Here is a 57,132-nt window from a genome sequence, read left to right as displayed (position 1 = left end):
GTGGCTATATACGTATGTGTTTCGCGGCACGCCGCTCTATGTGCAGTTGCTGCTCTGCTACACCGGCCTGTACAGCCTCGAAATCATCCGCAACCACGATCTGACCAACGCATTCTTTCGCGACGGCATGCATTGCACGCTGCTCGCATTCACGCTGAATACCTGCGCGTACACCACCGAGATCTTTGCGGGCGCAATCAAGGCCACGCCATATGGCGAGATCGAAGCAGCGCGCGCGTACGGCATGTCGTCCTTCACGCTGTACCGGCGGGTGATTCTGCCGTCGGCGCTGCGCCGCGCGTTGCCGTACTACAGCAATGAAGTGATCCTGATGCTGCATGCCACCACCGTCGCCTTCACCGCGACCGTGCCGGACATCCTCAAGATCGCCCGTGACGTGAATTCGGCTACCTATCAGTCGTTCAACGCGTTCGGTCTTGCCGCCGTCCTCTATCTGTTGATTTCGTTTGCGCTCGTGTGGCTGTTCCGCCGCGCCGAGCGCCGCTGGCTCGCTTACCTGCGGCCGCAAGGCAAGTAACCCAGGGCACCGCGCCCCAAGCAAGTAAGGCCGCCAAGGATTCTGATGAACACCAAGAAGCAAAAGCTCTTCGTCGATGAGCTTCACAAACAGTACGGCGACAACGAAGTCCTCAAGGGCGTGTCGCTGAAGGCCAATGCCGGCGACGTGATCAGCGTGATCGGTTCGTCCGGTTCGGGCAAGAGCACGATGCTTCGCTGCATCAACTTCCTCGAGCAGCCGAACGCCGGACGTATCTTCGTCGACGGCGAAGAAGTCCGCACCCAGATCGGCAAGGCCGGCGCGTTGCGCGTGTCCGATCCCAAGCAGTTGCAGCGCGTGCGCACCAGGCTGTCGATGGTGTTCCAGCACTTCAACCTGTGGGCGCACATGAATGTGCTCGAGAACATCATCGAGGCACCGGTCAATGTGCTGGGCCTGAAACGCAAGGAAGCCGAAGAACGCGCGCGCGAGTACCTGGAGAAAGTGGGCCTGGCGCCGCGTCTGGAAAAGCAGTACCCGTCCCACCTATCGGGCGGCCAACAGCAACGTGTGGCAATCGCGCGTGCGCTGGCCATGCATCCGGACGTGATGCTGTTCGACGAACCGACCTCCGCGCTCGATCCCGAGCTGGTCGGCGAAGTGCTCAAGGTCATGCAGACGCTTGCCGAAGAAGGCCGCACGATGATCGTCGTCACGCACGAAATGGCGTTCGCGCGCAACGTGTCGAATCATGTGATGTTCCTACACCAAGGCCGCGTGGAGGAAGAAGGCCATCCGGACGAGGTCTTCAGGAACACGAAGAGTGAACGGCTCAAGCAGTTCCTCTCCGGCAGCCTCAAATAACGAAACGTGTCGAGCCCGATAGTTGGGTTGTAGTCAAAAGTAGTATTACAAGGCGCTTTCGAGCGCCTTTTTTGTTTCGCTCACCTGCGTATTCCGGTTGTTTGACCCTCGAAAATGCGCCTTGGCGCACACAAATCTCCTCCGCTGGCGTCCTACTCTGCCGCATTTGAAGCGTCAATAGTGGCAATCCTTAACGTTGCCTGTTTTGAACCGTGATTCCCTTGTCGCGTAAGGGTTTACGGGATTTCGGGGCATGCGGCAGAAGTTCGCCGTGCACATCGGTATTGCAATTTGGAGACACCTAAGAAGGCAGGTACTAATTTCTTCTCCCATTCAAGTGTATTTTTGATAAATTAGTAACCAAAGTAGCAAAACGAAGTTCATTAAAAGTAGTTTCACTTCAAAGCACAGAGGAGAACCGGTCGGCGAGGGATCGGCATGACGACCAGATAGCCCCAAGGCTACCGTCACGGCAGGACACCCAATCCACCCGCTAATCTCCCTGGTACCGATTTCTGTTCGGCGCTCCTGGCGTCCGAACACCATTCGCAGTACTGGGTTTCTTTTTTTGACAGGGTATGGAGGAGAAGATGAAGAAAGCTTTGCTCGCCGCTGCGCTGATGACAGCCGGCGTTGTCGCCCACGCCCAAAGCAGCGTGACGCTGTACGGCCGCCTGGATGCTGGCATTGAGTACATGACGGGCGTTCCGCAAGGTGTCGGGGCAAACGGTCAGGCTACCGGCAGCACGAACCGTTGGCGCGCAGAAAGCGGCGACTGGGGTACCAGCCTGTGGGGTATGAAGGGTGTTGAGGACATTGGTGGTGGCAACAAGGTCCTGTTCCAGTTGGAAGGCTCCTTCAACACGATGACGGGTGCGGGCCCTGGCGGCGGCGGTCTCTTCAATCGCTGGGCAACAGTGGGTCTGTCGAACGACCAATACGGTACGTTCACGATGGGCCGCATGCTCTATATCTCGAACGGCGTGTGGGACTTCGACCCGTTCGGTCAATCGAACTGGTCGTCGGCGTCGCTGGTGCGTGGTCGCAACTGGCCGCAATCGAGCAACAACTTCGCGTACCAGTCGCCGAAGATCGCAGGCTTTGACTTCTACGGCCAATACGCGCTGTCGAACGCAACGAGCTGGAACGGTAACGGCACGACGGCTCAAGGTCGCGAAGCTGGCGCACAGGTCACGTACACGAACTCGCTGTTCCAGGTTCGCGGTATTTATGACGAAATCCGCAACCCGGCCAATGGCGCCCTGTATGGTCCGGCTGCAACTGCCGTCAATACTGGCAACATCGGCAACGGCGTGTTCGCGGCATCGCGTGAATACTCGGCGCTCGTGAACGTGTTCCTCGGCCAGTTCAAGATCCAGGCTGCTTACCAGGCTGTCCGTTCGGCAAGCGCCCAAGGCGTTCTGCCGGGTCAGCCGACTACCCTCGATCACGAATGGGGCGGTGTGACGTGGCAAGCAACGCCGGCTGCGGCGCTGATCGCTGCGGTCTATCACGTGAACGGCAACAATGGCGCAGGCAATGCGACGATCTACACGGTCGGCGGCTCGTACAACCTGTCCAAGCGCACGCTGCTGGATCTCCAGGTCGCTACGACGCAAAACAGCAAGACGGCTAACTACGGCCTGAATGCAAACAACGCAGGTACGGCAACCAGCACGGACAATCCGCTGCCGGGTCACAGCCAGACTGGCGTGTACGCAGGTATTCAACACTCGTTCTAAGCGAACGGTGATCCCCGAGGGGATGTCCCTCGGGGCGCCCCCCAAGGGGACTTCCTTCGGGGCGTAGTCACAAGATCTTCTTGAGAATCTTTTTCACGCTGCTGCGAGAGGCGCGTATCGGTGCGATGTCCGAAAGGGTATCGCACCGTTTTTTATTTGCGCGCACGGTTTTGCCCTGCCTGCGCATAGCAGCGCACCGGCTCGGTGCAGAAGTGGCAATCCCGGCGCTTGCTACCGGCGTTTTAGCGCTGCGAAGTCACGCGACTCACACCGCTGCTTCGTTTTCCTCGCCCGTGCGAATCCGGATCACACGCTCGACGTCCGCGACGAAGATCTTGCCGTCGCCGATCTTGCCGGTGCGGGCCGCGCCGATGATCGCGTCGATGACCTGATCGCATTGATTGTCCGCCACCACCACTTCGATTTTGACCTTCGGCAGAAAGTCGACCACATACTCTGCACCACGATAGAGCTCAGTGTGACCTTTCTGGCGCCCGAAGCCTTTGACTTCGGTAACGGTCAGCCCGGTGAGGCCGACTTCAGCGAGCGCCTCGCGCACTTCGTCGAGTTTGAACGGTTTGATGACTGCAGTGATGCGCTTCATGGCGGACCTCGTCTCGTGATTGGAAGTTCGAAGGGAAAACGGATGATTTTGATTCTACGCTGCACCGGATGCATTGCGGCAATCCGGCGCGTGCTTCGGCCGTGCTTCCTGTTTGCTTCTGAACGCGCTGCGCCGCTGCTCGTCCGGATTCACTCCACCGGTTCGGTATAGCGCGACGTAATCGGATAACGCCAGTCGCGCCCGAACGCCCGATGCGTGACGCGAATACCGATCGGCGCCTGGCGGCGCTTGTACTCGTTGATCTTGATGAGGCGCGTGACGCGTTTCACGTCTTCCACCGCGTAGCCCGCTGCGATGATTTCGGCGAGCGAACGATCCTCTTCCATGTACATACGCATGATCGCGTCGAGTACTTCGTACGGCGGCAAGCTGTCCTGATCGGTCTGGTTCTCGCGCAATTCCGCCGACGGCGCGCGCGTCAGAATCCGTTCGGGGATCACATTCTGTTTCGCGAAGGTGCTGGCCTGGTTGCGGTAATGGCAGAGCTTGTAGACCAGCGTCTTGGCAATGTCCTTGATGACCGCGAAGCCGCCGGCCATGTCGCCATAAAGCGTGCAATAACCCACCGCCATTTCGCTCTTGTTGCCCGTGGTCAGCACGATCGAGCCGAACTTGTTCGACAGCGCCATCAGCAAGGTGCCGCGAATACGTGCCTGGATGTTTTCCTCGGTGGCGTCTTCGGCGCGGCCGGCGAACTCATCGGCAAGCGAACTGCGGAACGCGTCGAACATCGGTGCAATCGCGATTTCGTCGTAGCGCACGCCGACGCGGCGCGCCATCTCGGCGGCGTCGGTGGTCGAGATGTCGGCCGTATAGCGCGACGGCATCATCACGGCGCGCACACGGTCGGCACCGAGCGCATCGCACGCGACCGCCAGCACCAGCGCCGAGTCCACGCCGCCCGACAAACCGATCAGCGCGCCCGGGAAGCCGTTCTTGTTGATGTAGTCGCGCACGCCCATGACAAGCCCCGCATACACCTGAGCTTCGAGCGACAGTTCCGGCGCGATGGCTGCCGGCACCGGCTCGGCGCCGTCGAATTCGACGATCGCATGGCCTTCCTCGAATTGGGCCATTTTGGCCACCAGCTTGCCTTGCCCGTCGAGCACGAACGAGCCGCCGTCGAACACCAGTTCGTCCTGCGCGCCCACCATGTTCACGTAGACCATCGGCAAACCGGTTTCGCGAATCCGCGCACGCAGAATGTCGACCCGCACCGCTTCCTTGTTCAGGTGGTAGGGCGAGCCGTTCGGAATCAGCAGCACCTGGGCGCCCGCGGCCTTCGCCATTTGCGCAGCGGAGGCGTGCCAGACGTCTTCACAGATCACCACGCCGTACTTCACGCCATCCAGTTCGAAGACGAACGGCTGCGGGTCGGCGGCGAAGTAGCGCTTCTCGTCGAACACCTCGGTATTGGGCAGATCCTGCTTGCGATAGGTGCCGACCACTTCTCCGTCGACAATTAGCGAGGCCGCGTTGAAGGTGCCAACCGGCGGCACGCCGCGCTCGATTGGCGCGTTTGCATTACCATGGCCGTTTGCCGCGTCGCGCAGCGGATGGCCGGCGATCACATGCAAGCCGGTGAAGGGCTTCAGTTGCGCGGCGAGATCGGCAAGCGCCGCAGCGCTCGCGGTATAAAACGCCGGGCGCAGCAGCAGATCTTCAGGCGGATAGCCGGAGAGCGCGAGTTCAGGCGCGATTAGCAGCTTCGCACCATCGTTGTGCGCGGCGCGCGCGGCAGCGACAATTTTCGCGACGTTGCCGGCGAAGTCGCCGACGGTGACATTGATTTGAGCAAGAGCGATTCGGGTCTTCATGGCAGGATCGACAGGCAAGCCAGATAGCTTGCGAGTACCGCGGCTAGGATAGCTCGACGGAACGGACAAATCGGATAAACGAACGACGCCGCGCTTACCGCGCCGCGTCGCTCATTAGGAACAGTCACACAGATTGAACCAGGAACGCTTTGATTATCGCACGGGCATTCTGGCGTCGCCCTCCGAGGTGGACGCCGCCGAATGGAACGCCCTGCTCGCGCAGCAGTCGCAGCCCACGCCGTTTTTGCGGCACGAGTTTTTGAGCGCGCTGCACGCTACCCGCTGTGCGGTCGCCGATACCGGCTGGGCGCCGCAATTCGTCACGCTCACCGATCCGCGCTCGGGCAAGCTCGCGGCGGCCGCGCCCGTCTATCTGAAGGGGCACTCGTACGGCGAGTACGTATTCGATTGGGCCTGGGCAGATGCGTACAAACGCAACGGTTTGCCGTATTACCCCAAGCTGCTGTGCGCGGTGCCGTTCACGCCGGTGCAGGGCAACCGCTTGTTGTCGGCGGATACGCACGCTTTACGGCATCTCGCGGCCACGCTGATGGCGTTCGCCGAGCAGGCCGACGTGTCGTCGCTGCACGTGCTGTTTCCGACCGAAACCGAAGCGGGCGCGCTCACCGACATGGGCATGATGCAGCGCGAAGGCGTGCAATTCCACTGGCTGAACGACGGCTATCGCGACTTCGACGATTTCCTCTCGACGCTCGAACAGAAGAAGCGAAAGAACATCCGCGCCGAGCGCCGCAAGGTCCAGGAAGCCGGCGTGACCATGCGCCGGATCCGCGGCGAAGACATTCAGGACGCCGACTGGCGCTTCTTCAGCAAGTGCTATCGGCAGACCTACCGCGAGCATTTTTCGAGTCCGTATCTGAACCTCGATTTCTTCCGGATGATCGGCGCGTCGATGCCGGAAAATCTGCTGCTCGTCATCGCCGAATACGAAGGCAAACCGATCGCCAGCTCGCTCGTGGTGTATCAGCGCGACGAGAAAACCGGTGGCACGCTGTACGGTCGCTACTGGGGCGCGCTCGAACACGTGCCGTGTCTGCACTTTGAAACGGCGTATTACCAGCCGCTCGAATTCTGCATCGAAGAAAAACTCGCTGCCTTCGAAGGCGGTGCCCAAGGCGAGCACAAGATGGCGCGCGGCTTTCTGCCCACGGTCACGCGCTCGGCGCACTGGCTCGCGCATCCGGCCTTTGCCGACGCGGTCGGGCATTTCCTCGCCAACGAAAAGAACGGCATCCACGCGTATGTGGACGAACTGCGTGAACACAATCCATTCAAAGGCTGAAAGCGCACCCATGGCGTGGTTTCTGTATCTGCTCGAATGTTCGGACGGCAGCGTCTATACCGGCATTGCCACCGACGTGCAGGCACGCTTCGACAAACACCTGAGCGGCGCGGGCGCGCGCTATACGCGTTCGCGCAAACCGGTGCGCGTGCTGGCGTCGTTTGAACTGGCCGACCGCTCGAGCGCGTCGAGCGCGGAGTATTGGGTCAAGCGCCTCACGCCGGCCGACAAGCGGGCGCTGGCCGCGGGCTTGCGCACGCTCGAGTCGGTGCTGCCGGTGGTGCCGGCCGTCGAGGAAGCGGAAGAAGAAGCCGGCGCACCGTGACAGCGGCGCTGCGTCGGGCAAAACCATGAAAAAAACCGCGCGGCCCTTGCAGGCTCGCGCGGTTTTTTTATCAGCCGGGTGACGCAGCTTACTTCTTGTAGTTCGCCGCGCCTTCAGTGATTTCCTTGTGAGCGGCTTCGATACCCGCCCAGCCGTCGACCTTCACCCACTTGCCCTTCTCCAGCGCCTTGTATTGCTCGAAGAAGTGCTTGATCTGGTCTTTGAGGTACGCCGGGACGTCGTCGATCGACTTGAGATCAGCGGTCATCGGGCAGACCTTGTCGTGCGCGACGGCGACCAGCTTGGCGTCGACGCCCGATTCGTCGGTCATTTGCAGCATGCCGAGTGCGCGTGCGCGGATCACTGAGCCAGCCAGCAGCGGGAACGGCGTGATCACCAGCACGTCGACCGGATCGCCGTCGCCCGACAGCGTTTGCGGAATGTAGCCGTAATTCGCCGGATAGCGCATGCCCGTGCTGATGAAGCGGTCGACGTGAAGCAGGCCCGTTTCCTTGTCGGCTTCGTACTTCACCGGGTCGCTTTGCGCCGGGATTTCGATGATGACGTTGAAATCTTGCGGAAGGTCTTTGCCTGCGGGGACGTGATTGAAGCTCATGAGCGCTCTCTGATCAGGATGGAATTCGGAACACGGCGTGCGGTGCGTGCGTTCGGGGCATGCAACTATGTCGCGGCCCGTCGGACATGGCGCCGCAGCCGAACAGTGCGGAATACGCCATTATAGCCAATCGGCCGATGGCACCTTGTGCTGGATCGGCGCGATAATCGTCCGGCGTCTCTCGATTGTGCCTCCCGTTTGTGAACATCACGTCGTGAACCTCCGGTTCGTGAATCAGCAAGGAGCATGCATGGAAGAAGCCAAACACTTCATCGGCGGCGAATGGATGGCCGCATCAGGCGGCGAAACGATCGCCGTACTCGACCCTTCGGACGGCCAGCCGTTCACCCGGTTGGCGCGCGGCATCGCTGCGGATATCGACACCGCGGTGCACGCCGCCCGCCGCGCATTTGAAGGACCGTGGGGCCAGGCGAGCGCCGCCGAGCGCGGCCGCGTGCTGTACCGGCTCTCCATGCTGGTCGCCGCCCGCCAGGAAGAACTCGCCCAACTCGAAGCGCGCGACACCGGCAAGCCGCTTAAACAGGCGCGCGCGGATTCCGCCGCACTCGCCCGCTATTTCGAGTTCTACGCGGGCGCAGCGGACAAACTGCACGGCGAAACGCTGCCTTATCAGGCTGGCTACACCGTGCTGACTCTGCGCGAGCCGCACGGCGTGACCGGCCATATCGTGCCGTGGAACTACCCTATGCAGATTTTCGGCCGCAGCGTCGGCGCGGCGCTCGCCACCGGCAATGCGTGCGTCGTCAAACCGGCGGAAGACGCGTGCCTGTCGGTGCTGCGCGTCGCCGAACTGGCCGCCGAGGCGGGTTTGCCGCCGGGCGCGCTGAATATCGTCACCGGGTATGGGCACGAAGCGGGTGCGGCGCTCGCGCGTCATCCGGGCATCGATCACATCTCCTTCACGGGGTCGCCCGAAACCGGCAAGCTGGTCACGCAAATGGCCGCTGAAAATCATGTGCCGGTCACGCTCGAACTGGGCGGCAAATCGCCGCAAATCGTCTTCGCCGACGCGGATCTCGACGCCGCGCTGCCCGTGCTGGTGTCGGCCATCGTGCAGAATGCCGGGCAAACCTGCTCGGCGGGTAGCCGCGTGCTGATCGAGCGAGCCATTTACGAGCCGCTGCTCGACCGGCTGAGCGGTGCGTTCCATGCGCTACGGGTCGGCCCGTCACATGCCGATCTCGACTGCGGCCCGCTGATCAATGCAAAACAACAGCAACGCGTGTGGGATTTCCTCTCCGACGCGCAGCACGACGGCATTGCGATGGCGGCGCACGGCGAAGTGATTCCCGAAGCGCCGGAAAGCGGCTTCTATCAGGCGCCCACACTATTGCGCGACGTGCCCGCCAGCCACCGTCTCGCCCGCGACGAAGTATTTGGCCCGGTCCTCGCCGCCATGTCCTTCGCCGACGAAGACGAAGCGCTCGCACTCGCCAACGGCACGCAATTCGGACTGGTGGCCGGCATCTGGACCCGCGACGGCGCCCGGCAGATGCGCCTCGCGCGGCGCCTGCGCTCGGGCCAGGTGTTCATCAACAACTACGGCGCGGGCGGCGGCGTCGAATTGCCGTTCGGCGGCGTCAAGCATTCGGGCCACGGCCGCGAAAAGGGGTTTGAAGCGCTATACGGCTTCACGGTGCTGAAAACCATCGCGATCCGCCACGGCTAGCTTTCAGGGGTTCGACAGCAGTGAAGCACATGCATCAGCGTCCACCACCAACAATGGAGACATCATGCGGTTGACAGGTAAAACAGCCATCGTCACGGGTGGCGGCTCGGGTTTCGGCGAAGGCATTGCGAAGACCTACGCGCGCGAAGGCGCGAACGTCGTGATCAACGATCTGAACGGCGCGGCGGCCGAGCGCGTGGCAAGCGAAATCGCGCTGGCGGGCGGCAAGGCTATCGCGGTAGCGGGCAACGTCGCGCAGCGCGAGGATTGGCAGCGCCTGCGCGAGGCCGCGCTCGAAGATTTCGGCAGCGTGCAGATCGTCGTCAACAACGCCGGCACCACGCATCGCAACAAACCGGTGCTCGACGTCACCGAGGCAGAATTCGACCGCGTCTACGCGGTGAACGTCAAAAGCATCTATTGGAGCGTGCAGGAGTTCGTGCCGTATTTTCGCGAGCAGGGCGGCGGCGTCTTTATCAATATCGCGTCGACGGCGGGCGTGCGGCCCCGGCCAGGGCTCGTCTGGTACAACGGCAGCAAGGGCGCGGTGATCATCGCCAGTAAGTCGCTGGCGGTCGAACTCGGCCCGGACCGCATTCGGGTGAACTGTGTGAACCCCGTGATCGGCGAGACGGCGCTGCTGTCCGAATTCATGGGTGTCGAAGATACGCCGGAGAATCGCAAGCGTTTCCTGGCGGGCATTCCGCTCGGACGTTTTTCGACGCCGCAGGATATCGCCAACGCTGCCCTATATCTGGCGTCGGATGAAGCGGAGTTCATCACCGGCGTGTGTCTTGAAGTGGATGGCGGGCGCTGCGTGTAGCGCGCGTGTTGCAAATCAACGGGCCGCGGGGGTGCGGCCCACTCCCGGGTCGGTGTTTTCCCCGGTATGACCGTGCAAACAAGCTGGCACGGATAGAATCAATCGACGTCGGTACTTCATTTCCACAAGAAAAGAGGAGACAAAATGGCTAGTCCCGCAAATCCGCTCCACCATCCCGGCGCGGGTGCGCCACCTTCCACGTTCGAAGAGGCCACCTATCGCAAGGTCACGTGGCGGCTCGCACCGCTGCTGATGCTCTGCTACGTGGTCGCCTATCTCGACCGCGTGAACGTCGGCTTCGCCAAGCTGCAGATGACCAGTGACCTCGGTTTGAGCGACGCGGTGTACGGCTTCGGCGCGGGGATCTTCTTCCTCGGCTATTTCATCTTCGAAATTCCGAGCAACGTGATCCTGCACAAAGTGGGCGCACGCGTGTGGATTGCGCGGATCATGGTGTCGTGGGGCGTGATCTCCATGCTGACCATGTTCATCACCACGCCGACCATGTTCTATGTGATGCGCTTCCTGCTCGGTCTCGCCGAAGCGGGCTTCTTCCCCGGCATCATTCTGTATCTCACCTACTGGTATCCGTCGCATCGGCGCGGCCGCATGACCACCTGGTTCATGACCGCGATCGCTTTATCAGGCGTGATCGGCGGCCCGGTGTCGGGCTACATCCTCAAGAGCTTCAACGGTATGAACGGCTGGCACGGGTGGCAATGGCTGTTCCTGCTCGAAGGGATTCCGTCGGTGATCGTCGGCATCATGGTGTTCCTGATGCTGGATGACCGCATCTCGAAGGCTAAGTGGCTCACCAAAGAAGAGCAACGGTTGCTCGAAAGCCACGTGTCCGCCGAAGAAGCCACCAAGCACGATATGCCGATCCGTCAGGTGCTCACCAGCGGCCGCGTGCTGATGCTGAGCCTCACCTACTTCTCGTTCGTGATGGGTCTGTATGGCGTGAGCTTCTGGCTGCCGACCATCATCAAGGCGACCGGCGTGACCGATGCATTCATGATCGGCATTCTGTCCGCGATTCCGTTTGCTGCGGCGGTGGTGGCGATGGTGTTCGTCTCGCGCAGCGCGGACAAAAAGCGCGAGCGGCGCTGGCATATCGCGTTGCCGGCCTTCGCGGGCGCCGTCGGCCTCGTGCTTTCCGTGGTCTGGGCGCACAACACGGTGCTGGCCATGGCCTCGCTCACGCTCGCGACCATGGGCATTCTGACCACCCTGCCGCTGTTCTGGAGTCTGCCGACAGCGATCCTCGCCGGCACGGGCGCGGCGGCTGGTATCGCGATGATCAATTCGATCGGCAATCTGGCGGGCTTTCTTAGCCCGTATGCGGTGGGCTGGCTCAAACAGGCCACCGCCGCGAACGATTCCGGCATGTATATGCTGGCGGCGTTCATGGTGCTCGGTGGTCTGCTGGCGATCAGCGTGCCCGCGAAGATGGTCAACCGGTAAAGCAGCCCTTCGTGAAGTAAGACAGTAAGCGCCGTCAACAGAAACGTTCTGCGTCACGTTTCGAGTACAAACAAAAAGCCCCCGCATCTTGCGATGCCGGGGGCTTTTTCCTTGCCGCTTCCCGTTGGGTCTTAGCCACCCAACGCAGCCCGGAACACAGCGTCAAACGATATTCATCGCCAACGCGCTCTCGCGATAGTGCTGGCTCGCCTTATCCGCATCACCCAGCTGCTCATGCAAACGCGCCAATGCGCGATGCGAGCGAATCTTCAGCGTCTCGTTGTCCGCGAGTTTCAGCGCGCGTTCGAGGAACGATTGCGCCTTGCCCCAGAGTTGCTGATGCAGGCACAAACGGCCCAGCGCGAACATCAGGTCAGCATCTTCCGGACGATCCTTCTGCCACGCCTCGGCCTTCTGGATCAGCGGCAACGCATCGCCCCCGGTCGTGTCCGGATAACGGCGCAGCAAGCGCGCGTCCCAGTTCTGCGCCAGCGCTTCCTCGACGATCTTGCGCGCCTCTTGCGGACGATTCAGCGCCACCAGCAACTCGGCCGCAAGATCCGCGAGGCGCGGAGAATGACGCTCGGTTGCCGACAGCGAACTCCACAACTCCAGCAACGCATCGGCGTTATGGCGCCGGTCACGCAGCAGGTTTTCCGCCGCCAGCTGACGCAGACGCACCGCCACCGCCGGATGAATCGCCTCGCGTTTTTCCAGCGTCTTGACGAGCTTGAGCACCTCGCTCCAGTTCTTCAATTGCTGTTGCGCGCGCAACATGATCTGCTGCGCGTGAATCCGCCGCGAGCCCTGCGACTGCATTTCGGTCAGTGCGGTCAGTGCGCCGTCCGCGTCGCGGCCGTCAGCGCGCATGTCGGCGGTGGCCATCAGGCGGGCATCCTGCCAGTCGGCTTCGTCGATCCGCGCGAGCCATTCGTCGCGCCGTGCATATTCACGCATGCGATGCGCCGCGGTAGCCGCGATCAAACCGGCCGCGCCCTTGTTGTCGCCATTCGTCAGCGCGTCTTTCGCGGCTTTTTCCGCGCGCGAAAAGCGCCCGGCGTACAGGTTGCCAATCGCGTCACGCAGCGCGGCATGCGCCTTCGCGACCCGCGAGCGTGCACGATACGCGGCCACCCGCTGCGGCATGCGCCAGATATTGCGCACGATGCGCAGCAGTGCGTACATCAGGATGAACAGCACCACCAGTCCGACCACGAACAGATTCAGCGAGAGGTCGACGCGATACGGCGGATAGATCAGCAGCACCTGCCCCGTGTCGAAGCGCCCGACTACCGCCAGCACCACGGCGATGACGAACAGCAACGCAAGCCATAGAAGTCCCCGGATCGCCATGATTAACCTCGGCTCCGGTATTGATTGACGGCTTGCAGGCTCGTATTCAGATTCGGCACCTCAACCGCGGCGGAGCCCGCATCCACCTGCTTGACCAGATCGACGACGGTTTGCGTCTTCTTCGACGTGTTGTCGAAGTAGCGCGTGAGCGCGGCTTGCGCCGCCTGCAGATCGGACTTCAGCGTGGTCTGGTTGCGCGAGAGCAGCGCGAGGCGCGCCGACAGGAGACGCATCTTCAGATTCTCGCGCACGAAGTAGCCCTGATCGGGCGTGACGAGCATGGCGTCGGCGTTGTCGATGCGACGTACCTGCACGAGGCTGGTCAGTTGCTGGCCGATGCCGGTCGTGACTTCGCGCCACCACACTTTCCAGCGCGGCTCGCCGGTGGCCGCGGCCACCTTCGCCGTGTCGGCCCACGTCGCGGCATGCGGCGTGGCATGCGCGATCGGCGCTTCGCCCGAGAGCGGTAGCGCGTCGATCTGGTCGATCGCGTTGTCGAGCTTGATGGCCAGACCCGTGAGGTCGGTGGACGGTGCCGCCTTCAGCTTGTCGATATCCTGCGCGATCGCCTTGCGCACAACCATCACCTGCGCGCCGTCCGACGCGGCAAGCCGCGTGTCCGCGCTTTGCAGCGCGAAGAGCGCGAGTTGCGTATTGCCGGTGAGCTGCAGTTGCTGGCTCGCAGCCGAGAGCATCTGACCGACTTCGGCGAGCGTCCAGTCGTCGCGATTACGCGCGAGATCGGCGTATTGCTGCTGCAAGGCCTGCTGCGCGCCTTGCGCGTCGGCGAGCTTGCCTTCGAGTTGCGCGACCTGCGAATCGGACTGATGAACCGTGGCCAGCGCCTGATCGGTCTTGATGCGCAGTTCGTTGGTCTGCGTGTCGTTGGCTTGCTGGCGCTGCGCGAGTTGCTGCTCCGTGCGCTCCACCTTGCGATTGAGCGCATAGCCACCCACGCCCGCCGCACAGGCGATGATCACGACGACAAACCACAGCAGCGGTCCGCTCGCGCTGTGGCGCTTTTGCGCTTCGTAGGGCGTGAAGGGTTGATTCGGCGGCAACGCAGCGGTCGCGGCCGGCTGGGGTGAAGCGTTCGTGGATGCGTTCGTTTCAGTCATGCGTGATTTAGCCGGTGAATGAGCCGGGTTGGACGGTACCGGTTGAACTACGGTCGGAACGGCGGCAAGCAAGGCGCGGGCAATACGATCGTCGCCCGCACCGGACACCGTAATGCTATCAAAACCCAATGCCCGCGCGGTCTGCGCAATACGGGGATGCGGCATCACGAGCGCGGCGTGCTTCAGGTGCGCAATTTCGTCTGCCGTGAGATGGTCCTGGGCGAGTTCGTGCAGATTGCGCACGCCTTCCGAACTGGTGAGCAACCAGGCATGCGGTTCACCGGCAAGCAATGCATGCACGCGCGCCCAGCCGCCAATCGACGGTTCCGGCACAAGACGACGATAGGCCGCCACCGTCTCGACTTCGGCGCCGGCTTCGCGCAAGCGGTCCGCGAGCCATTCGCGGCCGCCGTCGCCACGCACGATCAGCACGCGCTTGCCTTCGAGCGACGCGGCGCCGAGCTCGGCATCGAGCGCGGCAAACAGGCCCTCGGAGTCGAAGCGCGCCGTGTCGTCATCGGCATCGGACAGCGGGCTGATGACCTTGTACGCCGGCGTGGCGACACCGTGCCGCATCAGCGCCTGCACGCTGCCCGGGCCGACCACGCCGATCGGCAGCGCATGCGGCCAGATCGCGCCGCTGTGGGCAAACGCGTGATCGATCGCATTCGGCGACACGAACACCACCAGCGCATAACGCTCGAGCGATGCCAACGCGGCGCGCAACGGCGCGTCGTCCGTGACGGGCGCAATGTCGATCAGGGGGAAGTCGAGTGTGGCGACGCCGGCCGCCGCGAGTCGCGCAATCAGTTCGTTCGACTGACCGGCCGGTCGCGTAATCACGACCGTAAACGCCGCCTTGTCAGCGGATGAAGATGCGTTGCCGGAGATATCGGCCGCCATCACTCGCCGGTCACCGCGCTGTCCGCCGCGTTGGCGGCCGGCCCGCTCGCTGCGCTGAGCGCGCGAACGATCTCCATCGCGCCTTGCGCTTCGAGCGCGCTCGCCACTTCCTGGCCGAGCGCCATCGCGCGGTCGACGCTCGGCGCGGGCGCCGACGCCTGTGCGCTCAACACGCGCTGGCCATCGGGCGTGGCGACGATGCCGCGCAGATGCAATGCGCCGTCACGCCAGGTCGCGTAGGCCGCGAGCGGCACTTCGCAACTGCCGCCGAGCGCGCGCGACACCATCCGCTCCGCTTCGACGGCCGCTGCCGTGTGTTCGTGATGTAAAGGCGCGAGCCATGCCGCGAGTTCGACGCGATCGGCGCGGATCTCGATGCCGAGCGCGCCCTGCCCCGCTGCGGGCAAGCTGTCTTCGGGATCGAGCAGCGCGCGGATGCGCTCGCCAAGACCCAGACGTTTGAGGCCGGCCGCCGCCAGAATGATCGCCGCATAGTCGCCGCGATCGAGTTTCGCCAGACGGGTATCCAGATTGCCGCGCAACGGCCGCACTTCGAGATGCGGATAACGCATCCGCAGCATCGCTTCGCGGCGCAGGCTCGACGTGCCGGCCACCGCGCCCGCGGGCAACGCCGCGAGCGAGTCGTAGTGGTTGGACACCAGCGCGTCGCGCGGATCTTCGCGCTCCATGATGGTGGACAGCGCAAAGCCTGCCGGCAGCGTCATCGGTACGTCTTTGAGCGAGTGCACGGCCAGATCGGCGCGGCCATCGGCCAGCGCGGCTTCCAGTTCCTTCACGAAGAGGCCCTTACCACCCACCTTCGACAACGTGCGATCGAGAATTTGATCGCCACGTGTTGTCATCCCGAGGATTTTTACGTCACAAGATGGATATAATTTGTGCAGCGCACATCGCACATGCTCCGCCTGCCACATGGCAAGGCGGCTTTCTCGCGACGCAATCACAAGCGTGTGGGGTGGCGCAGATAACGTCTCGGTGTTCATTAGCTTGCTGATCGAATGACGGGATGTAATAACAATCAATGTTAGCACGCGACCCCGTGTCACCTGGCACGCAGGAGCGCCGTGCCGAAGCGGTATTGACGGAGGAGACGGACCCCGCGCAGCGCGCGCCTGCCCCATCCCAGCCTGTTCACGCACGGTCGTTCGCGCACCGGGCCGCGGCATGCGGGATGATGCAGTGCGGCGCACCGTGTGATTCGCGGCCATCCTCTCCGGCGTATCGCCATCGGCGCACACCGCTATCGTGCAGTCCCAAGTGCAGTCCCAAGTGCAGTCCCAAGTGCAGTCCCAAGTGCAGTCTCAAGCGCAGTTCCTGGTGCAGTCCCGCAGTAGCAGTTCATCACTCAACAGACCCTGGCTTCCCTGAGGAAACCCATCGTGACGTCTTCCGGATCGGCGCGCCCTGCCCGCCGCAACACTGCATCGCCCAACGCACAAGCGGCCGACGCCGCCGTCGCGCCCACCGCTTCCGCCGTTCAGGCCGCATCGGCCAAACGCGCTGCCAAGGCAGCCAAAGCTACGACGACTAGCAAGGCCACCAAGGCTGTCAAAACCGCGCAGGCCGCCACGGCCGCCAAAGCGCTCAAACCGGCCAAGGCCAAATCCACGAAGACGAAAGCCGTGACAGGCGCAGTCACCAGCCAAGCCGCCGCGCCGCAAGCCGCCAAAACACCGAAGCTGCAAGCCGTTTCGAAAGACACTGTCGCGCCGGCGCCGAAAGGCGGCCGTACGCGTGAAGACAAGGATCATCCGCTGTTCCAGGACATCCGTTATCTCGGACGCCTGCTTGGCGACGTGCTGCGCGAGCAGGAAGGCGATACGGTGTTCGACGTGGTCGAGACGATCCGCCAGACCGCCGTGCGCTTTCGCCGCGAAGACGACAGCGCCGCCGCGCAGACGCTCGACAAGAAACTGCGCTCGTTGAGCCCGGAGCAAACGGTCAGCGTGGTGCGCGCGTTCAGCTATTTCTCGCACCTCGCGAATATTGCCGAAGACCGCCACCGCAATCGCCGTCACCGGATTCACGCGCTGGCCGGTTCGACCTCGCAGCCAGGCACCGTCGCGCACGCGCTCGAGCGGCTCGTCGAAGCGGGCGCCGCCGCGACGCCGGTGTTGCAGCAGTTCTTCAACGAAGCGCTGATCGTGCCGGTGCTGACCGCGCACCCAACCGAAGTGCAGCGCAAGAGCATTCTCGATGCGCAGCACGACGTCGCGCGCCTGCTCGCCGAACGCGATCAGCAACTGACCGATCGCGAACGCGCGCAAAACGAAACAATGCTGCGCGCACGCGTCACGTCGCTGTGGCAAACGCGCATGCTGCGCGACTCGCGCCTGACAGTCGGCGATGAAATCGAAAACGCGCTGTCGTATTACCGCGCCACCTTCCTCGAAGAAATCCCGGCGCTCTACGCCGACATCGAAGAGGCGCTCCGCGAGCACGGCCTCGCCGCGCGCCTGCCGCCGTTCTTCCAGATGGGCAGCTGGATCGGCGGCGACCGCGACGGCAATCCCAACGTCACCGCCGAAACGCTCGAACACGCGATCACCCGCCAGGCCGCGGTGATCTTCGAACACTACATGGAACAGGTGCACAAACTCGGCGCCGAACTGTCGGTGTCGAATCTGCTGGCCGGCGCGAGCGACGCGCTGAAAGAACTCGCGGCCGCCTCGCCCGACCAGTCGCCGCACCGCACCGACGAGCCGTACCGCCGCGCGCTGATCGGCATGTACACGCGGCTCGCGGCAAGCGCACGCGTGCGTCTCGGCGAAGGCAGCGTGCCGGTGCGCAGCGCGGGCCGCGGCGCGGCGCCGGTGCGCGCCAAACCGTATGACGATGCCGCCGAATTCGTGCGCGATCTGCACGTGCTGATCGATTCGCTCGGCGAGCACCACGGCGCGCCGTTGGCCGCGCCGCGCCTGTCGCCGCTCGCGCGCGCCGCCGAAGTATTCGGCTTCCACCTGGCGAGCATCGACCTGCGCCAGAGCTCCGACATTCATGAAGCCGTGATCGCCGAGTTGCTCAAACGCGCGGGCGTCGAAGAAGACTATGCGTCGCTGTCCGAAGCGGACAAGCTCACCGTGCTGCTCGCCGAACTGGCGCAGCCGCGTCCGCTGCGTCTGCCCTATGCCGAGTATTCCGATCTCGTGAAGAGCGAGCTCGGCGTGCTCGAAGAAGCCCGCGTCACGCGCGAGAAATTCGGCGCGCGCGCGGTGCGCAACTACATCATTTCGCACACGGAGACCGTCAGCGATCTGGTCGAAGTGATGTTGCTGCAGAAAGAAACCGGTCTGCTGCATGGCCGTCTGGGCGATGCGAACGACCCGGCCAAGGCAGGCCTGATGGTGGTCCCACTGTTCGAGACGATCCCCGACTTGCGCAACGCGCCGCACATCATGCGCGATCTGATCGCGCTGCCGGGTGTCGATGCGCTGATCGACCATCAGGGCAACCAGCAGGAAGTCATGCTCGGCTATTCGGACAGCAACAAGGACGGCGGCTTCCTCACATCCAACTGGGAGCTGTATCGCGCCGAACTCGCGCTGGTGTCGCTCTTTAACGAACGCGGCGTGACGCTGCGCCTGTTCCATGGACGCGGGGGCACCGTTGGCCGTGGCGGCGGTCCGACCTATCAGGCGATTCTGTCGCAGCCGCCGGGCACCGTCGACGGACAGATCCGTTTGACCGAGCAAGGCGAAGTGATCGCCAGCAAGTTCGGCAATCCGGAAATCGGCCGGCGCAATCTGGAAACGGTTGTGGCTGCGACGCTCGAAGCCTCGCTCCTGCCGCACGGCAATGCGCCGACGACGGAACTGCCCGTGTTCGAAGGGACCATGCAGCAATTGTCCGACGCGGCAATGGCGTCGTATCGCGCGCTGGTCTATGAAACGCCGGGCTTCAAGGAGTATTTCTTCGAGTCGACGCCGATCTCGGAGATCGCCGAACTGAATATCGGCAGCCGTCCGGCGTCGCGCAAACTGCAGGACCCGAAGCAACGCAAGATCGAAGATCTGCGCGCCATTCCATGGGGCTTCTCGTGGGGCCAATGCCGTTTGCTGCTGACCGGCTGGTACGGGTTCGGCAGCGCGGTAGCCGCGCATCTGGACAGCGCGCCTTCCGACGCCGAGCGCGCACGCCGTCTGTCGCTGCTCAAGAAGATGCACAAGACCTGGCCGTTCTTCTCGAACCTGCTTTCGAACATGGACATGGTGCTGGCGAAGACCGACCTCGCGGTCGCCTCGCGTTACGCGGCGCTCGTGTCCGACAAGAAGCTGCGCAAGCACGTGTTCGAACGGATCGTCGCGGAATGGGAGCGCACCTCCAAGGTGTTGTCGGAAATCACCGGCAAGAGCGAGCGTCTTGCGGAGAACCCGCTGCTCGCGCGTTCGATCAAGAACCGCTTCCCGTATCTCGACCCGCTCAATCACTTGCAAGTGGAGTTGCTCAAGCGTTACCGCGCGGGCGATACCAACGCGCGCGTGCGGCGCGGGATTCATTTGAGCATCAACGGGATTGCGGCGGGACTGCGCAACACGGGCTAGTTCGGGCTAATTCGCTCTGATTGGCAGACCCTCAGCTGGCCAGATTCGTCGGCTGGCTGAGGGTCGAACACACGAAGCCGGGCCCGGGTCAATTCACCGCGCCCGGCTTCGGCCTTTCCGGCACCGGAATGTTGAGCTTGAGGGGCGGATTCTGACGCGCCTCATCGCGTCTGCTGAACGCGTCCTGTTCGGCCTGCTTGCGGGGATCATAGCCCCGCGCGCCGCCGAAAACCGAGCCGGGCATCGCCGTGCCGAAACGCCCCTCCGGGTCGTGCGAATAGTCGCCCTGGCCACGATAAACGGAACGCGGCATCTCCCGATTGGGCTCACCATAACCTTCCGCAACAAGCTCAAATTGGGAAGTTTGTGAAAACGCCCCGAGCGGCAGCAGCATTAACATCGCACAAAAGAGCCGACGTATCATTTGCGCACCTCCGGATTACTTAGCAATCCGCAGCGTATCACGGCGAATACGCCCTGTTTTTTTGGGATGAATGTGTGGGCGATTTGGCCGCAGCACCACGGCTGCGGCCTGACGCTGGCGATCAGTGCGCCTCGACCATCAGCGCGTCGAGCTTGAAAGAACCGTCGTCCTGCACGTCGTAATACTGGCGCACCTCATCCGGTGCATTGCTCCACAGCGAACGGATCGCCACCACGCGCGGCTCCGGCGTGCGCATGCGCGCCACCCACGAACTGAACTCGATGTCGATGCGCCAGCGCTCGCGAATCGCCGCCTTGAAGCCGGCTGCTTCGAAGAACGCGATCCATTCGTCGGCGCGGTAGTCGCGGATATGCGAGCCATCGCGCAGCACTTCGACCGCCTGAATGTGCGTGTCGAGCAATGGGTGCTCCGCACCGGCGATGTCGATGAACAGCACCTTGCCGCCCGGCTTGAGCACCCGGCGCACCTCGGCCAGCGCGAGCGGCACGTCGTGCCAATGATGCGCGCTCATCCGGCTGATGACCCAGTCGAACGCGTGATCGTCGAACGGCAGCTTTTCGGCGGCGCCCTGCTGCGTGCGGATGTTGGCGAGGCCGCGATCCCGGGCTGCGCCCTCGACGGTGGCGAGCATTTGCGGCGCGATATCGTACGCGACGACTTCTTTGGCGTGCGGCGCTACGGCGAAACTCGCGTGGCCCGCGCCGCAACCCATGTCGAGAACGGTCGCACCCGACGTCGCCGCCGCGATCTGTTCGGCCAGCGTCCGCAGATCGGCGCCGGTGGCATGCGTCTGACTCGTCAAATAGGCGGCGGCGGTCGAGCCGAACGCGTCGGCGACTTGATCGTGATGCTTCATGGAAGGCTCCGGTTGTGTAAGTGGGGGTCGGACCGGAACGCCGTGCGCCGCTCCAGCCGTTACAATAGAACCCGCCGTGTACCAGTACAAGTTAAGCAATTATTCTGGTATCGAAAACACCCCTGCCAATCCGATCAGAATGACCACGCCGTCCTCAGTCGACCACCCGCCGCCGCTCGATGCCACGCCCGCGCGTGCGCTCGGCGACTTCATCCGCGCGCACCGCGAACGGCTCTCGCCGCAAGCGGTCGGTCTGCCGCCCGGTCCGCGCCGCCGCACGCCCGGCCTGCGGCGCGAGGAAGTCGCGCAGTTGTGCGGCGTGAGTCCGACCTGGTACACGTGGATCGAACAGGGGCGGCCGGTGTCCGCTTCCGCCGACGCGCTCGCGCGCATCGCCGTCGCGCTGCAACTGTCGCGTGCCGAACGAGCCTATCTGTTCGAACTGGCCGCCCAGCGCGATCCGGCCGAGCCTGATCCGGCGGCCGCCGACGCGCCCGCCACGCTGCTTGAAACCGTCCAACTGGTGAGCGCACCGGCCTATGTGCTCGACCGGCAATGGAACGCGCTCGCGTGGAACGAGCGCGCCGCCGACCTGTTCGTCGGCTGGCTGGACGGCGCGCACGACCGCAATCTGCTGCGCTACACGTTCACCGAGCCCGCCGGGCGGGAGCTGATCGTCGACTGGGAAACGCGCGCGCGGCGTCTCGCCGCCGAATTCCGCGCCGACTCGATCCGCCACCTGAACGACGCGCCCACCCGCGCGCTGATCGACTCGCTGACCGCCGCGAGCGACGAATTCGCGCGCTTCTGGGCGTCGCAGGACGTCGGCGGCCGGGAAGGCGGCCGGCGCGAATTCGACCATCCGCGCGACGGCCGCCTCGTGTACGACCAGATCACCTTCAAACCCGCGCATCGCGAAGATCTGAAGCTGGTGGTGCTGGTGCGGGAATGAGCACCGCCCGCCGGTGTTAAAATCGCTGTCTTTCCTTGCTTCGGCGGCGCTTCAACGGCAATACGAACATCGCGAACGCCGTCCGCCTCTTCACCGTCTTCACCGCTCAACTGCCAAACACCATGACGTCCCAACTGCACAAAAAAGGCGAAGCCTGGTCGGCTCGCTTCTCGGAGCCGATGTCGGAGCTCGTCAAACGCTATACGTCGTCGGTTTTCTTCGACAAGCGTCTGGCGCTGGTCGATATCGAAGGGTCGCTTGCGCACGCCTCGATGCTGGCCGCGCAGAAGATCATCGCCGCCGACGACCTCGCCGCGATCCAACACGGGATGGTGCAGATCAAGGGTGAAATCGAGCGTGGTGAGTTCGAGTGGCAACTCGACCTGGAAGATGTGCACCTGAACATCGAGGCGCGCCTGACCGCGCTGATCGGTGACGCCGGCAAGCGCCTGCATACCGGCCGCTCGCGTAACGACCAGGTCGCGACCGACATCCGTCTGTGGCTGCGCGGCGAGATCGACCGGATCGGCGGCCTGCTGACGGATCTGCGCACCGCCCTGATCGACATGGCGGAACAGAACGTGTCGACCATCATGCCGGGCTTCACGCACCTGCAAGTCGCGCAACCGGTGACGTTCGGCCATCACCTGCTGGCCTACGTCGAAATGTTCTCGCGCGACGCCGAGCGCATGATCGATTGCCGCAAGCGCGTGAATCGTCTGCCGCTGGGCGCGGCGGCGCTCGCCGGCACCAGCTATCCGATCGACCGCCACGCCGTGGCCAAAACGCTCGGCTTCGACGGCATCTGCGCGAACTCGCTCGACGCGGTGTCCGACCGCGACTTCGCGATCGAATTCACGGCGGCGTCCGCACTCGTGATGACGCACGTGTCGCGCTTCTCGGAAGAACTCGTGCTGTGGATGAGCCCGCGCGTCGGCTTTATCGATCTGGCCGACCGCTTCTGCACCGGCTCGTCGATCATGCCGCAAAAGAAGAACCCGGACGTACCGGAACTGGCGCGCGGCAAGACCGGCCGCGTGAACGGCCATCTGATGGCTTTGCTGACGCTGATGAAAGGCCAGCCGCTCGCGTACAACAAAGACAACCAGGAAGACAAGGAGCCGCTGTTCGATACCGTCGATACGGTTGCGGATACGCTGCGCATCTTCGCCGAAATGGTCGCCGGCATCTCGGTGAAGCCGCAAGCCATGCGCGACGCTGCGTTGCAAGGCTTCTCCACGGCAACCGATCTCGCCGACTACCTCGTCAAGCGCGGCCTGCCGTTCCGCGACGCGCACGAAGCGGTGGCGCTGGCGGTGCGCGTGTGCGTCGATCGCGGCTGCGATCTGGCGGATCTGACGCTCGAGGAAATGCGCACCGAACTGCCGAACGTCGCGCATCTGATCGGTGAAGACGTGTTCTCGTATCTGACGCTGGAAGGTTCGGTGGCAAGCCGCAACCATGCGGGCGGCACGGCACCCGGGCAAGTGCTCGCGGCGGCGAAAGCGGCACGCGAAGCACTGAAGTAAAACACACCGCATAGTGCGTTCTGCGCGCTGTGCCCAGAAAGGCGAACTCGGCAACGGGTTCGCCTTTTTTGCTTTCAGCGCTGCAATGTGCAAAGCGCCGCAGCCAAAAGAAAGCCCGCGCGAAGCGGGCTAAATGAAAGACTTCCACCGATGCCTCCCGAAAGAGGCCATCAGAGTGTAGGCGCGTTTTTAGCGCAGAGGAATCCGGTCATATTTCAGGCTATTACAAGGCATGCAAACAGGCATGCAAACGAACGAACCACGGGCGAACGCCAATTGAATCCTGGCGGATTTTGACTACCATCGAGTTAGACCCTGCCCCGTGTTCCTACGACGATGCCGAGCCGCACGCGTCACCTTCATCGCCTGCTTCTACGCTTCAATGCGCGCTTGAATGCACGCTTGAATGCACGCGTCAACGCGTCCCTATCGCATGCGCGCAACGCCACGTTAGCGACCGCTTTGCTGCTCGCCATGGCCGCCTGCACGATTACGCCGCCGCAACGCCCGCTTGTCACCACACCGGCCGCGGCTGTCAACAGTGCGACGCTCGACCAATACCGCAGCGCCGTCGCCAAACGCATCCTCGAACGCAATCCGTCCTATGTGCTGCGTGGCACGCCGCAGGCGATGCTGCGCTCGCTGGTGGTGGTGTCGTTCACGGTCGACCGCAACGGACAGCTGGTGGCGTCGTCGGTGTATCGCACCAATGGCGACGATGAAGCCGAAAGCACGGCGCTCGCCACCCTGCGGCGTGCCGCGCCGCTGCCGCAACCGCCGGGCAAGTTGCTGAACGGACGCGGACAGATCGAACTGTTCGAAGACTGGCTTTTCAACGACGACGGCAAATTCCAGCTGCGCACATTCGCCTCGCCGCAAGCGCAGACCATCGACTGAACGCAGCGCAACCTTGCTGCGCCGCAGCCGCGCTCGTTATAATTTTCCGATTCCCTGCGCCGGAGCCCTCCGGCACGGCTCATGCCGCCCGCGTACCCGTCGGCGCGGCGCGAGTCCGATTGCAGCGCCGCCGCGCCACCCGTGCGCGCCGCCGGTTGCCGTTGTAAGCTGTCGCTGCATAGCCCGTGCCGCGCATGACCTTCGCGTCAGCGCAAGGCCCTCAAACACACCGAATCACACGAACCTAAACAAAGATGCCGTCTGAACACGCGCCGCCTGCCTGTGAATTGCGGCGCCCAGCGGCACCACGACATATGGAGACCCTGCATGTCCACTTCGCCGATTTCCGCGGCCCAGCCCGATGCGGCCGGGAAGAACAGTAGTACGCGGATCATTTTCGCGAGCTTTATCGGCACCGCAATCGAGTTCTACGATTTCTACGTCTACGCAACCGCTGCGGCGCTCGTCATCGGGCCGGTGTTTTTCCCGCACGGCTCGGCAACCGCGCAGGCCTTGTCGGCCTTCGTCACGTTCGGCATCGCGTTCGTCGCGCGGCCGATCGGCTCGTTCCTGTTCGGCCACTTCGGCGATCGCATCGGCCGTAAATCGACGCTGGTCGCCTCGCTGCTCGTGATGGGTGTGTCCACCACGCTGATCGGTCTCGTGCCGGGCTACGATTCGATCGGCAGTCTCGCGCCGATCCTGCTGTGCGTGCTGCGCTTCGGCCAGGGTATCGGCCTCGGCGGCGAATGGGGCGGCGCGGCATTGCTCGCCACCGAGAACGCGCCGGCCGGCAAACGCGGCTGGTTCGGGATGTTCCCGCAGCTTGGACCGTCGATTGGATTTCTGGCGTCCAACGGTCTGTTCTTCGGCCTGGCTTTATCGCTGACAGACGAGCAATTCCGCAGTTGGGGCTGGCGCGTGCCGTTCCTGGTTAGCGCAGTGCTGGTCGCGCTCGGCTTGTACGTGCGGCTGAAAATCGCGGAAACGCCGGCCTTCCGGGCCGCGATCGAACGCAAGGAACGCGTGAAGGTGCCGATCGCCACGCTGCTCTCGCAGCACTGGGTGCCGACGCTGCTCGGCGCGCTGGCGATGGTGGTCTGCTACACGCTGTTCTATAACGCCACGACGTTTTCGCTGTCGTATGGTGTGTCGGTACTGAAGATTCCGCGCCCCACCTTCCTCGGCCTGTTGTGTATCGCCGTGGTCTTCATGGCGCTCGCCACGCCGTTGTCGGCCTGGGCCAGCGACCGCTATGGCCGCAAGCCGGTGCTGATCGTCGGCATCATCGCGGCGATCCTGTCGGGCTTCACCATGGCGCCGTTGCTCGGCAGCGGACAGACACCGCAGGTGTTGCTGTTCCTCGTGATCGAACTGTTCCTGATGGGCGTGACCTTCGCGCCGATGGGTGCGTTGCTGCCGGAACTGTTTCCGACCAACGTGCGCTATACCGGTGCAGGCGTCTCGTACAACCTCGGCGGGATCCTCGGCGCGTCGGTGGCACCGTATATCGCCCAGGTGCTGGCGGCGCACGGCGGGCTGCCGTGGGTGGGCGCTTATGTGTCGATCGCGGCGGCGGTCAGCATGATTGGCGTGCTGTGCATGCGCGAAACGCGCGATACGCAGTTGATGTAAACAGGCTGGCTGTATCGCCGGCCTGATCGTATCTTTTTTCGATGTCGCCCAGTGCGTGTTGGTCTGCACTGCGGGTTTGCACTGCAAGTTTGCACTGCGGCGGCTTCGAGTCACATTCCTTTCCGCGGGACTCCCCGTTCGCCGTGTTGACCTGAGTAAATCCCCTGCCTTGCGCGTCTTTTTGACTTGCCTATACTCGACTTCAATAACCCTACGGCGAGCAGGGAGGCTCCGATGAATGTTCATCTCCACAACGCTGACGTCGTCATGATCATCGCGCTGGCGTTGCTGTGTTCGCTGCTGCTGGCATTGCGCTTTCGCCCGGCGACATGGAAGGGCATCGTCGTGGAAGCGGTGGCCGCCAACGCGGCTGCAATCGCTGCCGTAGTCGCATTCGAAATGCTGCTGGCCTGAGTTGTCGAACCTGAGCACCCGGCCTCACGAGACGGGTTGAACCGGATTGGCAATGCGTAGCCGCGCAATCCGGCACGACAGGCGCTGGTCAGGCGCCTCGAGCCGTTAGCGATAGTAGTAGCCACCACCGTGGTGGTAGTAACCACCGCCACCGTAGTAATAACCAGGCGCCGGCGCGACGATGCAGCCACCAAGGGCCGTCGCGAGTAAGGTGCCGGCCAGCAGAGTCAGGATTAAGCGTTTCATATTTGTTCTCCCTTCGAGTCAGAGTCATTCGAGCCAAACCCCCGAATAACTCGATTGAACACGATGTCGTCTCGCTCGAACGTTGCGATATGTAAGGGAAGATCACCACGGTGTTACACGATGGCGCGTCGTAATCGGGCGCCGGCAAAGGGCCGCATCGACAGCGTTACATCAGACAAAACCAGCGCCTATACTGGATTGAGTACATGTTGTGGGCGCATGCCCTGCCGGCGGCGTTTGCACGGGTCAGAGCGCGAATGAAGGGTATCGAATCAAAGCGCTGACGCAAGCTCGCGATCAGCCGTGAACCGAAAAACAGGCGTGTCTGAGGAATTAGGCACTCAACGAAAAGCGACAGATTTAACAGGCGTGTAATGCACGACTCATGCACGACTCACGCACGACGCACATGACGCCATCCTGAACACAGCACGAACGGCTGCGGGGCGCCGAAGTGCGGCACAGCAATGCGCCGGCACGACACTCGCGCTGCTTGCCATGAAGACGAACCATTGAACCAGACGGCGAAGCGCCGGTCTTTCCAGAATGGAGTCGGTCACTGATGTGACCGCTCAGTGCATTACCCGATGTGTGGATTGCAGCGATTCCTCTCCGCCCGTAGTTCCCCGACACGGGCGTTTTTCGGAGGCGTTCCGTGGCAGCGCTCGTTTGATTGAGCGGACTGCGCGTCGCGCCTCTTTTCTTTTGAGCAAACGATTGCGCGACGGCGCGGGAAGCAGCGCTCAGGCGGCGGCTGCGCCAGGTTGCACTTCAACGGGATTTGGGCGGCTATGCACGTAATTGATCGCCTCAAGTGCATCGCTGACTGATGGCACCGCGCGGCCGTCGCCGATCGAGATTGAGCGGAACGGCGACTCGATTCCGCAATGATCCGGCGAGGTGGCCACGAAGATCATCACGGTGCGCTTCTGCAACGCGTGCGCGAGGTGGACAAAGCCAGTATCGGTGCCGACCACCAGTGCGCAGGCATCGATCATCTGCGCGATTTCGGTCACGGTCATTCTCGACAGGACCTTCGCCCCCGGCACCTGCGAAGCGATTTGCTCCGCTTCTGCCCGCTCGCCTTCCGAGCCCCACGGCAACACGACCTGAAAACCGCGCTGTGCCAACTCGCGGCCAATCTCCGCCCAGTGCCCGATCGGCCACTTCTTGTCGTCTTTGGAGGTAGCGTGAAACAGCGCCGCGACCGGCCCGCTATCAGCCGCGAACGGCCTGACGGCCGGCTCGGGCAAGCGCAGATTGTAGACAGCCGGACCTTTGACCTCATAACCCAAGGCCTCGCCTGTGCTGATACGCATGCCATGCCACGCGTTGCATTGCGGACGCGGGCCGAAACGGCCCGTGTAGGCAAACGCGGCGCCGCGCTCACCGAGGTCCTGGGCCTGATAGCCGATGCGCTGCGACGAACGGGCCAGAAACGCGATGATCGCGCTCTTGTAAACGCCATGAATATCGACGATGAAGTCGTAGCGATACGCACGCAGTTCGGCGATCGATGCCGCGATCGCCTTGAAGTCGGCCCAGCGGCGCGCTTTCTTGAAGCGGCGCAGCGGCGCGCTCAGCACGCGATCGACGCCCTGGCACCAATGCACCATTTCGGCGAATGCTTCGTCAGCCGCCCAGTCCACCTGAACGCCAGGAAACTCGCGTTTGATGTCGGCGACGACCGGGAGCGCTTGCACGATATCGCCGAGGGACGTGACCTTGACGATAAGGACTCGCTTCATTGAGGACCTTTTAGTTGTTCGAACGTCAAAGCATTTTAGCCGACGATTGAAATAAGCATTGCCTAGGGACGCAGCCGGCTATGCGGCGCTTAATACGACCTATTACATGCATGTCTTACGAACATCCCTTTTACTACATTTCAGAATACTTTCACACAGTTATACCCATGCCCCGGCCGCTATAATTCAGCCTTTGCTCAGCACATACCCATGTTCCGGGAATTCCCGACTCTTTCGTCCGGCATCGTCCGCCGCGCAAAACGCCTGTGGCGGCAATACGGTATCTTCTGGCTCGGTGCGATTGCGGTCGGCCTGGTCGCCGTGCTGTACGCAAGACTGATCGACTGGGGCTACGCCGAATTTCGCGCGATGCAACACGAGCATGTCTGGGCTCCATTGATCGTCACGCCAGCGGTCGCCGCGCTCGCCGTGTGGCTCACGCGCAAATTCTTCCGCGGCGCCGAAGGCAGCGGCATTCCGCAAGTGATCGCCACCTTGCACTCGAAGCCCAGCGAATACGGCGAGCGGCTACTGTCGTTCCGGATCATGTTCGGCAAGATCGCGGTGTCGTTTCTCGCGATTCTCGGCGGCTTCACGATCGGCCGCGAAGGACCAACCGTGCAGGTAGGCGCGGCGCTGATGTTCAATCTGCGACGCCTGTACCCACGCTCGAACGCGCAGATCGAACGGCAAATGGTGCTGGCCGGCGCGGCAGCGGGTCTGTCCGCGGCATTCAACACGCCGCTCGCCGGCATCGTGTTCGCCATCGAGGAATTGACGCGCAGCTTCGAGGCGCGCGCGAGCGGCGTGCTGATCACGGCGATCATCATCGCCGGGGTGATCGCGCTCGGGATGAACGGCAACTACACCTATTTCGGCACGATCGAGATCGGTACGCACTTTCCCAAACTGCTGGCCCTCGCCGTGGTGATTACCGCCATCGTCACCGGCGTGGCCGGCGGCGTATTCGGCTGGCTGCTGCTCAACACCGCGCGCTGGATTCCGGCGCCGCTGCGTGAGTTGCACGGCGAGCGGCCCGTGGTGTTCGCCGCGCTGTGCGGTTTCGTGATCGCGGTGGTTGGGCTGATCTCGGGCGGCACCACCTTCGGCAGCGGCTATGCGGAAGCGCGCGGCCTGCTCGAGGGTCATGAACATCTCTCGGTGTTCTATCCGTTTCTCAAGATGATTTCGATGATCAGCTCCTATCTGCCGGGCATTCCGGGCGGCATCTTCGCGCCGTCGCTATCGATCGGCGCGGGCTTCGGCAATCTGCTGCACATGGTGTTCGATTCGATGCAGTTGCCAATGCTGATCGCTCTCGCGATGGTCGGCTATCTGGCCGCCGTCACGCAGTCGCCGATTACGTCGTTCGTGATCGTGATGGAGATGATCAACGGTCATGCGCTGGTGATCTCGCTGATGGCCACGGCATTGATTGCGAGCCGCGTGTCGCGTCTGTTTGCACCGCCCCTGTATGAATCGCTGGCGGAGCGCTATATGGCGCCACTGCCGCAACCGGCGCCCGCGCCGGTGCCGGAGGTGCCCGAAGTCGAAGTGCCCGAACCGGCCGCCGAACAACTCGCCGATGACACGCCCTCGGAAGACGGCACCGCCGCCCCGCGTCAGTAGACGGCAACAGCCGGCGCGCCGCGGATGTATAACGGCCGCGCCGGCACGGCGATCAGAAGGGAAGCAAGAAAACCGCAGACAGCGCGCAGAACCCGCATCCGCGCAGCGATTTGAACACCAGGAAGAACGCTGGCGCACTCCACTGCGTCACGCCTCAAGGGCGAAACGTAGCGAAGCGCGCAGCAGATGCGGTGGAACCCGCAACACAACACGCCCTGGACAGTCGGTCAGTCAGGCCTGCGGTATTTCGATCTTGACCTCGAGCACTTCGAGGTCGTCCTGGCGTTCGAGGCTCACGCGAATATCTTCATTGGAGATCTTCACGTACTTCGAAATCACGGCTACCAGTTCGCGTTGCAACGCAGGCAGGTAATCGGCGGGCGCATGGCCCCCGGCGCGCTCGTGCGCGATGATCAACTGCAAACGTTCCTTCGCTACCGACGCGGACTTCTTCTTCTCGCCCAGCAAAAACGAAAGAATCGACATTACGTGCGCTCCCCTTACTTGGTGCCGAAGAGGCGCTGCAACAGGCCCGGCTTCTGGTAATCGGTAAAGCGAAGCGACTTCTGCTCGCCGAGGAAACGCGACACCACGTCCTTGTAGGCTTCGGCGACATCGGTGCCGTCCAGATGCACCGCCGGCAAGCCCTGGTTCGACGCGTGCAGCACCGCTTCCGATTCCGGAATCACGCCGATCAGATCGATGCGCAGAATTTCCTGGATGTCGGTCAACGACAGCATTTCGCCTTCGCTAACACGCTTCGGGTTGTAGCGCGTGATCAGCAGGTGTTCCTTGATCGGCTCCTTGCTTTCGATCGCACGCTTGGTTTTCGACGACAGGATGCCGAGGATGCGGTCCGAATCGCGCACCGACGACACTTCCGGATTCGTGACGATCAGCGCTTCGTCGGCGAAGTGCATGGCCAGCAGCGCGCCCGACTCGATACCCGCAGGCGAATCGCAGACGATGAATTCGAAGTCCATCGCGATCAGGTCGTTGATGACCTTCTCGACGCCTTCCATGGTCAGCGCGTCTTTGTCACGCGTTTGCGAAGCCGGGAGGATAAAGAGGTTCTCGCACTTCTTGTCCTTGATCAGCGCCTGGTTCAGATTGGCTTCGCCCTGGATCACGTTGATCAGGTCGTACACCACACGGCGCTCGCAGCCCATGATGAGGTCGAGGTTACGCAGGCCGACGTCGAAGTCGATCACGGCGGTTTTGCTGCCGCGCAACGCGAGGGCCGATGCAAAACTCGCGCTCGTGGTCGTCTTGCCCACGCCACCCTTGCCCGAAGTCACCACAATGATTTTTGCCATTACCCTTACCTTGTGTTCGTCAAATTCGTCAATTATGTGCGGCCATATTTGCCGTGGGGCGCCGCGTATCCTGTACGTTCAGGGCGACGCGCGCTTCACGCCGATCAGGTGAGCCGCAGCGGTTCGATCATCAGTTTTTCTTCTTCGAGCCAGATCTGCACCGGCTTGCCAAGCACGTCGGCCGGCAGCGGAGTCTCCGTCGTTCGATAGATGCCCGCGATGGAGATCAGTTCCGGCTCGAGACACGTGCAGAAAATGCGCGCGTCGTGATTACCCTGCACGCCGGCCAGTGCCCGGCCGCGCAGCGGCGCGTATATATGGATGTTGCCTTCGGCGATCACTTCCGCACCGTAGCTCACCAGACCGAGCACGACCAGGTCGCCCTTCGCGTAGATACGCTGGCCCGAGCGCAGCGGCTTGTCGACCACCATGGTCTGCGATGAGGTAGCGAGCCGCACGGGCTCCGCAGCGGGCGTGGGCTCGACAGCCGCCGTGCCGCTTTCCGCCGGCGCGACGGCGGCGGCTTCGAACAGATCGGCGGGCGGCGTGGCGGTGGCAGCGGTGGCAATCGGCGCCGCAGCGGACGCATTGGCGCTGTCTTCGTCTGCGGATTTAGCCGTGGCGCCGCGACGGTCGCGCGCTTCGAGCAACGGCAGCGCGGATTCCGCCGCCCACGCCTGCTGCGCATTGGCGACCACGCCGACCGGGCGCATGCGCACGCTGTCGAGCAGTTGCGCGATGTCGGCGAGCGGCACGCGTTCGTTGTCGGCGAGGCGGCGCACATCGATCGCGACGACGTCGTTAGCGAAAAATTCGGGGGTCGCCTCGAAGCGCCGGGTCAGTTCGGTACGCATCGCGTCGAGGTCGGTTGTCTTGACCACGAACAGGAGCGTGTCGACAGAGCCGCTGCGGAGTTCGAAAAAGGGCGATTTCTTGGGCGACATAGCGTTCGGCAAAAAATTTTGCGTATTTTACAGGCGTCCACGCGGGCGGCGAGCTTTTTTGCCAATAGAGCGAGCCGCCGCGACCGCTTGGGCCGATTATTCGGCCACGGACGCTGCACAGACGCGGAAGGGACTTGAGCGGCAGGCTGCTGCACCGCTCGCGGGATCACTGCTGAAACACCTGCTCGGTGGTCGGCACGTGGCGCACCAGCAGGCTTTCCGCCTGGTCGGGCGCACGCGTGATACGGCGATGCTCGCCGGTCGGACCGAAGCCGAGCGCTTCATAAAAGCGCATCGCGTTGCGGTTGGCGTCGGCGACCCAGGCGTAAATTTCCATGGCGCCTTCGCCGGCGAGCCAGGCACTGGCGGTGTCCACCAGCAACTCGCCGCCGCGCAGATGACGCACGGCCGGCGCCACCCACAACTCGCAGACGAACGCACGGCGCGCCGCGGTGTCGTCGAAATGTGCTTCGATCAGTCCGGCGGGATGGCCCTCGGTGTAGAGGATGAAGCTGGTGGTGGAAACGGATGCGGCGTGGGCCGCCGCGGTGGCGTCGAAACTGGCGGCATCTACCGACAAGGCGTCCTCGAGCGTTTCGCCGAAGGCATAGGGCGCCTCTCGCAGCGACGCAGTACGGAGTTCGCGAAAAACGGCGCCCTGATCAGCGGCGATGCGGCGAACGGTCAATGACGGACTCATGCAGACGAAAACCCCTTGAAACCCTAAGGCGTAGCTTTAACCGAACCGGCGCGCGAGTCAAATCCTTATTTGCAGGATTGAACCAAAGCATCGATCACAGCACAAGGGCCCCGCGCACATTCCACGCAGCATCCGCACGCGCGGCCACACCCGCCACCTCGCCTGCCGGTTGCCGAGGTGCGTTCGTCGCCCTGCTGAAACCCATGCTCAGGGCGCTTCGTAGTCGCCGGTGCCGTCCGGCCACGGCGTCAGCAGCTCGTAGCCGTCTTCGGTCACGGCGATCATGTGCTCCCATTGCGCCGACAGCGACCGGTCTTTGGTGACCACCGTCCAGCCGTCGCGCAGCACCGCGGTGCCGGCGCGGCCCGCGTTGATCATCGGCTCGATCGTGAAGACCATGCCGGGCTTCAGACGCACGCCCTGTCCCGGCTGGCCATAATGCAGCACTTGCGGGTCCTCATGATAGACCTTGCCGATGCCGTGCCCGCAGTAGTCGCGCACGATCGAGAAGCCGTCGCGCTGCGCGACCTTCTGGATCGCGTAGCCGACGTCGCCGAGCGTCGCGCCCGGCTTCACCTCCCGGATACCGGCCAGCATCGCTTCGTACGTCGTGTCGATCAGCTGGCGCGCCACCGTGCTCGGCTGGCCGACGCAATACATGCGGCTGGTGTCGCCGAAGTAGCCGTCCTTGATGATCGCGACGTCGATATTGATGATGTCGCCGTCTTTCAGGATCTCGCTGCGATTCGGAATGCCGTGGCACACCACCTGGTTGACCGAGGTACAGACTGTCTTCGGAAATCCCAGATAGCCGACATTTGCCGGCACCGACTTTTGCGTATTGACAATGTAGTCGTTGCACAGTGCGTCGAGTTGCTCGGTAGAGACACCGGCCTTGACGTGCTCGCCGATCATCGCAAGCACATCGGCGGCGAGGCGGCCGGAAATGCGCAACCTGGCGATGTCGTCGGGACTCTTGTAGGAAATGGCCATGAAATTCGGTGGATGTGAGTCGATGTTTAGAGTACGCCGCGCATGCGACTCAGTGGTACGCGCTCGCGCCAGATGTGCGGAACCGGCGCTGCCGTCATGCCACTTGGTGAGCCGTCAGGCAGCTCACGCGGGCGATCAATCGGGCAATTGTACAGAGGATCGCCAAAGGGCCTGCGCGAGACGGGTCAAACTTGCTCGCCCGATGCGTTCTTCACGATGCATTCTTGCCTATGCGAACCGGTGATCAGGATCATTCGATCCCATGTTGCGGATGCACAAGGAAATCTTTTGCGAGGTTTGCATCTAGCCACGCATTCGCTCCGTAAAGACCGTTGAGGACTCGCTTCTTCTCCGTAGATTATTTAGTTCTTCTCAGAAGAACGGGGCCTCTTTGCGTCCGCGATTTACGTCACTGCGTTGCATGAGGAGCCGTTTTCCACACGCGGGCATCGTGAGTCCGCGGCATGGGCAGCGAACCATCTGAGGAGCATCGCCATGTCGGAGTCCAGCAATAAATCAGCAGAGCTTATTGACGTATTCGATCGCCGCGTCGAACGCCGTCTGCAACGCAGGCAGTTTTTTCGTAACGCCGGCGGCCTGGGGCTAGGCCTGGTCGGTGGCACGCTGATCAGCGCATGCGGCGGCGGCTCCGGATCCAGCGCGTCGGCGAGCCCCACCGCGCCGACGGATGCGGAGATCCTGAATTTCGCACTGAATCTGGAGTATCTGGAATCGCAGTTCTATACGTACGCGACGACCGGCGCGGGTCTCGCGGCCAGCATGACCACCGGCGTCGGCACGATGGGCGCAGTGATTCCCGGGCAGCAAGTGCCGTTCCAGGACCCGGTGGTCCAGGCCTACGCGAACGAGATCGCCAACGACGAACGTGAGCACGTCACCTTCCTGCGCGGCGCATTGGGAGCGTCTGCGGTGGCAATGCCCGCGATCGATATCGGCGGCACCAACCCGAACGGCGCGTTCTCGAATGCGGCGCGCGCGGCGGGTCTGGTCGGCGCGGGCGTGGCATTCAATCCGTATGCGAACGACAACAACTTCCTGCTCGGCGCGTTTATCTTCGAAGACGTCGGCGTGACGGCTTACAAGGGCGCGTCCCCGCTCATCACCAACAAGACTTTCCTGGAAGCGGCCGCCGGCATTCTCGCGGCCGAGGCGTATCACGCGGGCCTCGTGCGCACGGTGCTGTACTCAAAAGGCGTCGACACCACGAGTCTCGTCACCGCGGCCAACGCGATCTCCGCCGCGCGCAACAGCCTCGACCAGAACGGCCACGACGATCAGGGCATCACCGGCGCGACCGCCGGCACCTCGAACATCGTGCCACTCGACAGCAACGGCCTCGCCTTCAGCCGCGGCTATGGCAACGTACTCAACATCGTCTATCTGACGAGTACCATGGCGACCAAAGGTGGCTTTTTCCCGAACGGCGTGAACGGCACACTCAACATGAGTGCGTGAGGCATGCGACCTGCTGTGCCAGCTGCACCGGCAACGGGTCGCCGCGATGACGATCGCGCTCACCCGTTGGCCGGACTTCATCGATATTGCTTTGACCGCTTGACGACGCACAGGAGCAGTCATGAACGAAGCGCTGAGTCAGCCGGTCGTGCCACAAACGCTCACCGAGCAGACCTGTTTCGATATCCGCGAAACGCTGGCCGGCCGGCGGCGCGGCTTACGCGCGATGCTGCCGTTCGTCGGGCCGGCGGTGGTGGCGTCGATCGCGTACATGGACCCGGGCAACTTCGCCACCAACATCCAGGCGGGCGCCGGCTATGGCTATGCGCTGCTGTGGGTGGTAGCGGTCGCGAACCTCGTGGCGATGCTGTTTCAATCCCTGTCGGCCAAGCTTGGACTCGTGACCGGCCAGAACCTTGCTGAATTGTGCCGCTGCGCGCTGCCGCGCCGCTGCGTGCTCGCGATGTGGGGCATCAGTGAAATCGCGGCCATGGCGACTGATCTGGCGGAGTTCGTCGGCGGCGCCATTGGCGTATCGTTGCTCACGCATCTGCCGATAATGCCGAGCATGCTGATCACCGCGGCCGTTACCTACGGCTTGCTGCAGTTCGAGAAGCGCGGCTTCCGTCCGCTCGAGCTGGTGATCGCGGCGCTGATCGGCGTGATCGGGCTGTCGTATCTCGCCGAGTTGCTGATTGCACCAGTGCATTGGCCCTCGGTGGTCGCCCATACGTTCACACCCAGCATGCCCGACAGCAATGCGCTGACGATTTCGGTCGGCATTATCGGCGCAACCGTGATGCCGCACGTCCTGTTCCTGCATTCGGGCCTCACGCAGAATCGCGTGAAAGCACGTAACGAAGGCGAGCGCGCCAAGCTGCTGCGCTTCTCGAATATCGAGGTGGTGGTCGCGCTCGGCATCGCCGGGCTCATCAACATGGCGATGGTAATCATGGCGTCGAGCGCTTTTCATGCGGGCCACGCCGAGATCGCCAGCATCGAAACCGCGTGGCGCACGCTGACGCCGCTGCTCGGCGGCGCCGCGGCGGGTCTCTTTCTTGCGGCGCTGATTGCCTCGGGCGTATCGAGTTCGGTAGTCGGCACGATGGCCGGGCAGATGATCATGCAGGGCTTTGTCGGCTTTCATATTCCCGTGTGGGCGCGGCGGCTCATCACGATGGTGCCGGCCTTCGTGGTGGTCGCGTGGGGCGTCGATGCCACGCGCGCGCTGGTGCTGAGCCAGGTCGTGCTGAGCATCGCGCTGCCGGTGCCGATGATCGCGCTCGTCTGGTTCACCTCGCGCGGTGATCTGATGGGCCGCTACCGGAACCGTCGCGCGACCACGATTGCCGCGGTAATCGGCACGGTTGTCGTGCTGGCGCTCAATCTCGTTCTATTGCTGCAAATAGCCGGCATGTCGCCCTGGCCGCCGTTTCACGCGGGGTGAAGTAGATTGAAAACGCCGAGCCGGACTGACGAGCCACACGGGTGGTGCGACTAGCGCGTGATGGTGATGCGCAACCGTCGCCGGTATCTTCGGACGCAGCGGGCAATGTTTATCAGATGCGGCGGATGCACGCGAAAACCAGGGCCGTGCCTTGTGCTGCTGCATCAGCGCCTGTCGTGGACACCGACTGCCCAAAACAGAGCACATGCGGCCACAACGATTGATGCGTGCACGAGCCTGACGCAGCGCATGTTATTGCGCCGTGCCGAGCAGTTGCTTGCGCAAGGTCGGCGTGCGTGTCGACGGGTCGAGCCAGATGCCAAAAAATGCGCGCGCGAATTCCAGGTCGTCGAATTCGCCGGTCATGCGGTCGCCGGCATAAAAGCGTACGCCCTTGCCCGGCAGATAAACCGCGCTCAACTGGTCGCCAGGCGCGACATCCACAAACGCCTGCAGCATATCTGCGCGCCAACGCTCCAGCGTATCGGGCGGAATCGGCGCGCCGGCCAGACGTTTCATCTCACTGATTCCCGTGTCGGCCAGGCGCTCGCGCTTGATGCCGCGCGCGTAGGTGAGGTGGAGCGCAAAGCGCTCGTCGTAATCGACGGGCACCCGCTCGCTCCACATCTGCGCGCGATACAGCCTGACGCCGAACACGCTGTAATCGCCTTCGCCGACGAGCCTGGCGGACTGCATGTCGCCGCGCCAATCGGCGCAGGCGGCGCTCGCCCACAACAGCAACAGGACCGCCGCGAGCGCGCGCATCTCAGTCCACCGATGCGAGCACGAATTGCATCACGTCCGTGCGTCCTTCGTCGAAGCCGGCTTCGCAATAGGCCAGATAAAGACGCCATGTCCGCACGAAAATCTCGTCGAAGCCCTGCATGCGGATCGCCTCGAGTTGCGCTTCGAACGCACTGCGCCAACGGCGCAGCGTCTCCGCGTAATCGCGGCCGAATGTCAACGAGGTGCGCGCCGTCAGCTTGCCACGCCGCGCGGCTTCAATGAACCGTTGCGGACTCGGCAGCATGCCGCCCGGGAAAATGAATTCGCGGATGAAATCGCTGGTGGCGCGATAGGCGGCGAAGTACGAATCGTCGATCGTGATGGTTTGCACCAGCGCGCGTGCGCCCGGCATCAAACGCTCGCGCAAAATACGGAAGTAAGCCGGCCAGAATTTTTCGCCGACAGCTTCGAACATTTCGATCGACACGATGCCATCGTAGCGCCCGGTCAGCGTGCGGTAGTCGCGCAGTTCCAGCTGCACCCTGTCGTCCAGATCTGCTGCGCACACGCGCGCCTGGGCGAATTCGAGCTGCGCCGGCGAGATCGTCACGCCGTGCACGTGAATGCCCTGACGGGCCGCGTGGATCGCAAAACCGCCCCACCCGCAGCCGATTTCCAGAATCCGCATGCCCGCGCGCAAACCAAGCGTATCGATGATGCGCTGATACTTCGCGTACTGTGCGTCTTCGAGCGATTGATAGAGATTGCCGTCGAACACCGCGCTCGAATAGGTCAGACTCGGGTCCAGCCATTGCGCGTAAAACGCGTTGCCGATGTCGTAGTGCGCGTGAATATTGCGTCGGCTGCCGGTGCGCGTATTCGGCCTCAAACGATGACGCAACCCATACCAGAGTTGCGCGAGCCAGCCGCCGTAGACGGTGCGTTGCAGCGCCCGTTCGTTGCGGATCGCCACGCGCAGCAGAGCGGCCAGATCGGGTGTATCGACCCAGAAAGAACGCCATGCGTCAGCGAAACCGATGTCGCCCTTGCGCAGGATCGCGCCACAGGCACGCCAGTCGCGCAATTCCAGGCGCGCGCCGGGCGCCGCATGTGAATCGCCGAATACGCGCTGCTGGCCATCGGGCGTGATCAACACCAGATGCCCCACCTGAATCCGTTCGAGCAAGGACAGAAACAGACGGCCCGACGCGGGGGCGGTTCGATGCCCGCTCAGGGTTCTTGAAAGCGCCATGGCTGGATCTCCTCAGTCGGACGAAATCGGGTGCGCGGCGGCGTGGTCGATGGATACGTCGGCCGTGCGGCCCCGCGCGGGAGTTTTGCCGTAGAACGGCACTTTCCTGAGGACAAGACGCAGCGCCTGCCAATGAATTCGCGCGACGACGCCGACCGTGAGCAGCGGCTGACGGATCAGTGCCGCAAATGCTGTGGCACGCGTTAATGGCTTTAATCGGCCGCCGAGCGCCGTGCGAATCAGGAGACCATCCGCGTCCGTGTAATCGATCGATACCGACGCGCGACCTGGTGCTTCTCTGACACGAAACGCGTAGCTGCCCTCGACGCGACAAAACGGCGACACGTGCAGCACTTTGCGACACGTGAGTGGCGTGTTCGTGGTAATCGGCGCGTTGTTTGCAGCGCTTAGCAGATAGCTGTGGCGATCGCCGAAGGTGTTGCGCACCTCAGCCAACAGCGCGCGCAAATGGCCTTCGCTGTCGTGACAGAACCAGAAGCTGACGGGGTTGAACGCATAGCCGAACACACGCGGGAACGCTTGCAGCCAGATCCTGCCGTCTGCCGGGATGCCGGCGGCGGATAGTTGCGCGCGCATCCATGTGTCGAGATCGCTGCCGTCGCGCGGACCGTGGTCGCGCGCATGCAGTGCAAGCGGTCGCCAGCGGTCAATGCCGAACCACCAGCTGTCGAGCGAGGCCAGCCGCGCCAGATCGCAGCGCACGTAGAACACCGGATACGTGAAGCGATGATGCTTTGGCCGCAGACGCTCGTGCATCACGCGTCCCGTCAAAAGCCAGGCGGCCGGATCGACCTCGGCGCGAGCGGGATTCATAGCGTGGCCCATGCCGGCGCGGCGTCGAAATCGGCTGCAATGCGCAGCGCCGATTTCAGACCGTCTTCGTGGAAACCGTAGCCCGTCCACGCGCCCGCGAACCACGTGCGGCGTTTGCCTTGCAGTGCTGGCAGACGCTGCTGCGCATCGATCGCGGCCAGATCGAACAACGGATGGTCGTAGACGAAACGGCGCAACTCGGTGCCTTCCGCGGGCTGCGTCACGGGATTGAGCGTGACGATGAGCGGCATGTCGAATGGCAGCGGCTGAAGCTGGTTCACCAGATAGCTGACGCACACCGGATGCGTGCCGTCGAGCCGGTGGCTGCCGAGATAATTCCACGCCGACCACACGCGCCGACGACGCGGCAGCAGATTCGTGTCCGTATGCAGCACGGCGACGTTCGGCTGATAGCGCACCGCGCTCAGTACGCCGCGTTCGTGCTGGTCGGCGTCCTCGAGCAGTCGCAGCGTGGTCGGTGCGTGGGTGGCGAGCACGAGTGCATCGAAACGCTCGGTGCCGTAGTCGGTGAAAACGTCCACGCCGTCGGCATCGCGCCGCACGCCGCGCACGGCGGTGCCGATGCGAACGTCGTCGAGTGTGCCGACGATACGCCGCACGTATTCGCGCCCGCCTCCGACCACCGTTTTCCACTGCGGCCGGCGATTCACCTGCAGCAGCGCGTGGTTCAGACAAAAGCGTAGGAACGTGGTGGCCGGGAAGCTGAGGATATCCGCCGTCGCGCTCGACCAGATCGCCGCGGCCATCGGCAACAGGTAATGACGCTGGAACGCGCCGCCGTAGCCGCCTGCTGTCAGCAGCTCGCCCATCGAGGCGCGCGTTTGCGTGGCGATCTCGAGATTGCGCTGCGCGCTGCCGTTAAAGCGCATGATGTCCTTCAGCATGCCGATGAAGGTCGGCGAAAACAGGTTGCGGCGCTGCGCGAACACGGTGTTCAGACTGGTGCCGGCCCATTCGAGGCGGCCTTCGTCGTACGAGACCGAGAACGTCATGTCGCTCGGGTGTGATTCGACGCCCAGTTCCGCGAACAGCGCGATCAGATTCGGATAGGTGCGGTCGTTGAAGACCAGGAAACCCGTGTCGACCGGATGCGTGTGGCCGTCGAGCGTGACGTCCACGGTATGGGTGTGACCGCCCGCGTAGCCGGCCGATTCAAACAGGGCGACCTGGTGGTGACGCGCCAGCAGATAGGCGCTGGCCAAACCCGAGATCCCGGCGCCGATAACCGCGACCCGCGAGCCGCGCGGTAGTGGGGATGCCAGTGCGGAATGGATCATGGGCGCGTCTCCAGGTCTGGCGGACACGCGGTGGATGATGGGGTGTGGCCGGTGTTGCGTGTCCCTGAGGGGATTTACGCAACGGAAGCGGAAATGGATTCAAACCAGACGTATTTCGAGGTCGCGTTAACTTCAGATGAAGACAACTTAAAATGCGATGTCTTCTGATAAAGTATCTTCATCAGCAGATAATTCGAGATCCTGATATGGCGATACTGACAACCGAAGATCTAACCGGCGAACGCTCTCCCGGGCGGCTTTTGCGCCGGATTCACAAATTGCTGGTCACACGCGTTGATTCGCTCTTCGATGACGAACAGTTGACTGTCGTCCAGTGGACCGCTTTAAAGCTGATCCGTGACGGTATCGCCACGACCGCAGGAGAGTTGGCCCGGTCGATTGGCATCGCGACGGGCGCCACGACTCGACTGATCGATAGTCTCGAAGAGATCGGCTACGTAGAGCGTGACCTGAGTTCTGCCGACCGACGAGTCGTCCGTCTGCTGCTCACGAAATCCGGCGAGGCCAAGCATGCCGAAAGGGTACCGGTCATGGTCGCCAGCTGGAACGAGATTCTTGCCGACTTCAAGAAACAGGAGGCAGAGCAATTGATCCGTCTTCTTACGAAACTCCATGACTCCATGGAGCGCGTGGTCGAGACGAGCCGCGGCGATCGGGAAGGCACTGATTGACCCGTACGTCCATCGCCACCCGGCTAGTCAGCTGCCGCGACGTGTTCCGCCGGCGCAGGCTTGCGGGTGATCCAGACCACTAACACCATCGCCATCGCCAGCCAGCCGCTGGCGTAGAAGATGTCAAGCGACGACAACAGGTAAGCCTGATTGATGGTCTCTCGCATAATGCTTCCGGCCGCCTGCAGGGGATTCATGCCTTGGGCCTGAAGTTGCTCGGTTGCCTGACGATACACAGGCGAGAAACTGGTGCTTGATTCCACCAGTCTGCTCTGGTGCAAGGCCTCGCGCCGATCCCAAAACGTCGTAATAAGCGATGCGGCAAAGCCCCCCGACGTGATGCGGGCAAAGTTCGAAATCCCGGTCGCAGACGGGACGCGCTGAGACGGTATGCCGTCGAGCATGATATGCAGAAGCGGCACGAAGAACATACTCAGGGCAAAGCCTTGCAGGAACAGGGGCATGGTGAGCGTCCAGAAAGTGGCATCCGGCGTGTAGTGCGAACGCAGGAAGAAGCCAGCCGAGTACGCGACAAAGGAGCCGGTCGCCATCCAGCGCGGATCCACCTTGAGCCGCCCGACCGGCGTCGTCATCAACACCGCTACCAGGCCGCTCGGAGCCGCAACGCACCCTGCCCACGTTGCGGTATATCCCATCTGCTCCTGCAGCCAGAGCGGCAGCAGGACATTGTTGGAAAACATCAACGCGTATCCGAGGCAAGTTGCCAGAACACCAAAGCAGAAATTGCGCCGCTTGAACAACGTCAAGTCCACTGCAGGCTTGCTTTCAGTGAGCTCCCAGATTACCCAGGCCGCAAAGCCCAAGGCTGCACATGTCGCCAGCACAACAATCAGCGTGTTGTTGAACCAGTCACGGTCTTTGCCCAGATCGAAGAGTGTTTGCAGGCTGAACACCCAGAACGCGAGCAGTCCCAGCCCCACTTTATCGATGGGTAGCTTGCGCGTGGGTGTGTCACGCTTCGCGAGGAATTTCCATGACACGAGGCCTGACATCAATCCCACGGGCAGGTTGATCAAAAAGATCCATCCCCAGTGAAAATTGTCAGAGATGTATCCGCCTACCACGGGGCCGAGAACAGGAGCGGACATCGCTGTCATCGACCAGATGCCAAGGGCCGTTGATCGCTTCTGCGGAGGAAAGATTGCAAGCAGCAGCGCCTGGCTGCCTGGAACCATCGGACCCGACACCGCGCCCTGCAAAATGCGGAACGCAATCAGCGACGGCAAACTCCAGGCAATACCGCAAAGGAGCGACGCGATACTGAACGCGAGTACCGCCGCGGTGAAGGTGCGGACCACGCCAAAGCGACCCATCAACCAACCGGTCAGCGGCACCGTGACGCCATTGGCGACGGCGAACGATGTAATCACCCAGGTACCGCTATCGGTACTCACGCCAAGATTCCCGGCGATAGTCGGAAGCGACACATTGGCGATGGTCGAGTCGAGAACCTGCATGAAACTGCCGAGCGCAAGCGCAACGGACGTCAGGCCCAATGCCATGCCCGCGAGCGGTGCAAGTTGCCCGCCGGTGCTGGTGCCGGCACTCATGGTTTGCGCCCCGCGTTCTGCACGATGATTTCGCGGATGCGGTCTTCCACCTTCGGGCCGCCGTCGAGACTTGCCACTTCGCCTCCCGCCGGCGGCGCACTGTTAGCCACAAACGGTCCTGAGCGATCCGCGGTCTCGACCTCTACGTCGACCGACAAACCCACTCTCAGCGGCTTCTTTTCCAGTTCGGCGGGATCAAGTGCGATTCTCACCGGCACCCGTTGAACGATCTTGATCCAGTTGCCAGTCGCATTCTGCGGAGGCAGCAAAGAGAATGCATTGCCGCTGCCAGCGCCGAGGCCTGCAACATGGCCATGAAACACAACCTTCCCGCCATACACATCGGTTGTGATGGTGGCGGGCTGCCCGACACGAAGATCCTCGAGCTGAGTCTCGCGAAAATTGGCGTCGACCCAGACGCTGTCGAGCGGCACCACCGCCATCAGTGGCGTTCCGGCGGCGACTTTTTGACCGAGTTGCACGGTGCGTTGCGCGACCACACCGGACAAAGGCGCCACGATCTGCATGTAGCTGGCGTCGATAGCCGCCCTTCGTACTTCGGCGATCGCGCCCAGTACTTGCGGATTCGTTTCGACCGTCGTCCCGGATAACGTGCTGGTGGCCTGCGCTTGCCGCGCCCGCGCCAGATTGAGCGCCGCGCGGGTCGTTGTCACCGCGTCGGCCGCATGGCTCAGGTCTTCACCCGAGATTGCGCCTGCTGCCGCTGCCGCCTTGCGCCTCGCGTAATCGTTCTGCGCCTTTGACAGGTCCGCTTCGGCCTGCGCGATTTCAGCGCCGGTCTCGTCGACCTGGGCGGAATTGACACGCACCGCGCGAACCGCTCGCCCAAGCGCCGCCTCGGCCGCATCAAGTTGCACGTTGGCCATGGCGGGGTCGAGTTCAATCAATGGCTGACCGCGAAGCACGCGCTGTGTGTTATCGGCATGGAGTGCGAGAACCGTACCGGCTTCACGCGCGGTCACCGCCACGATATTGCCGCCGACGTAAGCGTCGTCGGTATCCTCGGATGGCGGCGCAAACCAGCGCGTGGCGAGATAAGCGATCGCCGCAATACCCGCAAAGATACCGAGCGCGATGAACAGCCGCCGCCGGGTTCGGGGCGCGGCGCTGTCACTGGGCCGTTTGACGTCAGATGCGAAATTGGGTTGGGCCGTGCCGACCGTCAGCGTTTTTTCAGTCATTGTGAGTTGCCCGACGAGGAGGTCGTCGCAGTCGTTGGGTTAGAGATAAATCCACCGCCTAGCGCAGCGATCAGTTGTACGCGCCGGGTCAACCCCTCTGCCTGCAAATTGACCCGGTCCTGTTCTGCTTCAAGCAGGCGGAATCCGCTATCGATGGCGTCCAGTTTTGACCCGAGTCCCGTCGATGTGCGCACGGCGTCCAGACGCACGGTGTCGCGCAGGCCTGCCACGATACGGTCCTGCTGAGCGACGTCGGCATCGTTTGAGCGGACGCGGGTCAATGCATCGGCCGATTCGTGCACGGCTCGAAGAACGGAGTCGTTGTAGTTCGCCACCGCGACGTCGAGATCCGCGCTGGCGCGGCGATATTGCGCGCGCAGCCTGCCGCCCTCGAAAATCGGCACATGGATGGCGACTCCGCCGCTATAGGTCGCGGCTCCTGCGCTAAAGAAATTCCCGAAACCGATCGACGCAAGTCCTGCGAGCGCCCGAAGATCGACATTCGCCAAGAAATCCGTCCGCGCCACCTTCTCGCCCGATACCGCCGCATCGATGCGCGCCTGGCCGGCCAGAAGATCCGGTCTTCGGCCGAGCAGGTCGGCGGGCAGCATGTCAGGGACCCGAGGCCGTTTATCGAGTGCGAGAGTGGGTGCGGTGATCGCCGGATAGAAGTCGGCGCTGCGCCCGACTAGCGCTGCAAGCGCATGGATCAACAGATCCCGTTGCTCGGCAGCTCTCAACTCGGCCTGCTGCGCCTCTGCGAGCAGCGTTTCGGCTGTGCGTTCGTCGAATTCGCTGGCCAACGAGTATCTGGCCTTGCTTCGTGTCAATGCGAGGGCGTCCTCGCGTGTTTTCACAAAGCCATGCGTTACCCGAATCAATTGCTGCGCCCTCGCGAGTCCAATATAGGTCTGCGCGATACTTGTAGAAATGATTAACCGGGCTTCGGCGGCGTCCAAACCCGCCGCTTCGGCATCTGAACGGGCCATCGCCACGATCGCCCGCTGCCGGCCAAACAGATCGAGATTCCAATCGAGGTTGGACTGAACGGTCGGTATCCATCGCGTGGTGCCGGCGTACGGCGGTGGGATTAAGGACACGCCGCTAAAGCGCTGATCGAAAACCTGTCCATCCGCCGACACCTGGGGCAGTTCGGCGGCCCGCTGGGCGCTGACCGTCGCCTCAGCCGCACGCACCCTTGCCAGGGCGGCCTCGAGGTTTGGATTGCTGTTCATTCCTTCGTCAATCAATCGGCCGAGCTGAGGATCGTCGAACGACTCCCACCACCGCTCACCGATTGCCGCGCTCTGCCTGGCTAGACCTAGCCGATCGGCGCGAGACTGCGCAACCGGCTGAGGGACATCGGGGACAGCGATGCACGCGCTTAGCAGCAGCATGGCAAGCGCCGAAACCGCGATTGTCCGCGACTTCATGCTTGCCTCAACGTAACGATGCCGCGGTGCGCGGCTGGCAGCTCCGTCGCGCGTACCAGTTTGCTTAGCAAACGAATCATTTTGTGCACTTCCTCCGTCTCGAAATCGGCTGGCAGTTCGCTTCAGCCTTCGACCATGACCGGCGCCTGCTTCCCGTTGATCCCTACAAGCGCGGCAGCTATTCTGCCTTGTATCTCCAAATGAAGATACTTAATTTGGAGCAAACAACCGATTTTTTTCTCCATTTGGAGATTTTTGCGTCAGTGGAGATTGCCGAACGAGCTCGGGTGAGCGGCGTCGGCGATGATCAGCGGAAGGGAAGCTGGTGTGGGAGAGAGGGAGAGTGTCGAGCCGGGCAAGCCGGTGCCGATAGCGGCACGCCGACACGGCGTCATGCCGGGCCTGGCGGTTTCATTGGAGCAAGCTGTGCCGGGATGAAAGCCCGCCAGCAGTCAGCACCGGTGTGGAAGTGGTATTGGCGCCCGAGTTGCGCGACCGCGCGGCCGACCGTTGCCAACCGCGGCCATCGTTTGTCAGTCTCGAAAGCGGTTTGGTCGGTCGCGCGTCAGGGATGGATTCTTGTGGCCGCCGAGGTCTGCGGCCTCGTGCACGACGCCATTAGCCGGCGGATTGCGGCTGAGGAGAGCGGTGACGTGGCGCCAAGGACGGACCGCTGCTTTCGGCTCGTTCGCAGGTCGGTCCGGGGCCACATTCCGCCAGTCGACGGACGTTCAGATTGTGCTGTGCACTGGCACAGTGGCGTGCGCTGCGGCCCGCAACTCAGCCAGCAGTGCTGCGCCTGACCATGACGGACGCACGTCGGCCCGCTCGGCTTCGCGCACGAGTTCGCATAGCCGTTGGTTCACCGGCGCCGTTTGCCCAAGACGTTGCGCGAGGCGCACGACCTCGCCATTGATCCAGTCGATTTCCGTGGCGCGTCCGGCCGCCAAGTCGTCGGACATCGACGAGCGCGCGAGTGGATCGATCGTCAGCATCGCGCGTCCCAGCCGTTCGAATACCGCATCGGGCACGCTGAGAACGCGCGGTATCCAGGTGGTGGGAAGCGGTGTCACTTTGACCGGCCGGATGCCGGCCTGCTTCAGAAGCGCGAGCGCTTCTTTCTGCGCCATCGCGAGGCAGAGCCGGTAGGCGCGTTGCGAGAGTTCTTCCTTCAACGGGCGGTTCGCTAGCGCGTTGATGGCATTGTTGAGATTGAGCAACAGCTTCGCCCACTGCACCGGCAACATATCGGCGTGCTGGACGAGCGGCAGACCCGCTTTCCTGAACGCGTCGACGAACGGCTGCATGGCAGGCGCATGCCTGATCTCCAGTTCGCCGCCGGAACCTTGATGAAATGCGCCCGCGCCGCGTTCCACAACATTGAATGGCACCATCCCCTCCAGCACCGTGTGCTGCGGCAGCGCGGCGCGCAGCACGTCCGCGTTGCCGATGCCGTTCTGGAAGCTCACGACGATCGTGCCCGGGCGAAGCACGTTAGCCAGTTCCGCCGCGGCCGTGGGTGTCGCAGCAGACTTGACGGTGACAAGCACGAGATCGGCTTCGACCGCGCTGGCCGCGTCCGTCGATACGTCGATCCGGTCTTGCGGCACGTGCCAGCGGCTATCGTCGTGCCGCGACAGCGTGATGCCTTGACTGCGCAACTGGTCGGCCACCCGCGCACGTCCAATGAAACTGACGTCGCTCCCGCCGGCAAGAAGCCGTCCGCCGACATAGCAACCAATCGAGCCGGCGCCGTAGATAAAGATTTTTGCCATACAGGTTCTCAAGTGACCTAACCATTACTGCCGCGTTGCGTTGAATCGGCAAACGCGGCCCATGACGCTCACGCCGTTCGCTTAGCAGACGGCGTCGCGTGTTGTGCGTAGTGCGTACTGTGCGTAGTGCGGACGAACCGCACTAGTCCGCAAAGCCGGGATTACGGCGCTCGAGCCGACGCAGCAGTCCGGGCCACACCAGCGCGCCTGGCATGACGCCCCTCGTCGCTACCCGGATCTGCTCCTTGATGCCGTCGAGAATCGGCTGCCCGATCGGCGTCAGCGTTCCGCCACCTGCCTGAGCACGCACCTGAATCATGCAGGCCACTTCAAAGAAGTACATGGCGACGAAGGCGTCCGCCGGGGTAGCGCCGACCGTCAGCAGGCCGTGGTTGCGCAGCATCAGATACGTGTTGCTGCCGAGGTCCTGAACGAGACGAGGTTTCTCGGCTTCATTGAGCGCGATGCCCTCGTAGTCGTGATAGCCGAGCGATGCCAGCACACCGAGTGACTGCTGGGAGAGCGGCAGCAGGCCCGCCTCCTGCGCCGACACGGCGACACCGTTGACCGAATGCGTATGCATCACACACATGGCGTCTTCGCGTGCCGCATGCACGGCGCTATGGATCGTGAAGCCGGCCGGATTGACGTCATACGGCGATTCGACAACCTTGCGGCCGTCGAGATCGATCTTGACCAGCGACGACGCGGTGATTTCGTCGAACATCAAGCCATAGGGGTTGATCAGGAAATGGTGTTCGGGGCCGGGCACGCGTGCCGAGATGTGGGTAAACACCAGATCGTCCCACCCGAACAGCGCCGTGAGACGGTACGCGGCTGCGAGGTTGACTCGCGCTTCCCATTCGGCAGGTGAAACGTCGTTCTTCAGACTGACAACAGATGCGCTCACGTCGACACTCCTTATTGGATGATTCAAGCATTGGAACAACCTGAGACGACGTCCTGCGAAATCGCTCATTCGGTCCGTACAACGCAGCAGGTACGGCTGGTGCAGTAAGGTCCAAAGTCATTGCGTCGTCTGATGCGAGTCCACATGATGTTCGCGAAGCCGCCTAAAATCTGTCAGATACCCGACAGCTCGATGCGCCAATGGAATCCAGCCTGCACCGCTACCGGTCACAACTCGAAACGACCCCATGGTTCCGCGGCTTGCCCGTCGAGTTGCGGGACTACCTCGTGAGCCATGCCACCCTGCTCACGCTGGCGAAGGGTGAAATCCTGTATCGGCGTGGCGAACAGTCTTATGGCCTGTACGCCGTGCTCGGCGGTGCGCTCGCGATCGGCACAGTCGGGGTGGATGGGAAAGAGGCGTTGCTCGCGGTGCTCGGACCGACTGCATGGGTGGGGGAAATCTCGATGTTCGACGGGCTGCCCCGTCCGAACGACGCCACCGCCGTCAGCAGGACGCTGTTGCTGCATGTGCCCGAGTCCGCGCTGCAGGGCTTGCTCGATTCTACGCCCCGTTATTGGCGCGATTTTGCGTTGTTGATGGCGCAAAGACTTCGGGTTTCGTTCGAGAACGCCGAAGCGATGACCCTGTTGCCCGCGTCACAGCGCGTGGCAAACCGTCTGCTGATGATCGCCGGAGGCTATGGCGGTCTCAACGCCTCGCAGAGCAGGATAAGGGTCTCGCAGGACAGCCTGGCGTCAATGGTGTCGTTGTCGCGACAGACCACGAATCTGTTGCTCAGGAACCTCGAAAGTCAACGGATATTGAGTCTGAAATCCGGGGAAATCGCTATTCTGGATTTCGACCGATTGCGCGCAGCCAGTCTCGGCGATCCCAATCCGTGAGTGCGGCCATGCGCGAACCTGGCGATCGAGACCGCAAACGAAAGCGCTGCCAACGAAAACCCGCCGACGAAAACCCAATAGCAAAAGCCCCGCAAAACTTTCGTTTTGCGGGGCTTTTAAATTTGGCGGAAAGGGTGACCGCCCAATCGGTTTCTATCTCATTTCAAGATTCTCCATATTTACCGCCCACACGCCACGATACATAGGGATACTCGTCTACGGTCTTCTATCCAGCTCTTAATTCCTACAGTAGAATCTAGTCATTCTGTGGGGGTAGGAGTGGGGGTAGAAAATGGCACCAGTCAATACGCAAGCGATTCACCGCCTGTCCGCGCTGCGCGTGGCCAAGCTCAAGGAGCCCGGCTACCACGGCGACGGAGGCGGTCTTTACCTCCAGGTGTCTGCCGCCGGCACAAAGTCATGGATCTTCCGGTTCAAGATGAACGGCCGCAGCCGTGAAATGGGCCTTGGCTCGCTCAACACCGTGACACTAGCCGGCGCGCGTGGAGTTGCCGCCGAATGCCGGCGGCGCGTGCTTGAGGGAGTGGACCCGATCGAGGCGCGCAAGGCGGTAAAAGATCTGGGACGGCTCGAAGCCGCCAGGGCGATGACGTTCTCCGCATGCGCGACTGCCTATATCAATGCGCATCGGGCTAGCTGGAAGAACGCGAAGCACGCCAACCAGTGGGAGAACACCCTCGCCACCTACGCGGACCCCGTACTGGGCGCCCTGCCGGTGCATAGCGTTGACACCACACTCGTAATAGGGGTTCTGGAGCCAATCTGGACGACGAAGACTGAAACGGCGAGTCGCCTGCGCGGACGCATTGAGTCCATCCTCGACTGGGCGAAGGTTCGCGGCCTGCGTGCAGGCGAGAACCCGGCGCGCTGGAAGGGCCACCTTGATACGCTGCTGCCGGCACGCTCGAAGGTTCAGGCAGTGGAGCACCACGCCGCGCTACCGTACGACGAGACGGGACCGTTCATGCACCTGTTGCGAACGGAAACCGGCGTAGGGGCGCGCGCGCTCGAATTCCTCATCCTGACGGCGGCCCGCACCGGAGAGGTGATCGGTGCGACGTGGGGCGAATTCGACCTCGCGCAAAACGTCTGGAACGTGCCTGCGGAGCGGATGAAGGCCAAACGCGAACACCGCGTGCCGCTCCCAGCGGCCGCCGTAAAGATTCTCTCGGCAATGCAGGCGATTCGCACGAGCGATTTCGTATTCCCCGGCGGTCGGCAAGGAAGACCCCTTTCCAACATGGCGATGCTGGCGCTGCTCAAGCGCATGAAGCGCTCGGACCTGACGGCGCACGGATTCCGCTCGACGTTCCGCGACTGGGCGGCGGAGTGCACGGCATACCCTGGGGAAGTCGCAGAGGCGGCGCTCGCGCACATGGTCGGCGACAAGGTGGAGGCCGCTTACCGCCGTGGCGACTTGTTTGAAAAGCGACGCCGACTCATGAATGACTGGGCGAAGCACTGCGCACAAATGGCCTGCACTGGCGGCGCGGTGCTTCCGCTTCAGGCAAAGGGGTAACGCGATGCCGCGAGCGAAAGGGTTTTCGAAAAAGGCCGTCGAGGCGCCTGTATTCCAGGCCGTCAATCTACCGCCTCACGAGAAAGAAGCAATTTTAAGATGCCTCCACCCGCGCAAGAAGGCGGCGCACGACCAAATAACGAACGAGGTAGGCACGGCTCTATCGATATACCGTGCTGCCACGACGCACGACAGAGGCGCGGCCGGCATGGCGAGCGCGGCAAGCAAAGCCGCTACCCTTTCCCCGTTACATAGAAAAGCGACTGAGCTACTAGAGGCATTTCAAGACGTTCCGGAATCGCTTCGCATGGAACTGGGGGATGCCCCCGGCGGCGTACCCATCTCCGATACTGAAATTGAGCGCATTTGTCGTGTGCTGCAAATCGCGCTCGACCGATACGAGGCGCAAATACGAGAGGGCCGCCCGGCGACAGAAAACGCGAAACTGCAAACGATACAGGCATTGCTGGCGGTCTTCGCGGCGCATTTTGGGGGCGAGCCTGACGAATGGGCCGAAGCCGAAATCAAGTTTGTGCACGTTGCATTGAACGCTGCCGGGATATCGCACCCTCCCCCCGACACTCACATGCACGAGTTCAAGGCGCTTATGCAATTGGCTAGGTCTGTGGGGTGATCGGGCAGTGCATTTGCACGGGCGCCTTTCCTTTCATCGCGCAAATTCCCGCGCAATCACCGCGTAACCCTAGACGGGCAAGCCTCCACGGCTAATGGTACGTTTCCGAGTACCGTTAGCCGCGCGACTTTCTATCCTTGCTCATCCATCCTTTAAACAACCCGGCCATAACCGGATTATTTTAAGGAGCAGCAAATGCAAGTCACAGCATCCACCAAGCACGCCGCAACAGTCGAGAAAGCGGGATGGAACATCAAGGACTTCTGCGCCTCGGTCGGCTTCTCAGTAGCCAAGTTCTATCTGCTTCAGGCCGAACAGAAACCTCGCATGGTAAAGCTTCACGGGCGCGTGGTGATCGTGGAGTCGCCGGCCGCGTATCTTGCGCGCATCGCCGAACTTCAAGGAGCGTGACATGCCTCCGCGCCCCGCCCTCCTCCCCCACGACGCCATAACCGATGAATGGTGCAGGCTTCTCGAAGCCGAGAAGATATCGTTCGCGCGTACTGACTTCCGGATGCTTTTGCCGCCGCAATTCCTGCTGCTATCAGGCTCCGGCGAGCCGGCCCACTGGCTCGCTGTATCGGCTGCGCCTGATGGCGCAATCGTCGCCCGTACGGAGCTTCTGTGTCGCGCCACGGGTATCGATGGTTATGTCGCGATCGGCGCCCCCGGCCTCTCGGATCTGGTGACGGTCTACGCGGCGGCGGTGCGCCCGTCAATCGATCGGCGCCGATATGCGCAGATCCTCCTGAATAGGGGAAACGCGCAATGAACGACATTCTTGAGCATATAGATCCGGACAACCACGACGAAGTCATCGCCGCCACCGTGCGGGCGATTGGGAAACGTGGTCCGGACCCTGCAACACGATTGCAGGCAACGGCAGGCGCAGCCGGGCATGCGGTTGTATCGGTTGCTCTCGGCGAGAGTGTCACGAAGCTCTGGTTGACGCGAGGCCTAGGTCCCGACGGCCTTTCGCGCTGGTCGGACCATATCGAGCGCGCAGGCGGTCCAGTAGTCGGCAGGATGACGGTGGTCGCCGAGCAGCCCGAACTTGCCTTGCACCTTGCGGCAAGCGCACTCGCGGGCTTCGCAGGCGAGATCGCCGCAGGGTTGTCGCACCCGACTTCATATCTCGATCAGCGGCTCCATGCTCGGCGCATCTGCAAGTCGATAGACCTCGCCCTTGGGCTTCTCACAGGTGAGAGCTATCGCAGAGCGCTCGACGTGTGCGAGGCAGTAATCCGAGAAAACCGCCGCCAGTTCGACGCACTCCGCGCATCGCTTAACTGCGCGATGGAACTGAGCGCCGGGCAGATCGCAAAGCGGCTGGAAGGCATAGTGCCGGTGGCGCTCTCGTGCGGCGCTTCCTAGACGATGCCTGTCCCCCTGCGGTACTGGGCGCAGTCCCATACCGGCCTACGCTTGCGGTATTTCTAATAGCAATTGCTGAAGGATAACTAAACATTCTTTAGAGATAAAAAATAGTCCCCGTAAACTTGCCGTTAATCCCACACAGGAGCGAGTTATGTCCCCCGAACTTTTAGATGAAACTGAGCTGGCCGGCGCGTTGCGCGTCTCGGTCAGCACAGTTCAGTCGTGGCGTTATCAGAAAAAAGGGCCTCCGTTCTTCAAAGTCGGCGGCGCGGTTCGCTACCGGCGCTCCGACCTTGACGAGTACATCGCCTCGCAGGCCACACACCAACCCGTGCACCCCGGCGTGTCTGACGACGACATCCGCGCGGCGGTGAGTGTCGTGCACGCGTTCGGGGGGAACCGGGACGGCGCCGCGACGGAATTGAAGCGGTGGTTGATCGAAGAGGTAGGCGTGAAGCTCAAGGCCGCGCGACGCGGTGAGCCGGTTATACGAACCGGACAGATCGTGGGCAGGAAGACGGAGAGCGCCACGTGAAAACCAAATTCCAGCACTGGCTAGCAACGTATAAAAACAAAAACGCCCGGGTGTGAACCGGGCGCTAAAACAACGAGGAGAAGCCGCCGTGTACAGGCGTCCTTAATCTCCAATAGGCAGTTCGATTATGACCAAATTTATCAACAAAATCAAAGCATTCCGGCCGAAGGTGGTTGTGCTGGCGGACCTTCTTCACCCCAGCACGTTCGCCATGCACTTTGTGCCGGCCGCGTCGCGGAAAGTGAGCCTTCTGACAGGCCTTCTGTTCCCGGGCGTGACCGGCTCCGACGAGTACACCAGCTTCACGGACGATCTGTCCGCTGGCGACCACGAGCGGACGTTCGCCGTGAGTACCGGGCAAGGCAACCGTGGAAGGATCACTAAAATCGAGCGTATGGACGTTGCTTCGCTGTTCAAGCGCGTCACAACCCCACTGGACGCGCGGGTCAAACACGCGGATTACCTGGAACTGTCGCGGGCAAAACAGCAAAAGCTCAAGGGATCGGACGCGTTCATCGTGCCGGGCGTTTTCAGCGACAACAAACGCGACGCGCAGCATATTGAAAGTCGCTCGGCGTTGACGCTCGATGTTGACCACCAAGCCGCTGAGATTTTCCGGCGGTTGGAGGAGGCTTCGCTCACCGGCGGGGTGGTGCCCTTCGCGTATGCCTACCACACGACCCGCTCGCACACCGACGAGAACCCGCGTATCCGCCTCGTGGTGCCCCTCTTGCGTGACGTAACTCCCGAAGAGTATCCCCGTTGCGTGTGGGCGCTCAAGGAACGCTTCGCCCTGCCGGAAATCGATATGGGCAGCCTGGAGCCCTTCCGTCTCATGTATCTGCCGGTGCAGCGGGAAGGCCCATTCTACTCAGACGCTCAGCCCGGGCCACTGGTAGACCCATGCGAATTGCTGGCTGAGTGCCTGGCAGTGCCGGGCATCGCCGCGCGGGCGCGAGAACGCAAAGGCGCCGACTTCACGCGCGACGATCTTGATCAGGCGCTGATGGACGACCTGCTCGAAGACGACGAGAAGCGCGACGAACTCGTTGAACATCTCGGCGGCGCGCTCGATGCGCTCGCGGCGAACTACAACCGGGAAGCTAAAAACTACCTCGACTGGGAACCACGACTCGAAAACCTGAAGAGCATGGGGGAAGTCGGACGTGGGCTGGCACTGGCGTTTTCCGAGCGACTTTACGACTGGGACGGCGACCTCGATGAGTTTGACCGGAAGTGGCAGTACGACGTAAAAGGCACGCGCTCGGGGTATCGGTCCGTACTCGCGAAGGCGCAGGAACTGGGGTGGCATAACCCCAAGTCAAACACTCCGAGGAGCGTTCCGGCCACCGAAGCGGAAACTGAGAGAGTGAAAGCCTTGCTCGACGCTCCGGAAGCACGCGAATACACGCCCGCGAACATCTGCCCTCCGGCCTTTCCCGGTGCGATGGCTGCACTGGTCGATATCGCTCTACGGCATCAGCATCGCCCGCAACCCCTGATGACGATTGGCGCGGCTCTCGCCGCTATGTCGGCATGCCTGCATGGGCGCTATGCTTTCGGCGGCACGCGAGGCAATCTGTACGTGGTCGGGCTCGCGGGGACCGGCGCAGGAAAGAGCGGCCCCTTGGATCTGGTCAAGATGGTAGTAGAAGCGGCGGGGGGCCGCTCGCTGAGCAATGTCGGCTCAGGGCAGGGCGTAGAAGACGCTGTCCGCCGCAGCAAAGAGCGCCGCGCCTCATTCGTTGTGGATGAGGTAGCTCACATGATTGGTGCGTTTAGCAGCAGCAAGGCAACGGATTATCAGGCTGCTGCGGGGAAGATATTGCTCGAAATGTTTAGCGCATCGGGCGGCACGATGACCACGCGCGTACTTGCGGACGAAAACAAGCAACCCGTGTTGATGTTCAATCCCTACGTAACGCTCTTTGGGGTTACGACACACGCCAAGATGAAAGGCATTTCGCCCGGGCTGATCGAGGACGGAACGCTGGGGCGCTGTCTAGTCGTTAGCGGCGAGGATTTTGTGGACGCGGTGGAGACCGCCGGGGGCTCACCGTATGAAGAGGTCAAAGAGGCAGTGGGCGAGCGCGCACGGGCGGTATATGACTTCGGCGAACAGATGACTGAAAGAGACCAGGGCGTCGCTACCCTACAGGCAAGTCGCGAGGCGAAAGAGGCGGAAAACGTCGCGCGCTTAGCTTTTGACGGGATCGCCAAAAACTCGGACGGGGCCAAGCGCGCTCTGTGCATGCGCGCGCTTGAGCAGGTCAAGCGCATAGCCCTAGTACTCGCCGTATGGGACGGGGCTGATAAGGTTGGGCAGGAGCATATCGAATGGGGCGTGCGCTTCGTGCGGTACAGCCACGAATGCCTGCTGGCGTTCGTTGAGACGATGACCGATAGCCCTGTCGTCGCCAACGCCCGCGTACTCGAGGCCATTATGCGCGACGCCGTGGGGGGCAAGAAGCCATTTACTGGTTTGCGCTTCCATAAATGGAATGAGGTGGCGCATAAAGAGGGTCTTGTCCAGCACGGGGCGTTGCTCAAAAAGTCCCGGCTTGATTCTATGCAAGTTCGCCAAGCCATTACGCACCTAGCAAGCGAGGGTGCGATAGAGATCGTCACATCGAATACTGGCGCTACAAGGGAAGCGTCAATGTTCTACCGTCTCACGGACTAGATTTTTTCCGGTGGGAGGGAGCGTTCATGAGAGCCCCGCAAGGGGCTTTCTCTTTTTTTTTTCGCATGGCTGATTTGGCGTCTTGTTCCCAGTGTTCCCGCACGGTCGGGAACAACTCATGGAACAACTCAAAAACGCTGAGAGCCTTATAGGCTAAGGGTTTTAGTTTAAAGAGAGAGAGTTGTTCCCTTGTTCCTTAAGACCCCCTCCCTATCCCTATTTTTCAGCTTTTCAAGGCGTGGGGGTGGGGGGTGCCCGAAACACGGGAACAACTGCCGGAAACCCTTGCCCAGCATAGGAGATGTTGTTCCCCGGGGTGAAGAGCAATTCACTTTTTCGGGGAACAACCTCGGAGCGCCCGTGCAGGACGCCCCCTGCTCGAACCACCGACATGCGCTGAAGGAATGAAATCAACGACTTGATTCAAAAACGGAATGCTAGGATAAAATCGCGCGCGCAAAGACTTGCGTAAGCGCGGTTTGCGAATCGGGGATTGTGTTTGTGTGGCGTAGAGAGGTGTGGTGCGAGTCTCGAAAACATTCACGGCGACCAGGGCGCCGCCCCTGTCGAACTGGAAATTTTCTCCAATTCAAGGAGGACCCGAAACCGCACCCGTGCCGGCATCCCGCTTACATGCCTTTCAGAATCTCGACCCGCTTCGCGTCGTATTCGTCCTTGCTGATCAGTCCGCGCTTATAAAGGTCGCCCAGATCCACCAGCCTTTGGGAAGTGCTGGCCGTCGAGGATACGGCGGCGCTTGCTCTGGCAGGACACGCATTAGCACAAAGATGCATGGCGTCGGTGCACTGATGCTGGGCCTGAATCGGAAAGAGA

General features: G+C 62.5%; 52 protein-coding genes (2 of these 52 only partly in view). 26 read left to right on the top strand and 26 right to left on the bottom strand.

The annotated features are described in order from the left end of the window. The 3 genes from PQR27_RS04120 to PQR27_RS04110 all read left to right on the top strand — a co-directional run. Positions 1-538, top strand: the 3' portion of a protein-coding gene (locus PQR27_RS04120) for an ABC transporter permease (RefSeq protein WP_408522444.1). Its footprint begins 176 nt before the window's first position; the window shows 538 of its 714 coding nt (coding positions 177-714); its start codon lies off the left edge, out of view; its stop codon occupies positions 536-538. A gap of 45 nt (positions 539-583) precedes the next feature. Then, positions 584-1,363, top strand: a complete 780-nt coding sequence (locus tag PQR27_RS04115; protein ID WP_408522443.1) for an ABC transporter ATP-binding protein — start codon at positions 584-586, stop codon at positions 1,361-1,363. Between the two features lie 590 nt (positions 1,364-1,953). After that, the gene (locus PQR27_RS04110) at positions 1,954-3,105 is read left to right on the top strand and encodes a porin (protein ID WP_408522442.1); all 1,152 of its coding nucleotides are present in this window, start codon (positions 1,954-1,956) and stop codon (positions 3,103-3,105) included. A gap of 265 nt (positions 3,106-3,370) precedes the next feature. On the opposite strand, the gene glnK is transcribed toward PQR27_RS04110, so the two are convergent. Beyond that, a complete protein-coding gene (glnK, locus tag PQR27_RS04105; RefSeq protein WP_006048444.1) occupies positions 3,371-3,709 on the bottom strand; it encodes a P-II family nitrogen regulator in 339 nt (112 codons plus the stop codon). A gap of 149 nt (positions 3,710-3,858) precedes the next feature. Next, positions 3,859-5,547, bottom strand: coding sequence for an NAD+ synthase (locus PQR27_RS04100; protein ID WP_408522441.1), 1,689 nt, complete (start codon positions 5,545-5,547; stop codon positions 3,859-3,861). A gap of 133 nt (positions 5,548-5,680) precedes the next feature. Here PQR27_RS04100 and PQR27_RS04095 point away from each other — a divergent pair, with 133 nt between their 5' ends. Together PQR27_RS04095 and PQR27_RS04090 are read left to right on the top strand one after the other, a co-directional pair. Then, entirely contained in the window at positions 5,681-6,850 is a 1,170-nt protein-coding gene (locus tag PQR27_RS04095) for a GNAT family N-acetyltransferase (protein WP_408522440.1), read from the top strand. Positions 6,851-6,860: 10 nt separating this feature from the next. Next, positions 6,861-7,175, top strand: a complete 315-nt coding sequence (locus PQR27_RS04090) for a GIY-YIG nuclease family protein (protein WP_408525401.1) — start codon at positions 6,861-6,863, stop codon at positions 7,173-7,175. A gap of 88 nt (positions 7,176-7,263) precedes the next feature. On the opposite strand, the gene ppa is transcribed toward PQR27_RS04090, so the two are convergent. Next, positions 7,264-7,791: an inorganic diphosphatase gene (ppa, locus tag PQR27_RS04085; protein ID WP_168792965.1), complete on the bottom strand. Its 528-nt coding sequence runs from the start codon at positions 7,789-7,791 to the stop codon at positions 7,264-7,266. Between the two features lie 250 nt (positions 7,792-8,041). Between ppa and PQR27_RS04080 the strand changes: the two genes are divergently transcribed. The 3 genes from PQR27_RS04080 to PQR27_RS04070 all read left to right on the top strand — a co-directional run bounded on the left by PQR27_RS04080 (position 8,042) and on the right by PQR27_RS04070 (position 11,768). Further along, entirely contained in the window at positions 8,042-9,481 is a 1,440-nt protein-coding gene (locus PQR27_RS04080; RefSeq protein WP_408522438.1) for an aldehyde dehydrogenase family protein, read from the top strand. A gap of 64 nt (positions 9,482-9,545) precedes the next feature. After that, positions 9,546-10,304, top strand: coding sequence for an SDR family oxidoreductase (locus tag PQR27_RS04075; RefSeq protein WP_408522437.1), 759 nt, complete (start codon positions 9,546-9,548; stop codon positions 10,302-10,304). Positions 10,305-10,448: 144 nt separating this feature from the next. Next, positions 10,449-11,768: an MFS transporter gene (locus PQR27_RS04070; RefSeq protein ID WP_408522436.1), complete on the top strand. Its 1,320-nt coding sequence runs from the start codon at positions 10,449-10,451 to the stop codon at positions 11,766-11,768. A gap of 162 nt (positions 11,769-11,930) precedes the next feature. Here the strand turns inward: PQR27_RS04070 and PQR27_RS04065 are convergent, their stop codons facing one another. Genes PQR27_RS04065 through hemC form a run of 3 tightly spaced genes read right to left on the bottom strand, consistent with a single transcriptional unit; the run spans position 11,931 to position 16,146 of the window. After that, positions 11,931-13,121, bottom strand: a complete 1,191-nt coding sequence (locus PQR27_RS04065; protein ID WP_408522435.1) for a heme biosynthesis protein HemY — start codon at positions 13,119-13,121, stop codon at positions 11,931-11,933. 2 nt (positions 13,122-13,123) lie between these two features. After that, a complete protein-coding gene (hemDX, locus tag PQR27_RS04060; RefSeq protein WP_408522434.1) occupies positions 13,124-15,142 on the bottom strand; it encodes a fused uroporphyrinogen-III synthase HemD/membrane protein HemX in 2,019 nt (672 codons plus the stop codon). After that, on the bottom strand, positions 15,142-16,146 hold the full coding sequence (gene hemC, locus PQR27_RS04055) for a hydroxymethylbilane synthase (protein ID WP_408522432.1): 1,005 nt from the start codon (positions 16,144-16,146) through the stop codon (positions 15,142-15,144). The genes hemDX and hemC overlap by 1 nt, the downstream gene beginning before the upstream one ends. A gap of 396 nt (positions 16,147-16,542) precedes the next feature. Here hemC and ppc point away from each other — a divergent pair, with 396 nt between their 5' ends. Continuing rightward, a complete protein-coding gene (ppc, locus tag PQR27_RS04050) occupies positions 16,543-19,704 on the top strand; it encodes a phosphoenolpyruvate carboxylase (RefSeq protein WP_408522431.1) in 3,162 nt (1,053 codons plus the stop codon). An 88-nt stretch (positions 19,705-19,792) separates the two neighbouring features. Here the strand turns inward: ppc and PQR27_RS04045 are convergent, their stop codons facing one another. Beyond that, on the bottom strand, positions 19,793-20,098 hold the full coding sequence (locus tag PQR27_RS04045; RefSeq protein WP_408522430.1) for a hypothetical protein: 306 nt from the start codon (positions 20,096-20,098) through the stop codon (positions 19,793-19,795). Between the two features lie 151 nt (positions 20,099-20,249). Next, positions 20,250-21,005 (bottom strand): class I SAM-dependent methyltransferase, encoded by a 756-nt coding sequence (locus PQR27_RS04040; RefSeq protein WP_408522429.1) that lies wholly within the window; start codon positions 21,003-21,005, stop codon positions 20,250-20,252. A 139-nt stretch (positions 21,006-21,144) separates the two neighbouring features. Here PQR27_RS04040 and PQR27_RS04035 point away from each other — a divergent pair, with 139 nt between their 5' ends. The 5 genes from PQR27_RS04035 (at position 21,145) to PQR27_RS04015 (ending at position 26,432) form a co-directional block, all read left to right on the top strand. Then, positions 21,145-21,957, top strand: a complete 813-nt coding sequence (locus PQR27_RS04035; protein WP_408522428.1) for a helix-turn-helix transcriptional regulator — start codon at positions 21,145-21,147, stop codon at positions 21,955-21,957. A gap of 122 nt (positions 21,958-22,079) precedes the next feature. Continuing rightward, positions 22,080-23,486 carry an argininosuccinate lyase gene (gene argH, locus PQR27_RS04030; RefSeq protein WP_408522427.1) on the top strand — a complete coding sequence of 469 codons (1,407 nt, stop codon included), beginning with the start codon at positions 22,080-22,082 and terminating at the stop codon, positions 23,484-23,486. Between the two features lie 474 nt (positions 23,487-23,960). Next, complete coding sequence (locus PQR27_RS04025) at positions 23,961-24,383, top strand: energy transducer TonB family protein (RefSeq protein WP_408525400.1); 423 nt, start codon at positions 23,961-23,963, stop codon at positions 24,381-24,383. Between the two features lie 327 nt (positions 24,384-24,710). Continuing rightward, positions 24,711-26,018: an MFS transporter gene (locus tag PQR27_RS04020; RefSeq protein WP_408522426.1), complete on the top strand. Its 1,308-nt coding sequence runs from the start codon at positions 24,711-24,713 to the stop codon at positions 26,016-26,018. A gap of 234 nt (positions 26,019-26,252) precedes the next feature. After that, positions 26,253-26,432, top strand: a complete 180-nt coding sequence (locus tag PQR27_RS04015) for a hypothetical protein (protein WP_408522425.1) — start codon at positions 26,253-26,255, stop codon at positions 26,430-26,432. A 105-nt stretch (positions 26,433-26,537) separates the two neighbouring features. Here the strand turns inward: PQR27_RS04015 and PQR27_RS04010 are convergent, their stop codons facing one another. Both PQR27_RS04010 and waaC read right to left on the bottom strand, forming a co-directional pair. After that, complete coding sequence (locus PQR27_RS04010; protein WP_408522424.1) at positions 26,538-26,678, bottom strand: hypothetical protein; 141 nt, start codon at positions 26,676-26,678, stop codon at positions 26,538-26,540. A gap of 743 nt (positions 26,679-27,421) precedes the next feature. Further along, positions 27,422-28,426 (bottom strand): lipopolysaccharide heptosyltransferase I, encoded by a 1,005-nt coding sequence (waaC, locus tag PQR27_RS04005; RefSeq protein ID WP_408522423.1) that lies wholly within the window; start codon positions 28,424-28,426, stop codon positions 27,422-27,424. Between the two features lie 210 nt (positions 28,427-28,636). On the opposite strand from waaC, the gene PQR27_RS04000 reads away from it, so the two are divergent. Beyond that, positions 28,637-30,055 (top strand): chloride channel protein, encoded by a 1,419-nt coding sequence (locus PQR27_RS04000; RefSeq protein WP_408522422.1) that lies wholly within the window; start codon positions 28,637-28,639, stop codon positions 30,053-30,055. Positions 30,056-30,286: 231 nt separating this feature from the next. Here PQR27_RS04000 and minE read toward each other — a convergent pair whose 3' ends face one another. The 6 genes from minE to PQR27_RS03970 form a co-directional block, all read right to left on the bottom strand. After that, positions 30,287-30,541 (bottom strand): cell division topological specificity factor MinE, encoded by a 255-nt coding sequence (minE, locus tag PQR27_RS03995; RefSeq protein WP_408522421.1) that lies wholly within the window; start codon positions 30,539-30,541, stop codon positions 30,287-30,289. Between the two features lie 14 nt (positions 30,542-30,555). After that, on the bottom strand, positions 30,556-31,371 hold the full coding sequence (gene minD, locus PQR27_RS03990) for a septum site-determining protein MinD (protein WP_063495093.1): 816 nt from the start codon (positions 31,369-31,371) through the stop codon (positions 30,556-30,558). Positions 31,372-31,475: 104 nt separating this feature from the next. Beyond that, the gene (minC, locus tag PQR27_RS03985; RefSeq protein WP_408522420.1) at positions 31,476-32,315 is read right to left on the bottom strand and encodes a septum site-determining protein MinC; all 840 of its coding nucleotides are present in this window, start codon (positions 32,313-32,315) and stop codon (positions 31,476-31,478) included. A gap of 166 nt (positions 32,316-32,481) precedes the next feature. Continuing rightward, complete coding sequence (locus PQR27_RS03980) at positions 32,482-33,015, bottom strand: GNAT family N-acetyltransferase (RefSeq protein ID WP_408522419.1); 534 nt, start codon at positions 33,013-33,015, stop codon at positions 32,482-32,484. Between the two features lie 207 nt (positions 33,016-33,222). Then, positions 33,223-34,008 (bottom strand): type I methionyl aminopeptidase, encoded by a 786-nt coding sequence (map, locus tag PQR27_RS03975; RefSeq protein WP_408522418.1) that lies wholly within the window; start codon positions 34,006-34,008, stop codon positions 33,223-33,225. 185 nt (positions 34,009-34,193) lie between these two features. Continuing rightward, positions 34,194-34,319: a hypothetical protein gene (locus PQR27_RS03970; RefSeq protein WP_408522417.1), complete on the bottom strand. Its 126-nt coding sequence runs from the start codon at positions 34,317-34,319 to the stop codon at positions 34,194-34,196. 184 nt (positions 34,320-34,503) lie between these two features. Here PQR27_RS03970 and PQR27_RS03965 point away from each other — a divergent pair, with 184 nt between their 5' ends. Together PQR27_RS03965 and PQR27_RS03960 are read left to right on the top strand one after the other, a co-directional pair. Beyond that, positions 34,504-35,484: a ferritin-like domain-containing protein gene (locus PQR27_RS03965; RefSeq protein ID WP_408522416.1), complete on the top strand. Its 981-nt coding sequence runs from the start codon at positions 34,504-34,506 to the stop codon at positions 35,482-35,484. 121 nt (positions 35,485-35,605) lie between these two features. Further along, a complete protein-coding gene (locus PQR27_RS03960) occupies positions 35,606-36,931 on the top strand; it encodes an Nramp family divalent metal transporter (RefSeq protein WP_408522415.1) in 1,326 nt (441 codons plus the stop codon). A 252-nt stretch (positions 36,932-37,183) separates the two neighbouring features. On the opposite strand, the gene PQR27_RS03955 is transcribed toward PQR27_RS03960, so the two are convergent. From PQR27_RS03955 to PQR27_RS03940, 4 genes are read right to left on the bottom strand one after another with little or no spacing between them, the layout of a single operon-like run. Next, complete coding sequence (locus PQR27_RS03955) at positions 37,184-37,696, bottom strand: chalcone isomerase family protein (protein WP_408522414.1); 513 nt, start codon at positions 37,694-37,696, stop codon at positions 37,184-37,186. Position 37,697: 1 nt separating this feature from the next. Then, on the bottom strand, positions 37,698-38,909 hold the full coding sequence (locus PQR27_RS03950) for a class I SAM-dependent methyltransferase (RefSeq protein WP_408522412.1): 1,212 nt from the start codon (positions 38,907-38,909) through the stop codon (positions 37,698-37,700). Between the two features lie 12 nt (positions 38,910-38,921). After that, positions 38,922-39,743 (bottom strand): DUF1365 domain-containing protein, encoded by an 822-nt coding sequence (locus tag PQR27_RS03945; RefSeq protein WP_408522411.1) that lies wholly within the window; start codon positions 39,741-39,743, stop codon positions 38,922-38,924. Beyond that, the gene (locus PQR27_RS03940; RefSeq protein WP_408522410.1) at positions 39,740-41,041 is read right to left on the bottom strand and encodes an NAD(P)/FAD-dependent oxidoreductase; all 1,302 of its coding nucleotides are present in this window, start codon (positions 41,039-41,041) and stop codon (positions 39,740-39,742) included. Before PQR27_RS03940 ends, PQR27_RS03945 begins: the two co-directional genes overlap by 4 nt. A gap of 206 nt (positions 41,042-41,247) precedes the next feature. Here PQR27_RS03940 and PQR27_RS03935 point away from each other — a divergent pair, with 206 nt between their 5' ends. After that, positions 41,248-41,733 carry a MarR family winged helix-turn-helix transcriptional regulator gene (locus tag PQR27_RS03935; RefSeq protein WP_408522408.1) on the top strand — a complete coding sequence of 162 codons (486 nt, stop codon included), beginning with the start codon at positions 41,248-41,250 and terminating at the stop codon, positions 41,731-41,733. Positions 41,734-41,756: 23 nt separating this feature from the next. On the opposite strand, the gene PQR27_RS03930 is transcribed toward PQR27_RS03935, so the two are convergent. The 5 genes from PQR27_RS03930 to PQR27_RS03910 all read right to left on the bottom strand — a co-directional run bounded on the left by PQR27_RS03930 (position 41,757) and on the right by PQR27_RS03910 (position 48,624). Beyond that, positions 41,757-43,304, bottom strand: a complete 1,548-nt coding sequence (locus tag PQR27_RS03930) for a DHA2 family efflux MFS transporter permease subunit (RefSeq protein ID WP_408522406.1) — start codon at positions 43,302-43,304, stop codon at positions 41,757-41,759. After that, positions 43,301-44,506, bottom strand: coding sequence for an HlyD family secretion protein (locus PQR27_RS03925; RefSeq protein ID WP_408522405.1), 1,206 nt, complete (start codon positions 44,504-44,506; stop codon positions 43,301-43,303). The genes PQR27_RS03930 and PQR27_RS03925 overlap by 4 nt, the downstream gene beginning before the upstream one ends. Continuing rightward, positions 44,503-45,939 carry an efflux transporter outer membrane subunit gene (locus tag PQR27_RS03920; protein WP_408522404.1) on the bottom strand — a complete coding sequence of 479 codons (1,437 nt, stop codon included), beginning with the start codon at positions 45,937-45,939 and terminating at the stop codon, positions 44,503-44,505. Before PQR27_RS03920 ends, PQR27_RS03925 begins: the two co-directional genes overlap by 4 nt. A 731-nt stretch (positions 45,940-46,670) precedes the next feature. Continuing rightward, on the bottom strand, positions 46,671-47,714 hold the full coding sequence (locus PQR27_RS03915) for a 2-dehydropantoate 2-reductase (RefSeq protein WP_408522403.1): 1,044 nt from the start codon (positions 47,712-47,714) through the stop codon (positions 46,671-46,673). A gap of 142 nt (positions 47,715-47,856) precedes the next feature. After that, positions 47,857-48,624, bottom strand: a complete 768-nt coding sequence (locus tag PQR27_RS03910; RefSeq protein ID WP_408522401.1) for a class II aldolase/adducin family protein — start codon at positions 48,622-48,624, stop codon at positions 47,857-47,859. A 200-nt stretch (positions 48,625-48,824) separates the two neighbouring features. Here PQR27_RS03910 and PQR27_RS03905 point away from each other — a divergent pair, with 200 nt between their 5' ends. The 8 genes from PQR27_RS03905 to PQR27_RS03870 all read left to right on the top strand — a co-directional run bounded on the left by PQR27_RS03905 (position 48,825) and on the right by PQR27_RS03870 (position 56,298). Next, on the top strand, positions 48,825-49,529 hold the full coding sequence (locus PQR27_RS03905) for a Crp/Fnr family transcriptional regulator (RefSeq protein WP_408522400.1): 705 nt from the start codon (positions 48,825-48,827) through the stop codon (positions 49,527-49,529). A 292-nt stretch (positions 49,530-49,821) separates the two neighbouring features. Next, the gene (locus PQR27_RS03900; RefSeq protein WP_408522398.1) at positions 49,822-51,069 is read left to right on the top strand and encodes a tyrosine-type recombinase/integrase; all 1,248 of its coding nucleotides are present in this window, start codon (positions 49,822-49,824) and stop codon (positions 51,067-51,069) included. 307 nt (positions 51,070-51,376) lie between these two features. Beyond that, positions 51,377-51,703, top strand: a complete 327-nt coding sequence (locus PQR27_RS03895; protein ID WP_408522397.1) for a hypothetical protein — start codon at positions 51,377-51,379, stop codon at positions 51,701-51,703. Positions 51,704-51,898: 195 nt separating this feature from the next. After that, positions 51,899-52,114 (top strand): hypothetical protein, encoded by a 216-nt coding sequence (locus PQR27_RS03890; RefSeq protein WP_408522396.1) that lies wholly within the window; start codon positions 51,899-51,901, stop codon positions 52,112-52,114. Position 52,115: 1 nt separating this feature from the next. Then, positions 52,116-52,475, top strand: coding sequence for a hypothetical protein (locus PQR27_RS03885; protein ID WP_408522395.1), 360 nt, complete (start codon positions 52,116-52,118; stop codon positions 52,473-52,475). Continuing rightward, positions 52,472-53,077, top strand: a complete 606-nt coding sequence (locus PQR27_RS03880) for a hypothetical protein (RefSeq protein ID WP_408522394.1) — start codon at positions 52,472-52,474, stop codon at positions 53,075-53,077. Before PQR27_RS03885 ends, PQR27_RS03880 begins: the two co-directional genes overlap by 4 nt. Positions 53,078-53,231: 154 nt before the next feature. Then, the gene (locus tag PQR27_RS03875) at positions 53,232-53,615 is read left to right on the top strand and encodes a helix-turn-helix domain-containing protein (protein WP_408522393.1); all 384 of its coding nucleotides are present in this window, start codon (positions 53,232-53,234) and stop codon (positions 53,613-53,615) included. Between the two features lie 127 nt (positions 53,616-53,742). Then, positions 53,743-56,298, top strand: a complete 2,556-nt coding sequence (locus PQR27_RS03870) for a DUF3987 domain-containing protein (protein ID WP_408522392.1) — start codon at positions 53,743-53,745, stop codon at positions 56,296-56,298. 629 nt (positions 56,299-56,927) lie between these two features. On the opposite strand, the gene PQR27_RS03865 is transcribed toward PQR27_RS03870, so the two are convergent. Continuing rightward, positions 56,928-57,132, bottom strand: the 3' portion of a protein-coding gene (locus PQR27_RS03865) for an SHOCT domain-containing protein (protein ID WP_408522391.1). It continues 137 nt past the right edge of the window; only the last 205 of its 342 coding nucleotides appear in the window; the start codon falls outside the window, past its right edge; the stop codon is at positions 56,928-56,930.

The organism is Paraburkholderia fungorum, from assembly GCF_046027215.1.
Taxonomy (GTDB): Bacteria; Pseudomonadota; Gammaproteobacteria; order Burkholderiales; family Burkholderiaceae; genus Paraburkholderia; species Paraburkholderia fungorum_D.
Note: the sequence above shows the minus strand (reverse complement) of the source record. Positions and strands in the feature narration are given on the sequence as shown.

Coding starts and splice junctions, on each gene's coding strand:
- PQR27_RS04040 (WP_408522429.1), bottom strand. CDS start 21,005: ATGAAGCATCACGATCAAGTCGCCGACGCGTTCGGCTCGACCGCCGCC.
- PQR27_RS03905 (WP_408522400.1), top strand. CDS start 48,825: ATGGAATCCAGCCTGCACCGCTACCGGTCACAACTCGAAACGACCCCA.
- glnK (WP_006048444.1), bottom strand. CDS start 3,709: ATGAAGCGCATCACTGCAGTCATCAAACCGTTCAAACTCGACGAAGTG.
- hemDX (WP_408522434.1), bottom strand. CDS start 15,142: ATGGCGGCCGATATCTCCGGCAACGCATCTTCATCCGCTGACAAGGCG.
- PQR27_RS04070 (WP_408522436.1), top strand. CDS start 10,449: ATGGCTAGTCCCGCAAATCCGCTCCACCATCCCGGCGCGGGTGCGCCA.
- PQR27_RS03925 (WP_408522405.1), bottom strand. CDS start 44,506: ATGACTGAAAAAACGCTGACGGTCGGCACGGCCCAACCCAATTTCGCA.
- PQR27_RS03895 (WP_408522397.1), top strand. CDS start 51,377: ATGGAACTGGGGGATGCCCCCGGCGGCGTACCCATCTCCGATACTGAA.
- PQR27_RS04100 (WP_408522441.1), bottom strand. CDS start 5,547: ATGAAGACCCGAATCGCTCTTGCTCAAATCAATGTCACCGTCGGCGAC.
- map (WP_408522418.1), bottom strand. CDS start 34,008: ATGGCCATTTCCTACAAGAGTCCCGACGACATCGCCAGGTTGCGCATT.
- PQR27_RS04110 (WP_408522442.1), top strand. CDS start 1,954: ATGAAGAAAGCTTTGCTCGCCGCTGCGCTGATGACAGCCGGCGTTGTC.
- PQR27_RS04080 (WP_408522438.1), top strand. CDS start 8,042: ATGGAAGAAGCCAAACACTTCATCGGCGGCGAATGGATGGCCGCATCA.
- PQR27_RS03935 (WP_408522408.1), top strand. CDS start 41,248: ATGGCGATACTGACAACCGAAGATCTAACCGGCGAACGCTCTCCCGGG.
- PQR27_RS04065 (WP_408522435.1), bottom strand. CDS start 13,121: ATGGCGATCCGGGGACTTCTATGGCTTGCGTTGCTGTTCGTCATCGCC.
- PQR27_RS03960 (WP_408522415.1), top strand. CDS start 35,606: ATGAACGAAGCGCTGAGTCAGCCGGTCGTGCCACAAACGCTCACCGAG.
- PQR27_RS04115 (WP_408522443.1), top strand. CDS start 584: ATGAACACCAAGAAGCAAAAGCTCTTCGTCGATGAGCTTCACAAACAG.
- PQR27_RS03965 (WP_408522416.1), top strand. CDS start 34,504: ATGTCGGAGTCCAGCAATAAATCAGCAGAGCTTATTGACGTATTCGAT.
- PQR27_RS03930 (WP_408522406.1), bottom strand. CDS start 43,304: ATGAGTGCCGGCACCAGCACCGGCGGGCAACTTGCACCGCTCGCGGGC.
- PQR27_RS03980 (WP_408522419.1), bottom strand. CDS start 33,015: ATGAGTCCGTCATTGACCGTTCGCCGCATCGCCGCTGATCAGGGCGCC.
- PQR27_RS04010 (WP_408522424.1), bottom strand. CDS start 26,678: ATGAAACGCTTAATCCTGACTCTGCTGGCCGGCACCTTACTCGCGACG.
- PQR27_RS03885 (WP_408522395.1), top strand. CDS start 52,116: ATGCCTCCGCGCCCCGCCCTCCTCCCCCACGACGCCATAACCGATGAA.
- ppa (WP_168792965.1), bottom strand. CDS start 7,791: ATGAGCTTCAATCACGTCCCCGCAGGCAAAGACCTTCCGCAAGATTTC.
- PQR27_RS03950 (WP_408522412.1), bottom strand. CDS start 38,909: ATGGCGCTTTCAAGAACCCTGAGCGGGCATCGAACCGCCCCCGCGTCG.
- PQR27_RS04000 (WP_408522422.1), top strand. CDS start 28,637: ATGTTCCGGGAATTCCCGACTCTTTCGTCCGGCATCGTCCGCCGCGCA.
- PQR27_RS03940 (WP_408522410.1), bottom strand. CDS start 41,041: ATGATCCATTCCGCACTGGCATCCCCACTACCGCGCGGCTCGCGGGTC.
- PQR27_RS03945 (WP_408522411.1), bottom strand. CDS start 39,743: ATGAATCCCGCTCGCGCCGAGGTCGATCCGGCCGCCTGGCTTTTGACG.
- PQR27_RS04075 (WP_408522437.1), top strand. CDS start 9,546: ATGCGGTTGACAGGTAAAACAGCCATCGTCACGGGTGGCGGCTCGGGT.
- PQR27_RS03870 (WP_408522392.1), top strand. CDS start 53,743: ATGACCAAATTTATCAACAAAATCAAAGCATTCCGGCCGAAGGTGGTT.
- minD (WP_063495093.1), bottom strand. CDS start 31,371: ATGGCAAAAATCATTGTGGTGACTTCGGGCAAGGGTGGCGTGGGCAAG.
- PQR27_RS03875 (WP_408522393.1), top strand. CDS start 53,232: ATGTCCCCCGAACTTTTAGATGAAACTGAGCTGGCCGGCGCGTTGCGC.
- hemC (WP_408522432.1), bottom strand. CDS start 16,146: ATGAACACCGAGACGTTATCTGCGCCACCCCACACGCTTGTGATTGCG.
- PQR27_RS04015 (WP_408522425.1), top strand. CDS start 26,253: ATGAATGTTCATCTCCACAACGCTGACGTCGTCATGATCATCGCGCTG.
- PQR27_RS04090 (WP_408525401.1), top strand. CDS start 6,861: ATGGCGTGGTTTCTGTATCTGCTCGAATGTTCGGACGGCAGCGTCTAT.
- PQR27_RS04020 (WP_408522426.1), top strand. CDS start 24,711: ATGTCCACTTCGCCGATTTCCGCGGCCCAGCCCGATGCGGCCGGGAAG.
- PQR27_RS03955 (WP_408522414.1), bottom strand. CDS start 37,696: ATGCGCGCGCTCGCGGCGGTCCTGTTGCTGTTGTGGGCGAGCGCCGCC.
- PQR27_RS04045 (WP_408522430.1), bottom strand. CDS start 20,098: ATGCTGCTGCCGCTCGGGGCGTTTTCACAAACTTCCCAATTTGAGCTT.
- minE (WP_408522421.1), bottom strand. CDS start 30,541: ATGTCGATTCTTTCGTTTTTGCTGGGCGAGAAGAAGAAGTCCGCGTCG.
- PQR27_RS03890 (WP_408522396.1), top strand. CDS start 51,899: ATGCAAGTCACAGCATCCACCAAGCACGCCGCAACAGTCGAGAAAGCG.
- minC (WP_408522420.1), bottom strand. CDS start 32,315: ATGTCGCCCAAGAAATCGCCCTTTTTCGAACTCCGCAGCGGCTCTGTC.
- PQR27_RS03880 (WP_408522394.1), top strand. CDS start 52,472: ATGAACGACATTCTTGAGCATATAGATCCGGACAACCACGACGAAGTC.
- PQR27_RS03920 (WP_408522404.1), bottom strand. CDS start 45,939: ATGAAGTCGCGGACAATCGCGGTTTCGGCGCTTGCCATGCTGCTGCTA.
- PQR27_RS03900 (WP_408522398.1), top strand. CDS start 49,822: ATGGCACCAGTCAATACGCAAGCGATTCACCGCCTGTCCGCGCTGCGC.
- PQR27_RS03915 (WP_408522403.1), bottom strand. CDS start 47,714: ATGGCAAAAATCTTTATCTACGGCGCCGGCTCGATTGGTTGCTATGTC.
- argH (WP_408522427.1), top strand. CDS start 22,080: ATGACGTCCCAACTGCACAAAAAAGGCGAAGCCTGGTCGGCTCGCTTC.
- PQR27_RS04025 (WP_408525400.1), top strand. CDS start 23,961: ATGGCCGCCTGCACGATTACGCCGCCGCAACGCCCGCTTGTCACCACA.
- waaC (WP_408522423.1), bottom strand. CDS start 28,426: ATGAAGCGAGTCCTTATCGTCAAGGTCACGTCCCTCGGCGATATCGTG.
- PQR27_RS04035 (WP_408522428.1), top strand. CDS start 21,145: ATGACCACGCCGTCCTCAGTCGACCACCCGCCGCCGCTCGATGCCACG.